The sequence below is a fragment of the uncultured Fibrobacter sp. genome (assembly GCF_947305105.1).
Taxonomy (GTDB): Bacteria; Fibrobacterota; Fibrobacteria; order Fibrobacterales; family Fibrobacteraceae; genus Fibrobacter.
Genome location: NZ_CAMZCS010000003.1, coordinates 1 through 57,671 on the forward strand (window position 1 = coordinate 1; position 57,671 = coordinate 57,671).

Genomic DNA, 57,671 nt, shown 5'->3' on the forward strand with positions numbered 1-57,671 from the left:
GTTCCTTGGTCGCTTTGCCTTGACGCTTGGCTTCGCGGGCGAATGCTTCGCGGAAGGCGGCATCGCCGGTGTCGATCAAAAGTGTTTCGCCGGTTTCGGGGTCTTCAAGTTCCACGAGGCCTGCGGGCGGGAGTTCCATTTCGCGCGGGTCCACCACAGAGACGGCGAGCACGTCGTGGCGTTTGCGCAAAATCTTGAAGGCGTTTTCGAAACCTTCGTCCAAGAAGTCGCTCATTACCACGACTACGGCGCGGCGGTTCAGAATCTTACCGGCGTACTCAAGCGCCACCTGCGTGTTGGTACCGTGATGCTGCGGCTTGAAGTAAAGGATTTCACGAATGAGGCGTAATACGTGCTTGCGGCCCTTCTCCGGCGGGATGAACAGTTCAACCTGGTCGGTGTAGATGAGCAAGCCGACTTTATCGTTGTTCTTGATGGCGGCAAAGGCGAGGAGCGCGGTCAGCGTTGCCATGACTTCGCCCTTCATCTGCTTGCCGGAACCGAATTCCGAAGAGCTGGAGGCATCGACCATCAAAAGCATGGTCATTTCGCGCTCTTCGATAAACTTCTTGACGTAGGGGGTGCCGGTTCGTGCGGTCACGTTCCAGTCGATGGTACGTACGTCATCGCCGGGCATGTATTCGCGGACTTCGCTGAACTCCATGCCGTTGCCCTTGAACGAGCTGTGATAAGCACCGGTCATCACGGTGTCGAGTGCGCCGCGAACGGAAAGTTCGATGCGGCTGACAGTCTTTAAAACTTCTTTATCAAGCATTTTTTAGTCTCTTTCGAGAGGGAATATACAAAAAACAATATGCTAGAACAATTGTTTTTTAGGGTTGAATTCTATGGTTTTACAGTTTTTTGAATTAAGAGTATGCGGGAGGGGACCACGCTCAGAGTTGCGAAGGCCGCCCGGTCCCCTCCCTGCACCCTCCCCTTCCCCGGCCGACGCTCCCATTCTCACGCCCGGAGGATTATATTGCCTATGGCTGGGAAAATTTCGCGCAATTGGTTATGGAAAAGCAGGGCTGGGAAATGCAGGGGTAGGGAATGCTGGGATGCTTTTTCAAGGATTTTTTTTTCTTTTTCCCCGGCTGGCGCTTCTATTCTCTTTTTACAGGCGGATGCCGGTGTCGCGCTGGGTCGTGGTTGTGCAGGCGGCGTGGAAGGCTTGCTCGCTTGCGATGATAGTCACGGTTTTCTTGGCGCGGGTGATTCCGGTGTACAGGATTTGGTTTGTCAGGAGGGGGTGGCCTTCGCGTGTGGGGAGGAACATCATCACGTGGTTGTATTCGGACCCCTGCGATTTGTGGATCGTGATGGCGAATGCGGGTTCGATGGCGTCTGCCGGCAAAAGCGAGAGCGGGTAGAACTCGAAGCGTTCGCGCTTTATCATCAGGTACGGCCGTCCATCTTTGAAAATGACGATTCCCGTGTCGCCGTTGTATAGTTTGTACATCGACTGGTTGCGCGTCAAAATGAGAATTTCGCCCGGGAAATACTGGTTCGCGGGGGATGTAGGATTGCCGCTTGCTTTGGCGTATTGCTGCCGGATTCGCTTGCAAGCGGCTTGGTTCAGTTTTTCCACTCCGCGCGGCCCGCGACGTTCCGCCGACAGGATTCGTTTTTGGAGGGACAGTTCCCACAGGCGGTTGCAGGCGGGTTTGTCTTCGAGGTCCATCTCCTTGGAGGCGGCTTCGGCAAGGGCGGGCATTTCGGCAAAGTCCTTGACCCACTCGTTTACGAGAACGGCAGTGGCGTTTTCTTCTTCTTTTTTGGTTCCGGTGGTGGCGTTGATGAACTTGACTGCATCACCGGATTCAAACGGAATGTCAGCTTGGTTCTGGATGGCCTTGGCGAGTCTGCCGATTTCGGAATCGTCGGTAAAGCGGTTCGATTTCGTGAGCTTGACGACAAAGTTGCGCGTCGTGTTTTCGGGTTTGAGAATTTCGCCGAGAACGGCCCCCGCTTCGACGGAAGGCAACTGGTACGGGTCGCCCAGCACGAAGATTCTTGAACCTTCTTGGATGGCTTGCAAGAATGCAGCGAAAAGCGAGATGTCTATCATGCTCGCTTCGTCGATGACGAAGATGGAATTTTTGCCGAACGGATTCTTTTTGTTGTAGCGGTATCCCCCGTCGTTGGGGGTGTACTTGAGCATCCTGTGAATCGTGCTGCTTTCGAGGTTGCTTAACTTGTTTAAAATGTCGGCGTGGTTTTCCCTTTCGTTAGGCTCAATTTCGCCCAGGCTCCCGACAAGGCTTTCGCGCATGCGGTCGGCCGCTTTGCCACTCGGTGCGGCGAGATAGATTTCGTAGTCGAGATATTCCGGGTGGGATTCCAGCATGCACCAAAGGATGTACAGCACGACGGTTGTCTTTCCGGTGCCCGGCCCGCCTGTGATGATGAGGTTTTCGCTTTGCCCGCGGATAATGGCTTCGGCTTGTTCCCGGTTCACGAGGAATTTGCCTTCGGGGTTACTTTTGTTTGCAAACCGGAGATTCTTCGTGTGGATTTGGGCGATTTTTTCGATGCAGCTCGCGATTGCCGATTCTGATGGAGTGGATCCGTCGGTGAATAGCGTTGTGGCGGTGCGCTCAATGATGCGCTTTGCTTCAAAGTATTTCGCGATGTACAGGTAGGTGGTGTTGCCAGACTTGCTTGCGACAAAAAGTTTGGAATTGACATCGTCGAAGACTTCGCTGTCTTCAGGTTTCCAGTCAATGATGCTTTCGAACTTTTGCTTAAGAATGGCGGCGATGGCGCTTTCGATAATCGGCTTGAACTCGCTGGCGTCGCTGAATTTTCCGGCTTCGAATTCAATGGAATCGGTGTCGTAAAGTTTGAGTAGCCCGTTCCATTTCTGTGCCCATTTGTTGTAGAATGAGTCGGTATCCAGAGCGAATTGTGTGTTGCCGTCGTCTTGCAGCGAAAGGACAAGGTAGAGGAATTTCTGCACGCATTCCGGGAGGTTCGGCTCCGCTTGCGTTATAAACCGGTGCAGGTGTACATTGATGGGGGCGATGACTTGGCTCATTGTTCGTCCTCCACGGTTTCTTTGCGTTTGCGCATGAGCTTGCGGATGTTGCTGTAGGATTTTTGCAGCGCATCAAAATTTTCCCAAGTATGCGCGTAGATGCCGTTTTCGGTGCCTGCCTTGCAGCCGCGCAGAAATACGTAATACATTCCACCGAAGAACTTGTCGTAAATTTCGGATTCCGTGAGCGGGGTGTTGCTGTTGCCACTGTTGCCTGCTCCGTAGAACTGCTTGAGCCACTTGATGAGACAGTAGCTGTAGAGTACGCGTTGAACGGAGTAGTCTTCGTCTACTTTTTTCTGTATGCTTGCTGGGCTGTAATCGCCGTCTGCCATGACGTCGGATTTCCAGTCGACGATGGAGAATCGCAGTTGTCCCTGTGTGTCGTGGCGCATGAACACTAGGTCAATAAATCCCTTGCAGATGCTTTGCAGGTATTCGCTTGCTTCACCGTTGTCGTCGGTGGTGGCGTTCAGGTTGAACTGGACTTCGGCTTTTCGGCTGTTGTCGTCGAGGCTCGTCAACTTGAAACTCGCTCCGCTTCTGTGTCCAGCTTCGATAGCGGGCAGGCTTGCATTCAGCGTGTTCCAAACGATATCGAGCGTGTGGCGAGTCCATTCGTCCTTGTGGTCCCAAATGGGCAGGGACTGCTTCTTGAACGTTTCCTCCACGAGCATTGAAAGCTCTGCGGAGCCGTACATGGATTCTGCATTCTCGTGGCTCAAGCCAATTTCTTTGAACTTGCTGAGTTCAAAAATTTCGTGGAGTGCGTTACCGATTTTTGAACCGCGCGGGTATTTGATTTCGGCTTCGATTTGCGAAGCGTCGGGCCCGATATCTTCGCCTGCGTAATAGTTTGCCTCGGCACTTCCTTCTTTGTCAAGGTTTGCCTCTTCGTCGATGCTGAGCGAGGATTCTTTTTTGCCGGCAAGTGTGCTGTAGGAATGTTGCATGATGCCGAGACGGGCAACCTCTTTTTGCAATGCCTGGATATGCTCTTTTTGTTTGCTTTCTGCGTCAAGCCCTTCTTCGCTTTGCTCCCCGAGCAATTCTTTTGCGGTCGCAAGAATGTTGTCTTGAATGTTGCTCTTTAATAGACGTTCGGTCGGAATGTCCCATTCTTTTGCTGTTCCCATGATCTCAAAGAGATTTTCGTTCTTTTCATCGGAACAGAAACTCTTCAGGGAATTGGCGAGGAAGCGGAAATCTTCTTTGGGGGTGTCGCCCTCATCGTACCAGTTTGCATAGCGGGGGAGCACTAATATTGAGGATGCTCGAGTGAAGTCGACATAAAAGAGTCTTGACCATTCTTCCAGTTCCTCGGCTTGGCGGGCATTCTTTGCGTTTTGTCCGTAGCCTAGGTGGATGGAATCGCTTTCATGGTACAGGTATGGCCCGTCCGTGTTTTTGTTCAGTTGTTTAAACCCTGCGACCGAAATGACAACGGGGAATTCTAGACCTTTGGACGCGTGAATTGTCATGACTTGGACGGCGTCAAAATCTGAGCCCTTCGCGACAAGGTTGCTGTCCTGATCGTCGGCATCGCCCGAAGAAATGGAGAGATTTTGCAGATGCCGGATAAGGTCGTCTAAAGTGCAACTATGGTTGTACAGGTAGTTGATGGCGTAATTCCCGATTTGGCGGAGCTTCGTGAATTCCTGTAACTTGCTCAAATCAGAAAGGCGCTTTTCCACTTCACTTTCGGCGTAGATGCTTTCTTGCATTTCGGCAAAGCGGCGTTCGCTCGCGAGTTCTTTCCAGTGGCATATCATCTGCCGTGGCTTGCTGAACGGGTCATCGAAAAATTCACTTTCCACATCGCTCAAGGCTACAGCGAAAAAGTCGGTAATCAACACTTCGTTCAAAATGCGCCTGTTCCATGCCGAAAAATCGGTGGCATTGATTGCCTTGAACAGCGAAATCCATTCGGCACATTCACGCCCGTAAAAAAGATTGCTGTCTTTATAACGCGTGAAGGGAACACCGGCGAGTTTCATGCAGGTCTCAATATTTTCCATCTCGCTTCTGGAGCGCGCGAGAACGGCGAAATCCTTGAATGTCACGTTGCGGTAGATGTCTTCGCTGTTTTTGGGATTCTTGTTGAAAACTCGTAGTTTTGTCCGCTTGCCTTCTTTTGAATCGACAAATGTGCAGCAGTCAATAATTTTTTCAACGCAAGTTTGTGCAAAATTAGTGCTGTTGACGCTATTTTCAGATATCCAGAAGGGTGCGATATCATCCCAGGAATCTGTTTTTGCATCGTAGAATTTTGCATCCGGTTTCTGGAGTGCTTTTGCTTTCGGATTGTCGCCGGGTTTGTTGCCGGGTGCATAGGAGCGTTTGAATTCTACACTGTTGCCAAAGAAATCCTTACATTCAAAGAGGTTGTTGCATGCCTCGATAACGGAGTTCGTGGAACGATAGTTGTGTTCCAAGTCCTTGCGGTTGCCAATCTCTTGGGTGGCCTTGTGGTAAACGTTTACATCGGCACCTTGGAAACTGTAGATGGATTGCTTGGGGTCGCCCACCACGAAAATGGAATGGTTGTTGGCTTTCAGGAAAATTTCCTTGAAAATGTCCCATTGCAGCTGGTTCGTGTCTTGGAATTCGTCGATGATGGCGTAGCGGTATTGTTCGCGGAGTCTGTTGCAAAGCTCGCTTTCTGCCCCGTTTTCACCCTTCTTGAGGACGGCGCTGTGGACGGAGAGAATCATGTCGTTGAACGACTGCTCTTTGTTTTCGTTCTTGAACTTTTGCCATTCGTTGAAAAGCGGTTTTATCTGGCTGTAAAGGAATTTCTGGATTTGTGCCTGGAGAATCGTGTTGGGCAAATCGTTAAACTTATCCTTGAAATTCTTGAAGAACAGGAAGGCGTTGTAAGCTTCGTCAGGCCACGCCTCAATCGTTTTCGTGGTTGAGAAAGTCTTTCCGTTGAACAATGCTTTCCCGTTGGTCCATTCCTTGAGCGCATTGATGAAATCGCTGACTTTGTTTTTGCCGGTTTTGGTAAAACTGAGGTCGGAATACTTTTCCAAGGTGGCCAAATTATCGGCAATTTCTTTGTTGCTTAACAGGTCGGCAAAATTTTCCGGGATTGTTTCGAATGGACTTTCTTCGGCGTTGTCGAGGCCGATGGTTTCCTTCCCGTCGGCGGTTTCTCCTTTGTACATGTTGATTGCCGAGGAGAGCCTATCCGTGAGCGATTCTTCGAGCGAGTCTGCTGCCGGAGCGTTTTGCAGAATCGTCTGGTAGAGTTTGTTGCTAGGCCATTTGTCGCGTGCCCAAGCGCTTATCATCGCCTTTACTTCTTTGTCGTCGACCATGGCGAGGTCGAATGGACGCCCCGCTTCGTAGGCGTATTCCTTCAGTGCTTTTTGGCAGAAGGAATGGATTGTGAAAATGGCGGCATTGTCAACATCGCGCAGGGCTTTCTCGAATTTCTCGGCGGTAATGCGATCGGTCCCTTCGGCATCGAGGACTTCTTCCATCTTTTTACGGATGCGGTCTCTCAGTTCGCCTGCTGCTTTTTCGGTGTAGGTGACGATGAGGATTTTCTTGAGCGGGCAGCCTTCATCAACAAGCTGGGCCACAACCTGTTGGATGGTGTAAGTTTTGCCCGTTCCGGCAGAAGCTTCGATGAACAGGTTTTTACGGGGGTCGATGATTTTTTCAATACTCATCTTTTGGCCTCCGTATTCTGTGGCGCACCGATTTCTATGCGGAACAAATCTTTTTGCCTTTTGGCTTCGGTGAACCATGCTCCCGATTCACCGTTAAAATCGTTTTGCGGGTCGAACCCTGTGTCTTTTCGCTTGTCGAGCAGGTGGCGCTTTTCGAAATAGGCCCAGGCGTTGCTCAGTTTTTGGGTGTAGTCGGCGAAGTTTTCTACAGTCTCGTCAACCATGTCGATGGGGACGGCCTTGGAATATTTCTTTTGGAATGCCTTGTCGTAAAGTGCGGAGAGTGTTTCTCGTGCCTGCTTGGGTGTCATGCGGACCTTTGCTCTGCTGGGCTCGTGCTCCTTGACGCTGTAAATGGAAATGTCTACGGATTCGGCTTCGTGAGAATCTTTTTGCGCAATCAGGGCGAGGGCGGCCACATACGGGCCTGTGTATTTGCTGTTCTTGAAATACTTTTGGCCTGCTCTGCCCCTCATTTTTGAGGTCGTGATGCTCGTAATCTTGTTGCGCTCGCCGTTGCACCAGTCAAGGGCTCCCAATAGAGTCCACCGCGTTCCATCGGGTTGTACAATCGGGAGTTCTATTTTGTCTTTATATGTCCAGTTTTCGGTTTGGCTTGCCGGAGAATCTGGGAATTCTGCCATTTGCTCCAACAATGCGTTTTTGCGACGTTCGGCAACCTTCCACAATTTTTCTCCATATTGCCCGTCGGGAATTCTGCCGCCCAATTCAAGGTTTTTACGGAGTGCGTCGAGGTCTTGCTTGTTCCCGGTAATGGCTGCGGCCACCATGTTTTTCATGAGGGAACTTTGTTCAAGGCGGTCAAAGTCAATGGGCTCGAAAACTTCGTCGTCCAAATGGGCCGTGTCTTCGTCCATTTGCATCATTTGCGAGACGCGGAATTCGATGGGGTCGTCCAAGAAACATTTTAGCTGGTACAAGCTGACGCGTCCTGGGCATTTGTCGATAGAGCCCGGCAGATTGCCGTAGCCAGAAGTAGAATCTCCGTGGGCCACTCTCTTATTGTAAACGGACTTGTTTCGGAATTCTTTGGAGGTGAACAACTCGCTGTAGGGGCGTTTCTCGTCGAGCGGAATTTCTTGCTGCTTCCATAGCTTTTCGGCGAGTAATTTTGCCTCCATCGCAGAGATGTCTTTGCCAATGGCCTTGAAACTCTGCTTGATGGCAATCTTGAGGAAATTCCTGATGTCGTTTACAACGGAGGAAGGATAGAGTTCTTCGTCTTTGACAATATTTTGGTTCACGTAGCTGATGTGGAAACTTTCTTTTGTACACATCAACTGGCACAAAAATGCGTAACGGCGTTTGGCGATGGGGGAGTCGTCGCCGGGCCAAGGGGCTACGGCTTTGCGTAAATCCAGTGTGTTCTGCGTCTTGCTGCCGGGGAAACTTGTGGAATCCGCCCCGATAAAGAACAAATGCTTTACAGGGATAATTCTGTTGGGGATGAATTTGGAGAAAGTAATCCCGTTGACAAAAAGGTTCCCGCAACTGTATTCGGAACTTTCGGCGGCACCGCAAAGCGTTTGCGAAATGCAGGCCCACGAAATGTATGGAGCTCCAGCATCAAATTGGATGCGGAGATTTTCGATAGCTGCTGTCACGTTCTGGAAAACGATGGTTTCGCCTGCAAAGCCCTCCGGCGGGTTCGGCATGGCGACCCAGTTGTTCAGGAAATTCACGATTTTGTCAAGTACGGCGGGCGTCACGGCGGGCTCGTTCTTTGCAAGCGCTATCCATTCGCCGAGTTCTTCGATGCCGTCGGCAAAGCGGCTCAGTGCCGTACTGTTTGCGCTCATCATGTCGGCGTAGGGGAGGCATTCTCCATCGCCAATGTCGATGGTGTGCGTGCTGAATCGCGATGCAAGAATCCGGCGCAGATTTTTTCCCCAGTCGTCGCTTTTTGTGCGTGTGCGGAAGGTGCTTGTGTTCCTGACCCATGTTTCCCAGGCGCTCACGTTGTCGTCGGTGATGCGGCGGGTATTTTGCACGACAGGGTTGCGGATTAGGCTGAAGAATGCGGGACGGTTCAGGCTTCCGGCTTGCTGTACTTTAAAAAGTGCTTCGAGTGCTTCGGCCGTGAGTGAACTTTTTGCGGGCGAATCGACAATCGAAAACGGAATATCCCTTTCGGAACTCTGGTCAAAAGCTTGATAGATAGCGGTGCGGTAGTCGTCCAGGCAGGGCGAGAAAACGAGAATGTCGCTGATGCGGTTCACCGGATTGCCTTCAGCGTCTTTTTCGGCGAGCAGCTTGCAGATTTGCGTATGGAGCGCGTCCATCTCGCGTTCCCTTGTCGGGGCGGCGGTGATAGTAAAGCTGTTGTCTTGCGGTGATTCCGAGGATTCGTCTTCGGGCAGGCTGTCGAGCAAGCTTGGCAATTCGTTTTTGCGGCTTGCAACCATGTTTTGCACCTTGTGCAAGAGTGTGTCCATGGGAATCGCTTCACCTTCTCCAGAATCAGCATCTCCGGCGAATTCAAAATCGTAATCGGCGGCTTGGCACCACAATTTGATATTGTCGCGTCCTGATTTTCCCCAGTAACACAGGAGTGCATTCTCGGAGGAGGAATCTACACCTTGTTCGGAATCGTCTTCTTCGGGGTCGGCTGATTCGTCGAGGTGTGTGCGCAAGCGGTCGCGGATGCTTTCCGGGATGGGTCCCGATTCGCCTTGCCATTCGCCGTTTCGTGAAAGCCATTTGCGGTGAATGTCTCCGCACGGCGTGCCCGCATCTTCCCAGAATTCCATGCACGGGTTCTGTATGTAGGCGTAGACTTCGTGTTTCTCGGCAAACTTTTGCAAAATGACGCGGTAGAACTGCCCCATGCCCGTAAGCCCAAAGATGAACACAGGCAGGGGCCCGTCTTGACCCATAAACTGTTCGCAGTGGAATTGCCCATCGTGGTTGTCCATGCAGTCTTTGAACAGGAAGGGGATAGTCAGGTACGTTGTATTGAATTCTTGCGGATGGTTTTCGTTTTTCCGCTGGTTCATGGCGTCGAATGCGCGGGTCAATAGCGAAGGCTTGTCCCCGTGCTGGTGGAAAACCTTGGAGTACAGCGTGCGCTGCCATTTTTCGCGGTCGCCCCCGTCAAAGAAATCTCGCAGGTTGCCTTGTTCCCAATGGTCAAGAATTCCTTCGGCGAGGTCTCCGGCTCCACCTTTCCGGATAAAACCCGTCGGCCTTGAGGTCTCGTATTCCAAAAAGAGCGATGCCATCTTCCCGCAAAGGTCAAAGAGGTGCTGTTCGTCCAGTTTGCCATCGGTTTCCAAGTAGCGGACAACTTCGTCTCCGAGCAGGTGATAGTTGTGCTTTTCGGCCTTGGCGTCTTCTTCGCTTACATCGTTATTGCCGTAGAGGTATGCCCAGATAACGTTGCGGAGCAGGTCGGCATTCAGTTTCTTTTTCGTGTTGTCGTCGGGGCAGAGAATCTTGAGCAGGAACTTGTCTATCATCATGGAATTCAAGTTCGCGAGCGTCCCGCACTTTTTGACCCAGTGCAGTCTGAACCACTGTTCCAGTTTTGGGTCCGGAAAAATCACCACGGGTGTCTGGAACGGGTTTCCCCAGGAACCCTTGACGGCCTCGATGAGTTCGTCGGCAAGGTCTTCTAGGTTCAGGGAAAATTTCAGGTGCAGCATACCGACAATATATTTAAATCGGGACCGCAGAAACGATTAGCTTTGCGCTTCTTCGGAAGATTTGCCTGTGATGTCGCTTATTGCAAATACGGCGTGGTCCTTGTCAAGGCCCCAGAAAATTTCGATGCGGAAGAGTTTGCACGGTGTCGTAGAAACATCGCGGAACGTTGTGGAGTAGGACCCTTCCTTTTCGAGGCGCGAACGGATATAATCGGGCTGGATGTATTGGATTATCCTTGCTCTGTCGTCTTCGTGAACGTTCTCTACGATGAAGTTTTCCGCTGATTTCATATAAGTGAGGCTGCCATCGTAGTAGCGGTCCGTGACTTTTTCTCCTTGGAATGTCGTAACCGATTTGTTGGCCAAGTCGGCGTAGTAGGCAACGGCGTAGCGCTGGGTGAATGCCTTGGCAAATGTCCTTGCGTTTTCGTAAACGGCGCGGTTCACTTGCTCGTTTTCAAAATTGACAATGTCGTTGATATCGACGAGGCCGACTACGATATTGGAGGGGTTGTTCTCGCTCACGATGAACTTCGCATTGTGCCAGCAGTAACCTTTTTCCAGTTTAACGCGGCAGCGGAACTTGATGACTTTTTCTTTGCGGAGTCGCTCAAGGAACGATGGATGCATGCCTCCCTTGAGGTATTCCGGAAGATCGCTTGGATGGACAATCCTTTCCATGAAAAAGTTGAAGTTGTCCACCGAGAATGTGTTGGGCGGAGTCTTGTGATCGACGGCGATAATTCCCTGCATGAACTTGGCCGAAGTATGGATTCGCGTGACTTCGTTGTTCTCGAGGTTGATATGGCTGATGTAATCGAAATCGTCGGCGAGGCCTGCAAGCACGGATGTAAGTTTCTGTGTTTCTTTTTCCGAGGAGATTTCTTCTACGCTCAAGACAACGCATTTTTCGCCGTTCTTATTATACCCGAGAACAGCCTTGCTCCGTACCCAGAAGACTTCGCTTGCGAGCAGCCACCGGGCTTCAATGGATTCTGGCTCCCCTGTGACTAAGATGTGCATGAAGTTTTCTTTCGAGAAGAACCTGTGACAGGGAATCCGGTCTTGTTCGTGGACGAGCGAGTCGAAAATTTTTGCAACGCTAGAGAAAAAATCATCCGAGAACGTAAAACGCATCGCAAGGGAATCTAGGTTTGTATTCCTGTTGCGGACGGTGTGGTCGAAGGCTCCCGTGAACGGGTCGATGAAATACAGTTCGTTGATATTGTCGGCGAGGGCGTTGAGGTTTTCCAAGTCGTTGCTTTTTTGCTTTATCGTTTTCGTGACAGCGGTAATTTCGTTTTCGATAATCTGTCTGCCGTTCTTGGTGATGATGGCGGCAATGAACAGCAATGCGCCCAAGATGAATGTGGCCTTGGTGTCAAAGAGGGCGACCGTCCCGAAAACGGATGTAAGGTCGAGGTTCTCGGCAGCGAGATTGACCGCCTTGTTCAGTCCGAGGAATCCCGGCGAGACGTTGAGGACGACATCTCCGCCGAATTCAGCGAGATTTAGGTCTATTAGCCCGGAGTAGATGCTGATGGGGATGAGGCAGAAACTGAAGACAATGGACCAGAAAATGGAAATCAAGCCAATCTTGATAGTGAACCAAAAATCGTAGTAGCGAGTGGCGATGATGAGCGGGCCTGCAAAAAGGACCCATTCCATTTGCCCGAACAAAGTCGAGACAATGGTGGCTAAGGCGAGTATGTACAGCGAGATGACCCACTTGAGGAATGGACCTCTGCCGTTTCGTTGCTTGATGAGGAGGAACAGCAGGATGCGAATGATGTTTCCCGAGATGATGAGGGGGAGGAGGAGGTCGAACGGGATGAACGAGTCAAGAAGCAGGAGCATGAAAACCAGGGCAACCGAGATGATGCAGATGATGAGCATCAGGTTCCCCACAAGCAGGTTTGCTTCGCTTTCGTTCCTGTTGAGTATTTCGTCGGATGTCGTCATTTATTCCTCTTTGCCACAGGTTCCTGCCATAATAAAATAATCTTTTTTTCCTATATTCAAAACGCAAAACGAGGTTTTATTATGGAAATTAAATGGCTTAATCCCGATGCGAAGTTTGACCGCCTTGTGCTGGCGGGCGATATTGGTGGTACCAACACGAACCTTGGCCTGGTCGGCTACAAGGACGGCAAGTTTACCCTGATTCTTGAAACGGTGTGCCCCTCCAAGGACATCGACGGCCTCGAAGCGCCCATCCGCGAGACCCTCAAGATTGCGGCCGAGAGCAACGCTGCCCTGAAGCCGAGCCACATCTGCATCAGCGCCGCTGGCCCTGTGGGTTGCAACAAGTGTGTGATGACGAACCTCCCGTGGTGCGTTGACGGCGAAGCCCTTACCGCGGCGACCGGCATCCCGACGCTTGTCATCAACGACTTCATGGCCATCAGCTACGGTATCCCCACACTCGACGTGGACGACCCCAAGCAGATTTTCAAGCTCACGCATACCGATGGCAGCCAGCCCGCTCCGCAGAAGGCGACCAAGGCGGTCATCGGTCCGGGTACCGGCATGGGCGTTGGCTTCCTCGCTTTCGATGGCGAGAAGTACATCCCGGCCTGCTCCGAAGGTGGGCATTCCACGTTTGCCCCGTTCGACAAGGATTCCCAAGAATTCCACGACTACATGGAAAAGAAGATTGGCACCGTGCCGGGCGTGGAACCGCTCGTCTCGGGCATGGGGCTGCGCAACATGTACGAATGGTGGAAGGAAACCCGCGGCGTTCCCGACAACGAGGCCTTCAAGAAGATTGAAGAAACCGAACCGAACGATCGCCCCAAGTACATCAGCCGCGCAAGCGATACCGATCCGGTGGCTGCCGAGATGATGCGCCTGTTCGTGAAGATGCTCGCCCGCTTTGCAAGCGACGCTTCTACATTGTTCTTGCCGCTGGGTGGCCTCTATCTGGCTGGTGGTACGGTGCAGAAGGATTTGCGCTGGCTCGAACGCGACAACCTGTTCATGCAGTGGTTCGAGAAGAACTACAACCCGAACATCCGTCCACTTTTGAACAAGATTCCGGTGTACATCATCAAGGATTACAGCATCAGCCTATACGGTGCTGCGAATGCAAGCTTGAATCTGCAGAAGTAGTAGATTTTCTTAATCTTTGCAAAAATGGCGGGCTTCGGCCTGCCATTTCGTTTTTCGCCCGAGTCCGCGTTTGTTTTTTTGCCTTTCAGAAGATATATTTAAAGCATCTTTGGGTTAACAGGGAACAAATGGAGTTGGTCTTATGGATTCTTTCTTGAAAGGTCTCGTTTTTGCCTCGTTTTTTGGGGTATGCTTCTGCACGAACGCCTTCGCGCAGACCAAGGTCGTTGTCGACCCGTCTAAGAAGTACCAGGTTTTCGAGGGCTGGGGCACGAGCCTCTGCTGGTGGGCTGTTCTTGTGGGTGCCTGGGATGAGGCGAACCGCGACAAGTTCCTGGGTGCCGTCGCCGACCCCGACACGGGCTTGGGTTACAATATTTTCCGTTACAACGTTGGCGGCGGGGACCAGCCTGGTCACAATCACCTTACGAAAGGTGACGGCGGCGGCAAGGTTCCCGGTTACAAGCCGACAGAGAAGGGCGACTTTGACTGGACGGCCGATCCCGCCCAACGCGGCGTCGCCCTCAGCCTCAACAAGATGGTCAAAGACCCGATTTTTGAGGCCTTCAGCAATTCCCCTCCGTGGTGGATGACCAAGAGCGGTTGCGTCTCGGGCAGTAACGACGGTTCCGACAACCTGAAAGAAGATTATTTTGACGATTTCGCGGATTACCTTTCTGAGGTGGCGCTCCACTTCAAGACGGAATGGGGGCTCACGTTCCGCACGGTCGAGCCGTTCAACGAACCGAGTGCCGGCTGGTGGAAATCGAATGGCGGCCAGGAGGGGTGCGGTTTCAAGAACAACCAGTCCAAGATGATTGTGGAACTGGGCAAGGCACTCAAGAAGAAGGGACTCTACCCGGAAACGTCCGTGAGTGCGGCCGACGAGACGTCCATCAAGCAGGCGCATGACCAGCTGGGCAATTACACCTCCGAGGCGCTGTCTTACTTGGGCCAGGTGAACACGCACAGCTATTCCGACGGCAGCTACCGCAAGCAACTTTACAACCGTGCCTTCAGCATGGACAAGCGCCTTTGGCAGTCCGAGACGGGCCCGCTGAGCAAGAACGGCGACGAGCATATCGCGCTGTGGATGGCGAATGTGATTATCCAGGACTTGCGCGACCTGAAGGCCGAGGCTTGGATTGACTGGCAGATTGCCGACCCCGCCGAGAACTGGCGTTCCATCAAGGCGGACCACAAGAAACAGACATTCTCCTACATGCCGCGCTACTACATGCACGCTGCGTTCAGCCGCTACATTCGCCCGGGTTCGCGCATTATCGATAGCGACAACGGCAACACGGTTGCCGCCCTGCGCCCCGACGGGGCGCTGGTCATCGTCGTGCGGAACAGCGGTAGCAGCGACGTGAAGTACAACTTCGATTTGAGCAAGTTCAAGAAGTTAGGGACAACGGCGAAGGTCGTGCGTTTCGAGCTGCCGGGCAGCCTCAAGCCGGCTGACGATATCGCCATCAGCGGCACTTCGCTTGCGATGACGGCGAAATCGAATACCGTCACGACGATGGTTGTCGCGGATGTGGAAGGGACGGATTGCACTCCGTCGGAGGTCATCTCTTACGTAAAAATCCACAATGGCGACTGGGAAGAATCTAAGGATGTGTCGCTCAAGAAGGGCGATTCCCTGGTCATCGGCCCGCACCCGTACGAGGGTGGTCGCTGGAGCTGGACCGGCCCGAATGACTACTATTACCTGGGCCGCGAAGCCCGTTTCAAGAACATGGACGGGACAAAGAGCGGAATCTACACGGGCAAGTACGTGAACCCGTCGGGCTGCGAGACGGAATTGAAGGTCAAGGTCGTGGTGGACGACCCGGAACACCCCTATGTCGAGAAGCCGCCTGAGGACACGTCGACAACAGCCTTCAAAAACGTGCGGCTCGCTTCCCTTGTCCGTGCCTACAGATTCGGGGACGGGATTCGGGTGACGGGCACAAACGGCGGATGGACTGTGTTCCGGATGTACGACATGCAGGGGATTCCTGTGAAAACGGCTGAATTTGTCGGGGACGGGATTGTCCAAATGGGCCCTGCCCAGCCACGCGGACACTATGTCGTCCAAATTCTCGACAGGTCGGGCATGCGTTTGTTCGAAGGAATTGTTCGATATTAAAAGGTTTTCTTGTTGCGAATTTGATATAGATTGCTTATATTAAATTACATGAACAAGAAAACTCTCATTACTTTGCTTTTAATTCTCGTCAGTGTCCTCATGATCACGTTCTTCGTGATGGACTGGCTCGTGTTTTACCGCTGCGGCGCCGTCGAGCAATGCCTTGTCGAAAGCAGCAATTACCAGAATATCGCCAAGTTTGCGGTTACCGGCATCATGACGGTCATCGTATTCTTCATTGGCGGTAACTGCCTGTGCAGACGCGACCGCAACTTTCTACAGGCCGGCTTCGCGATGGCCTTGTGTGCAGACTTCTGCCTCAAGATTCTGCACAATTATTCCCACTTTCTGGACCACCGCAGTGACTACACATTGCTCGGCATCTGCTTTTTCATGGTGGTGCAGGCCTTGTTCATTTACCGCCATACGCGCATGAGCGACACGGACAACAGTTCCCCGTGGATTCTTTGCATCCCGTTTGGCGTCATGTTCCTCGCGAATGCGCTGCACCTGTTCCGCATTTTCGAGGGCCCGACGGTCCCGATTGTCGCCACCTACGGCGCCTTCCTCATCTGCTCGCTGATTGTCGCTTGCAAGGTGCCCAAGAAGGGGTATTTCCCCGAAAAGAACGCCAGGAATATCAAGCGCGGCATGATCCTGTTCTTCTGCTGCGACGCCTGCGTTGGCCTTTCGCTGGCTACGGGCGAAGACCATAGCGTCCAAGAAATTGTCGCTACGGTCGCAAACAACTTTGTGTGGTATTTCTACACCCCGGCCCTGATTCTGTTGGGCCTCAGCGGGTATAAGAGGAAAGGGTAAGTAGGAAGTAGACAGTAAGCAGTGATTAGTGGTTGGGAGGCAGCAGGTTTGTCATTGCGAGGGGCGAAGCCCTGAAGCAATCTCCGTCAGAGAATCTAGAGATTAGGATCTAGGGGCTATGAGGTGTGAGACCCTAGCCTCATTGCTCACAGCTCATCGCTCATTGCTCACAGCTCATTGCTCGCGCCTCGCGCCTCGAGCCTATCCCAGATACTTTTCGCCGCTTTCCACGCTCTGGTAGATGAGCGTGTTGATGGTCATGGGGCCCACGCCGCCGGGGACCGGCGTGTAGGCGGATGCCACGTTGTCGAGTCCCTTTTCGATGTCGCCGACTCCACCCGGATGGTAACCGGCGTCGACCACGACCGCGCCCTGCTTGATCCATTCCTTCTTGATGAACTCGGGCTTGCCCACGGCACCCACGAGGATGTCGGCCTGCTTCACGAATTCGGGGAGGTTCTGCGTCTTGCTGTGGCAGATGGTCACGGTGCAGTCGGCATTCAAAAGCATCATCGCCATCGGCTTGCCCAGAATGGCGCTGCGGCCGACGACTACGGCATGCTTGCCTGCGAGCGGGATGTTGTAGGCCTTCAAAAGGCGCATGATTCCGGCGGGAGTCGCGCATCCGTAGGCGGGCTCGCCCATCGCCATGCGGCCAAAGCCCAGGCAGGTCACTCCGTCCACGTCTTTGCGGGCGTCAATGGCCTCGAAAGCGGCGCGTTCATCGATGTGGCGCGGGACTGGGTGCTGCAGCAGAATGCCGTGTACGTCGCGGTTGTCGTTCAATTCCTGGATTTTGTTCAGCAGTTCCTCGGTGGTGGTGTTCTTGGGGAGCACCACGCGGATGCTTTCCATGCCCACGCGGGCGCAGGCGTTGCCCTTCATCTTCACGTAGGTGGCGCTGGCCGGGTCGTCGCCCACCAGGATGGTCGCGAGGATGGGGGTCTTGCCCGTTTTTTCCTTGAGTTTCGCCACGCGGGCGCTGAGTTCTTCTTCAGTGGTCTTGGCGAGGGCCTTGCCGTCGAGGATGAGTGCTGCCATAAGGTCTCCGTTAGGGCGTTTTTACCCGTTTTTCGGAAACAAAGATAGATATTCTGGGAATAAAAAAAAGCCCCCAAAGGGGCTAATAAAGGTGAAACGCTTTCGCTGTGTTAACTTGCCGACCCAACCTCTCGGTTAGATCAGGGTGTCAAGCACTGCGGGGACAATGATGCAAACAACGACCCACGGGTACGAAAGGGAACCACGGAGCCACCCAGTGCGGAACCCGGTGCGGGCGAATTCCACCTTGTGAATGTTTTCAGGATTCTCGACTGAGCCCTGGACGGATTGGTCCAACAGGTCTTTCACGCTTTCAATCGAGGAATCGAACAAACGCTTCTGGCTTGTCGCATTTTCGATGATGTGTGCAAAATTGTTGTACATGGTTTTTTCCTTTAAAAAACCCAATCCTTTCCTAAAGATAGAAAAAAGTTACAAAAATCAAAGGGGTTTGTTGAATTTTGTTTACGTTTGTGCTTTTTGCGTGTTTTAACTCACGGAATTGCCGTTTTTTTTGAAAAAAATGCGGTTGGTATTGTTTTTTTAACCATCATTTTGGTTTCATTGTGACGAACATCATATATTATCCTACATTTATAGTGTGAAATTTGGCTGATCCTAACCATGTTTGAGGGAATATGAATATAATATGCAAGTCCTCCGCTCTTGCCGTTTGTGCAGGTCTTTTTGCCTGCGGCGGCTCCCAGAAACCGGCTGTTGAACCTGCTTCGGCCGATTCCACTGCGGTACAGGCTCCGGCTCGCCTAGATACCCTGATTACCGATCAGGACCGGTTCAGCTATGCCCTCGGAAAAGATTTGGGCCGGGCCATTGCCAATGTGAACGTCCCATTGCGGATGGATTTGGTCAAAAAGGCCATTGACGACCAGTTGGATTCGACGAAAAAGTCTCTAATGAGCGATTCTGCTTCTGAGGCGGCTCTTCAGGACCTGCTTTTGCGCATGCAGCAGCAGAAGGAGGCCGAGGAAAAGGCTGCGGCCAAGAAGAATCTTGACGAACAGGTTCAGTTCCTGGCGAAGAATATTTTGGATTCTACGGTGAAAACGACCCCGAAGGGTGTGCAGTACAAGATTCTCTTGGACGGGCCGGGAATTACCCCAAAGGCGTCGGACAAGGTCCAGGTGCATTACGTGGGTGCCCTGCTCAACGGAAAAGAGTTTGATAACAGCGTCAAGCGTGGCGAACCCATGGAATTTCCGGTGAATGCTGTCATCGAAGGTTGGCAGGACCTCCTTATGATTATGCACGAAGGCATGAAGGTGAAGGCCTGGATTCCTAGCGAACTCGCTTATGGCGCGGAAGGCGTTCCTCCGTCAATTCCGCCGAACTCGCTCCTCGTGTTCGAAGTACAACTGTTGAAGGTCTATGCTGAAAATCCGGAACCGCTGCCTGCAGCCAGTGCTCCGGCGGATTCGGCTGCCGCTCCGGCGGCTGCTCCGGCAGACCCTGCGGCGAAACCCGCCACCAAGAATTAATTTATGGTTGCAACCATGAACAAGTCTGCGTCTGATTTCTACTCTCAGCACTTCGAAGTCGCCGGGTTCATCCGGGAAGTCTTCGGTTACATGGACCGGTTCAAGGGCCAGCTCTTCATCTTGAAGATTGATGACAGCCTCATGGACCACCCCCTGTTCCCGGTGCTCATGCGAGATATCGCCCTGTTGCACAAGGCGGGTATCCGCATCATTATCGTGCCGGGTACGCGCAAGAGTATCGACGCGCAGCTCAAGGCTTGGGAAATCGAATCCAAGTTCCATGACGGCGTGCGGCTTACGAGCGAAGAGGCCCTGCCCCTCATAGAGCAGGCGTCCTTGGGCGTTGCCCAGCGCATCATGAGCCACCTCACGGCGAGCGGCCTCAGCGGTATCCAGGGCAACTGGGTGCTGGCGCGGAGCCTTGGCGTCATCGACGGCGTAGACTACATGAGAACGGGCCGGATCGAAAGGATTCAGCGTGATATCCTCGACCAGCTTTTGAACGAAAAGTTTGTGCCTATCATTCCGCCGATTGGCTGGAACAAGCTCGGGCATGCGTACAACATCAGCTCTACCGAACTTGCGACCGAAATCTGCAAGTATATGAAGGTGGGCAAGCTGTTCTTCATTGGTAACGAGAACGGTATCAAGCTCAAGGGTCTTGTGACCGGCAAGAACACAAAGTATTTGGAACCCACCGAGTCGGGCGTGATTTCGGCTTTGGACGTGGACCAGGCGAAGGAACTGTTGGAACTCAATTCCGACGTGTTGAACTTTGCGCAGATGGACTACCTGATGAACGCCATCCATGCCTGCGAGGCGGGCGCGAACCGCGTTCACCTGCTAAGCGGTGAATTCCAGGGCAGTGTGCTGCAAGAAGTATTCAGCGCACGCGGTGACGGTACCATGGTGTACGCGAACCAGTACTCGAGTATTAGGCCTGCGAACATCGAAGATATTCCGGATATCCTCCGGATTATGCAGGACTACATTGCGAAGGGCTACCTGGTGCCGCGTACACAGGAAAGCATTTCCGAAAAGCTCAAGGACTACGTGGTGTACAGCATCGACAACAGCATCCACGGTTGCGGTGCGTTGCACGCCTTCGAAGACGGCATGGCCGAAATTGCGGGCATTGCCGTGGGTGCGAACTACCGCAAGTCGGGCATTGGCGACGCGATTGTACGGCACCTGATTTCTATTGGGCGCATGAAGGGCTACAAGAAATTGTTCCTGCTCACGACGCAGGCGCTCGACTGGTTCTACCCGTTCGGATTTGAGGACGGCACGGTCGAGGACTTGCCCAAGAGCAAGCGGGACAACTACAACCAGAAGCGTAACTCGCGCATATTGATACTCCCGCTTGACAAGTAGGAATTTCACGGTTGGGTGTTGCATGGCTTTTAAGAAAATAGCACTGCTGTTTGCCTTGCTGTGGATTGCCGCATGTTCTGATGGCGAAAACGATGAAAAAGCCTTTATGCGTTTGATTGAAGATGATGAAGAATCTTCTTCGATAGCGTTGAATGGCTCCATAGAATATATGCCGTCTATGAATGCGGAACGAGTCCGGATTTTCCAGGTAGACAGGGATTTGAATCCGATTGATTCTTTTGAAGTGACGGTGGGGCCAAAACGCGGGCATTCTATTGAATTTGCTGTTGACGCACGATATTATGAAACTCCGTATTTAAAACTTGTGACGATTTTCCCGCTTAACAAGAAAGAAAAAATGGAATTGTCCCAGTATTATTACTTGGATACGTATAATACGCACGTATACCTGCAATTCTATGGTGCCTTGATTTCTGGCCGCGTTGAAACCTTGGTCCGAGAAAAAAAGTACAGTTTGCACAATGCCATTAACAAGGCTTACGAGGAACTTGAAAAATCGATGGGGATTTCGTTAGAGGACCCGCAATACAGAACCTTTAATGAAGGCAATGATTATTATTCTAATACGGGCCTATTTGATATGACGCCCTATGTTCTTTGTCGATATGAAATTTCTGATAGCCTGTTCTACAGCGATTTTAGGGAATGGCGTGATTTTTTTGCGAAAGACGGAAAATTTGATTCGACGATCAAGGTGCGTGCGGCTGATTCCTGGCTGGCCACGTTCGATTTGCGGTTAGATTCTAGGGACAAGTTTTATTTTGAAAGTGACAATCGCGATACGTCTTCTAGGTTGAAAAAAATAGATACGGCGTTCTTTGCATGGGCGTATGAACTGGACCGCTCTTGGAGCGAAAAGGATTCCATAGAAATCATGAATGAACTTAGCCTTTATAATGGGCGTCAGTTTGTTTATGAAAGTAATTGTCCGTCGCTCTATGGTTGGCGTTTGCAGACGACTCTTGAAGATACGATTGGCACTTGCTTGTGCAATAGATGGGATTTTGTGGAACATGACGGAATCTATTATTTGTGTCGATACGAAAGTGGGACGGGATGGGAAGTGTTAAGTGACGTTGATTCCATATTGAACCATAAGTATTCGGAGGAGTGCAATAGGGGCATTTGGTCTTATGGCGTGCTCGGATATCATGAAGATAAAACGTATGTTTGCGACTGCGATGATTCCGATCAGTGCGGATGGTCCGAAGTGAAAGAAGACTTTAAGTGGACTGTACTTGATACGCCGACTGTCAATATTTTGGCGGCGCGTCTTTATGGGGATTGCAGAGACCATGGAGGCGAAAAACAGGTGATGGACAGCATCTTGCTGCGCTGCCATTGGAATCGGTGGGCAAAGGTCGATACATTGTCGTATTATATGGGGATATGTCATAATACCTCCAATCAAATAGAATTTGGCCAGATGCCGAATGGGGATTACTATAAGTGCAGAACTTATGGCGGAACAGAATGGGAACCCTGTACCTATCCAGAAGTGAAGGGCGATTTGTGCAATTGGGTGATTGATCCTGTTTATAAAAAATATGGTGACCAGTATTTTTATTGCTCAAACGAAAAGTGGAGCGAAGTCCCGGAAGATAGCGTTTATAAGCCTGTTGTGCGCGGTGATTCGTGCGGTCCAGTAAATAAAGGCGAAATCAAAAAGTACGATGACGAGTATTTTATCTGCAATTTGATAACCACTTCTGGCAGGCAATTGTATTACTGGCAAAGGGCAAGTGAATCGGACCTTTCCAGAGAAGATTAAATAGGGAATGGTGTCATGGAATGCCCCAGGGATTTGTTGCCGGTGGTGCAGGTTTTGTGTGTCCAGGATAATTAGTCTTTTTAGGAGTTATTATGAATACGCTTGAAGCAATACGTACACGTCGCAGTACCCGCAAGTTCAAGGCACAGCCTGTCGAACTCGAGAAGTTGAAGCAGATTGTCGAGGCGGGCCAGTTCGGGCCTACCGGCGGCAATGCGCAGAGCAACCACTTCTTCGTGATTTCGGATGCTGCGGTGATTGCGAAACTCAAGGAACTCGTGCAGTCCGCTTTTGCCGCGATGGAACTCCGCGAAGACTTGTACAAGAGCCTCAAGAATTCCATTACGCTTGCGCGCAAAGGGAACTACTCCTTCTGCTATACGGCGCCCGTGCTGATCGTGGTCGCGAACAAGAAGGAATACGGCAACAACATGGCCGATGTCGCCTGCGCTGTGGAGAACATGATGCTTGCCGCGAACGAGCTTGACCTCGGCAGTTGCTACATCAATCAGCTCAAGTGGCTGAACGAAGACCCGACGCTTCTCGAATACCTGCACGGCCTTGGCTTGCGCGAAGACGAACGCGTGTACGCCTCCGTTGCCATCGGCTACGCCGATACGGAGAGTGGCCTCCCGAACCGCGCGGAATCCCCGCGCGTCGGCAACGAAGTCGTGTTCGTGTAATTTTTGTATATTACTCCCAACACCAGAAAGGGTGGTATTAAGGATCGCGGATATATACCATCCGCGGAGTAAAGGTGATGCTCGACGCTGATTTGGCTGAAATTTACGGGTATGAAACAAGATTTTTTAATCGTCAGGTAAAAAATAATATTGAGCGATTTGCAGAAGATTTTCGATTTCAGTTGACCGAGGAAGAAATGCAAATCTTGATGTGCAAAAAATGCACATCAAGTTGGGGCGGCACGAGAAAGCTGCCTTATGCCTTTACAGAACAAGGCGTTTATATGCTTATGAGTGTGTTAAAAGGCGATTTAGCAATTCAGCAGAGTATGGCTCTCATTCGGCTTTTCAAAAAGATGAAGGACTATATTGTTGATGAAAATCGCCTATTACTCGAATCTGACGGTATTGCGCAGGTCGCTGCCCACACGATTCAGAATACAAAAGAAATAGCCGAAATCCGCCAAGATGTCTCCATTATGAAAACAGACCTCCAGAAAGTCATGGAAAATTTCGTGGACCCGAGCACCCACAAACATTTCCTGATACTGAACGGCCAGCGGCTAGATGCCGATGTCACCTACACGCAAATTTACGGCATGGCGAAGAAATCCATCACGATTATTGACGACTATGTCGGCGTGAAGACGCTTGACCTGTTGCGACGAATCGCGAAAGGAGTCTCCGTGACAATCTATAGTGACAATCGCAGTTTTGAAACCCTGACGGACCAGATGCAGAAAGATTTTCTTGCGGTGCGTCCTGATGTCAAATTCGTCATGAACAAGACAAAAGACAAATTCCACGACCGCTACATCTTCTTGGATTACGGACTGAAAAGCGAAAAGCTCTTCCACTGCGGAGCATCCAGCAAAGACGCCGGCAACAAAATTACCACCATCATGCAGATAGAATACACGCAGGCGTATCGTAGCATTATGGAGATACTTGAGAAAAAATGAATAGCGCCATATCGTCTCGATCTCGGCACAACATTGTCATTGCAACCCCGATTTTAATGTTACGGAATTCAGTATCATTAGATTCAATGCTGGTAGCAATGGTTACATTCACCCTTTCCCGAGCATTTCTTTCACATTCTTCTTGACTTCTGTCAAGTCACTGCTTGTGAGTATCGGGATGAGCGAGTTGATTTCTTCGATGGGTTTGTCCCACCAGCGCCATTCGAGCATGAGGTTGGTGAGCTCGTCGTCAAAGCGGTTACGGATAAACTGCGCTGGGTTCCCGGCCACGATGGTGTAGGGGTCCACGTTGCTGCCTACGACGCTGCTTGCGCCGATGATTGCGCCGTCACCGATATGCACTCCGGGGAGTATCGTTGCGTTCTGGCCAATCCACACGTCGTTCCCGATGACGGTGTCTCCCTTGAGCGGCATGTCCGCAGGGGCGGGCGCCTTCATGTCCCAGCCTGCAAGCGTGTAGAACGGGAATGTCGATATCGCGTTCATCTGGTGGTTCGCCCCGTTCATCACGAATTCCACTCCCGCCGCAATCTGGCAGAACTTGCCGATAACCAGCTTGTCGTTGTTCCACGGGTATAAGTGAGTCACGTGGCTTTCGAATTCGCTGTCGGCAATGTAGGTGAAGTCGCCCACGATGATATTCGGGTTCTTGAGCGTCGGCTTCACGTAGATTTCCTTGTCGTAGCCCGCAATCGGGTGGATTGTATTCGGGTCGGGGATGTTTTGCGGTGTAGGCATGTCTCCAAATTACATTTTTTTTCTATTGTTCTTTTTATGGAACGCGAAAATTTTAAATCAAGACTTGGTTTTATCCTTATCGCTGCCGGTTGCGCCATCGGATTGGGCAACGTTTGGCGTTTCCCTTATATTGCGGGCCAGTACGGCGGTGCGGCTTTTGTGCTGCCCTATCTTGGCTTCTTGCTGTTCCTCGGGCTCCCGATCCTCATGGCGGAACTTGCGCTGGGTCGTGGCGGCCGTAGCGGTGTCGCCCGCGCCTTCGATAACCTGGAAAAGCCGGGGACCAAGTGGCACTGGGCCAAGTTCCCGCTGATTTCGGCGAACTACATCTTGATGGCGTTCTACTCGGTGGTCACGGGCTGGATGCTCTACTACTTCTACAAGATGGTCACCGACGCGAACTTCCTCAAGGGGACTCCCGACCAGATTGCGGCCGGTTTCGGTGAAATGCTTGCGAACCCCGCGCTTATGATTTTCTGGATGACCGTCGCCATCGTGCTCGGCCTTGGGGTCGTATCGCTTGGGCTCCAGAAAGGTGTCGAGGGCGTCACCAAGAAGATGATGATTTGCCTGCTTGTCATCATGGTCCTCCTTGCCATTCGAGCCGTGACGCTTCCGGGTTCTACTGCAGGTCTCCAGTTCTATTTGCTTCCGTCTTTCGAGCGCTTGACGCAGTCGGGCAAGGGCGTGGGCGAGGCAATCTTTGCGGCATTCGCGCATGCGTTCTTCACGCTCAGTATCGGTATCGGTAGCATGGCGATTTTCGGTAGCTACATAGGCCGCAAGCACTCCCTCGTCAAGGAAGCTGCGAGTGTCTGCATCCTTGATACGGTCGTCGCGCTTGTTGCGGGTATTATCATCATCCCGAGCTGCTTCGCCTTTGGCCAATCTCCGGGACAGGGCCCGGGTCTCATCTTCGTTACGCTTTCCAACGTGTTTTCCATGATGCCGGCGGGTCGGTTCTGCGGTGCGGCGTTCTTCCTGTTCATGTCTTTCGCGGCTCTGTCCACCTTGATTGCCGTGTTCGAGAACCTCGTCTCGTTCTGGATGGACCTCAAGGGGTACGACCGTAAAAGGGTCGCCTTCTGGAACATCCTGGTCGTATTCGCGCTTTCGCTCCCGTGCGCCCTCGGCTTCAACGTGCTTGCGGGCTTTGAACCGTTCGGCCCCGGCAGCTGTGTGCTGGACCTCGAAGACTTTATCGTGAGTAACACCATGCTTCCGCTTGGCGGCATGTTCATCGTGATTTTCTGCTCCAGCCGTTACGGCTGGGGGCAGGAGAAATTCTTTGCCGAAATCAACTCCGGCAAGGGCTACAAGATTCCGAGCAACACCATCTTCAAGATTTATTTCAAGTGGGTGCTGCCTGTGCTTGTTTCCATCTTGCTTATTCAAGGGTATCTCTCCAAGTTCGCCCCCGACCTCTGCGCCAAAATCTTCGGATAGGAAGAAGATTTTGCAAATCTGTAAAATAAAAAATGAAAAAGCAAACAAAATATTTTTGAGAAAAGCGAGATCGGTAGTCAAAGAAAAGAAAGAAATTAATCGTTGCGAGAATGGAAGCGTTGGCCAAGGAAGGGGAGGGTGCAGGGAGGGGACCGTGCGGCCTTCGCAACTCCGAGCTGGGTCCCCTCCCGCAATTATTTAAATGAGTAAAATGAAGAAATAACAATGGTTCTAAAACTTGTTTTTTATTTTTTCTATTTTTGCCGTGCAAAAACCTAACCACTAATCACTAACCACCAACCACTATTTATGATGGATTTCAAGAAGATGGAAGATGGCTTCCGGATGATTCTGGAAGGCATGGGCGAAAACCCGAACCGTGAAGGTCTTTTGGATACGCCGAAGCGTGTCGCGAAGATGTACGCCGAACTCATGACGGGGCTTTCGGGTGAAACCCGCGCCGAAGATATCTTGAAGACGCGTTTCCATGAAAAGTACGACGAGATGATCATTGTGCCGGATATCGAGTTTGCAAGCATGTGCGAACACCATTTTCTGCCGTTCACGGGCAAGGCACATGTGGCTTACATCCCCGGCGATTGCGTGGTGGGCCTTTCCAAGATTCCGCGCGTGGTGGAATTTTACGCGCGCTTCCCGCAAATTCAGGAACGCATGACGCGCCAGATTGCAGAACTCATCCAGAAGGAGCTGAACCCGAAAGGCGTGGCCGTGGTGCTCGAGGCATCCCACATGTGTATGACGATGCGTGGTGTGAAAAAGCCCGGTGCCACGATGGTGACGACGCAGCTTTTGGGCCGCTTCAAGACCGACGAGAAAACGCGTGCCGAATTCATGTCTAGGATTTATGCGCCTCGGTAATGTAGCCGCCAATACTACTTTTTGTCCATTATGGATAGATTTAATATAAAGTAATTTAAAGTGTTTTTATTATTATGGGCCATGGACATTTTGTCCATGGCCTTTGGATTTATTGTCCATAAAAAAAGCGCTTTGCCTATTTCTGAATTTGCGGGAATTAGGTAATTTGGTAATGGGTGAAAGAAATAGATGTTTGGATGTATGGCGATGTGGGTTTTGTTGCATTCACTTTAATACGATAATCCCCATACAATGTTTTTCTTTGTTTTTGACGAATACGCCAAGACGTTTTTGAGTGTTGTCTTTGTGGTATTTTGAATAAACTAAAAAAACATTGGCCGTGCACGACCTTTATTTCTACGATATTGATTTTTGGTTAGAATAAGGAGACAAGAAATGAAATCTAAAATATTGACAAGCATGGTCGTTGCGTGCGCCTTTGCCTTGGTGAATTGTGATGACACCACTTCGGCTGTGGAAGATGCCCTGCAGGAACAGGGTGGTGTTCCTACATCCAGTAGCGATGGACTTGCGCCTACGACAACGCCCGAAATCAGTTCTGGCTCTATTGTCGGTGGCAACAATGCCGCGATTCCGGCTTCTTCGGATAGCCAGGGATTAAGCCAGGGAATTGAACAGGGAACTGTGCCCGCATCGTCGGCCATTGGCGGTGGTAATCTGGTTCCTGCGACATCTTCGGCTGGTGGCGAAAACGCCTCGCCGACTTCTGCTCCGGCTTCTTCCGGGCAGCAGGGCGGTGATGTTGCCCCGGCGCCTGCCTCCAGTTCTGCTGGTACTACCGTGACTCCGGCCAGCTCCAGTGCTGCGGCTCCGGCTAGCAGTTCCGAAGCTGCACAGGCTCCTGCGGCTAGCGGTATTTTCCTTGCCGAAGGCACGGACGAAAACAAGGACCAAATGGAAGTTGAATATATCGAACACACCGGTTGGGATGGTGGCGGAATCCTTTCTTATCCCAAGCGTCTCTCCGCCGACAAGAAGCATGCCGTTGTCGTTTGGGGTCCCGGTGGCGGTACTGAACCCGGTGCTTACGGTGGAATGATCCGCCGTCTTGCTTCGCACGGCTTCGTGGTGATTGCGCTGCGCGAATCTCCGGGCAACACTTCCCAGGGCAAGCCCGCTCTCGACTGGCTCGAAAAGAAGAACAACGATCCGAACGATCCGCTTTATCAGAAACTCGACATGACGAAGGTTGGGTGCTCTGGCCACTCCATGGGCGGCCTTGAATCTGAGCAGATGGTTATTCAGGACAAGCGCGTGATTACGGCGATGCTGAACAACAGCGGTGACCTCGGACATACGGCTATGGCGAGCGTCCCGACAGACAAGACTATCGGTATCGTTTACGGTGAAGCTGGCATGGAACGCCCGAATGCCGAAGCTGACTACAACAACAACGGTGTCAAGGTTCCTGCTTGCCTTATCCAGATGACGGGTGGCCCGCAGGGCGGCGAAGGTGGCTGGGGTCACGGTTCTGGCCCGTGGGGCGGCATGGCCGCGACGGTTGCCTGGATGCGCTGGCACCTCGGCGGCGAAGACTTCCGCAAGGCTGATTTTGTCGGTTCGAGCGGTCGCTACATCAATGGCGAAATCATTGGTGAACAGGGACACTGGAAGGGAACCTGCAAGAACTTCTAATACTCCACACTCCAAAAGAAAGCACTCCGGGATTTATCCTGGGGTGCTTTTTGTTGTGAAAATCAGTTGAACTTACTTAATTAATTCGACAAATTCGCGGCACACGGCTTCGGGATCGGGCTTGCCGAAGATGGCGGAACCGACCACAAAGATGTTCGCGCCGGCTTCCTTGCAGGCGAGAATGTTGTCGAGCTTGACGCCGCCGTCGATCTGGATGTCGAGTTCCGGTTTCATCTGGCGGAGTTCACGAATCTTGTCGAGGCAGTAGGGGATGAGGCTCTGGCCGCCGAAGCCCGGGTTCACCGACATGATGAGCGCCATGTCCACAATGTCGAGTACGTACTTGATGCTTTCGAGCGGGGTCGCCGGGTTGATGGCCACGGCGGGCTTCACGCCGAGTTCTGCAATCTGGTGCAGCAGGCGGTCGAGGTGGTTCGTAGTTTCGGCGTGTACGCTGATGATGCTTGCACCGGCCTTTGCGAATTCGCCCACGTACTTTTCGGGGTTCTCGATCATCAGGTGGCAATCGAGCGGGAGCTTGGTGCCCTTGCCGACGCAGGCAGAAATGCCCGGGCCAAAGCTGATGTTCGGGACAAAGTGCCCGTCCATGATGTCGAGGTGAACAAGACCGGCTCCACCGTTTTCGATGGCCTGGAGACCTTTGCCGAGTTCGAGGAAATTTGCGTTCAATACGCTTGGGGCGATAATTTGCTTGAGCATGTTGCAAATATACATTTTTTTGCTAATTTTATTTGCACTAAGATGAAAGGAGATAATTATGGCAAAAACAACTGCTACCAAAGCTACAACAAAGAAAGCTGCTGCAAAACCTGCTGCCGCTCCGAAGGCTGCCCCCAAGGCCGCCCCGGCTAAGAAGGCTGCTGCCAAGCCCGCTGCAAAGGCTGCCGCCCCCAAGGCTGCAAAGGCTGCCGCTACAAGCGCTGCTCCCAAGAAGGTCACCGTTGAGTTCATCGCGGATTGCCCGCTTGCAAGCACCGTGTCCATCGCTGGCACCTTCAACAACTGGGCTGTCGATGTCGACATGCTCAAGAAGGACAAGAAGTCCGGCCTCTGGACAACGAAGATTGCCCTCGTTCCTGGCGACTACGAATACAAGTTCGTATGCGACGGCAAGAACTGGGATGCCGGCGACAACAAGATCAAGCACGTCTAATTTTAGACGAAAGAACGCCGCTTCGCGGCTACAGACGAAAGAGGTTTCGGAATACCGGGACCTTTTTTGTTTTACAATAATTGAAAAAAAAGCCTGTAGCAGGAAAGCTGGTTAATTTAACAAATAGTGTAAAGTGGCACGAGAATGGAGGCGTCGGCCACAACCTGTCAAGGCGAATGCCGCGGTCATACTTGTATGACCATGGCTGAGCCGTAAGGTTGGCGCTTGCGCCAGGATGGGGAGTGTGTTGCAAAAAAAAAACTAAATTTCCGCCCATGGCAAATTATTCTATTCCCCAAGAAGTTTTTGTGAAGGCTGCCGAACAGTACGGCACCCCCCTCTGGATTTATGACCGCGCCACTATCGAAAAGTGTGTGAAGGATGTCCAGGTTTTTGACACCGTGCGTTTTGCCCAGAAGGCATGCCCGAACCTTTCCGTGGTTTCGCTCATCCGTAAGCTCGGCTGCGTTGTCGATGCCGTCTCTGCTGGCGAAATCGTGCGCGCTCTCAAGGCGGGTTTCAAGGGTGGAGTCCAAAAGGGCAAGGCTCCTGAAATTGTCTACACCGCAGACATCTTTGACAAGGACGCTCTTGAACTTGTGAAGGAACACAACATCGCGGTGAACGTCGGTTCGCCCGACATGATCCAGCAGCTCGCTGATTTCGGCGTGAAGTCCGAACTCACCATCCGCGTGAACCCGGGCTTTGGCCACGGCCATTCCCGCAAGACCAACACCGGTGGCGACCTCAGCAAGCACGGCATCTGGCATGAACAGATTAAGGACTGCATCAAGCTTGCGCAGGCAAACGGCATGTGGATTACCGGCCTGCATATGCATATCGGTTCCGGCACCGACTTCGAACACCTTGCTCAGGTGTGCGATGCCATGGTTGACGCAAGCCGTCGCCTGGGTTCTCACCTCCGCACCATCAGTGCAGGGGGCGGCCTCCCGATTCCTTACCACGAAGAAGAAAAGGGCAACCGCATCGACGTGAAGGCCTACTACGATTTGTGGGACAAGGCCCGCAAGAACATCCAGCAGAGCATCGGCCACGATGTTCACCTGGAAGTAGAACCGGGGCGCTACCTGGTGGCCGAGAGCGGCTACCTGATGGCCGAAATCCGCGCCGTCAAAAAGCAGGGCGATAACCTGTTCTATCTGGTGGATGCCGGCTTTACCGACCTCGTGCGCCCGAGTTTCTACGGCAGTTATCACGGCATTTCCATCATCGCCCGCGACGGTCGTGAATTGAACGAAACAGTTGACGCCGTTGTGGCAGGCCCGCTCTGCGAATCCGGTGACGTGTTCACTCAGGAAGAAGGCGGATTCGTCGTGACCCGCAAACTCCCGAAGGCCAAGGTCGGCGACTTGCTGATTCTCCATGATGCCGGCGCCTACGGTGCCGCCATGAGCAGCAACTACAACAGCCGCCGCTACGCCGCCGAGACCATGTACACGAACGGCGAACTGAAGGTCATCCGCGAAAGGCAGACGTTTGAGCAGTTGCTCCAGAACGACCGCATCATCGACCTATAAGTTTCCAGACCGATGAGATAAGATTTATAAACTTCGCATAACTGAGTTTAGAATCAACATGTTTTATAAAACGGCCTATGGAAATATATCCATAGGCTTTTGAATTTATTGTGTGAAATTTTTACGGGTTCTTGTTCAATGCTTCGAGCTTTGCCTGGAACTCGGCGACTTTATCTGCAGGAAGTCCCATTTCTTGAAGGACTGCGATGGAATCGGCACGCTCCTGTTCCTTTCCTTCAGCAAATCCTGTGGCGAGCCCCTCGTTTTTCCCTTCGGCGAATCCCTCGGTCTTGCCCTCGGCGAATCCTTCGGTTTTTCCTTCAGCGAATCCTTCGCATTTACCCTCGGCGAATCCTAGTTCACGGCCTTCCGCTAGGCCTTCTTCGTGTTCAGCCATCAGATCAGTCATGTTCTTTACCTCGAGGTTGAAGAGTTCCTCTTCAAAATTAATCAATTTTACCGAATTGAGCAACCTTTGAAAAGTCTCGTTTTTCAAAATGTTTTCGGGGGCTCTTTCCTCCTTGACGATTGCTTTGATGGCGCGAAGCCACTGGGCTGCTGCGGAATTGTCGCTTTTGGTGGAACCTCTGTTCTCAAGTTCAAAGAACTTGTCAATTTCCACGAAAATCTTCTGGATTTTGGGGAAGAACTTTTTCCCGTGGCACATCTCGTCGACGCGGTGGATGTATGTGGAGGGTTCCTCCGGGAACATCTCGAAGTCGAGCAGGCCGAGGAAGTAGATGCGGGGCAGCTCGTATTTTTCGCTGGTATGGACCTGGTTCTCGATGACGCGCGAGATGTAATATTCTACGCGGTCCTTGAAGAACCTGTCGCTCTTCTGCTGGACTTCGACGAGGACTTTCTCTCCAGCGTTGGTCGTGCCGATGATATCCAGGATGCAATTTTTCTTGTTGAAGATTCCCGGGAATTCCTGCATTTCGAGCGTGATGTCCTTGATGGCTTCGCCGCCCTGCAAGTCAAGCATCGCGTTCACGAGCGAGATGAGGAGCGAGTGGGACTTTTCTTCCGCAAAGACCACTTTGAAAATGCCGTCGCTCAGGATGTAGGCGTATTGGTAGAGTTCACGGTACTTGAGAAGGTTGTTTTTGTCGATGGATATGGCCTCGAGCAAGGCACGGTATTGGGTACGGTTCATACGTATCTCCGTTTGGAAATGTTTGTAGGTTGTAGTTTGCAAACGGAAACCGGAAGAAGACAGACTGTATAGTGTAGAGCACTTGCGGTCGCCCATGCGGCAATCGCTTGCAAACCTTTGATATGACAAGGTTTAACGTCCGTCTTTTTTTAGTTCGACAGACGGTGCTCTACGTTGATCACAATGGGGCCTTTCCCCCCACAGGGGACCTGTTCCCGAATTGCAGACTCGTCTAGCCATGCAAAGGGGGGACTGCGTCAAGCAGATAGTTCAACGGCCCGCCCGAATCGAATACACTGTCAGCGGGATGAATGCTTCTCGATAAGAAAATATAAGCAATGGGCCTTGAAAAAGCAAGTGATGACACCCTTGTCTCCATTTGATGTGTGAAAATCCAGGAAAATTAAGCAATAGTCTTTTAGCAGGCTTTTATAAGTTGAAACTGGCGTGGATTCTATCTATATTTGAGCCAAACCTAAAGGTTCAACCCTCAATTTCAAGGCACAAAAATGTCAGATCGTTTTATCGTGACCGGCAACTTCACCGATGACCCGTTCGCCATCGACATGGCCCAGTACATTGGTCTCCGTGAAGACATCTCCGACGTGGTCTCCCTGAAGACCTTTGCTAACTCCGAATTCTGCCCCCGCTACGGGCTGGACGTGGACGATATGGAACATATCGGCCGCCGCCTCGAAGGCAAGATCGTCCTGATTTGCTCGGTCTCGAACCACGAACGCAGCCGTAACGACTACGCTATGCGTAACTGCATTTTGGCCCGCGCCGCCAAGGACAACGGTGCCGAGCAGGTGGTGCTCGTTGAACCTGACCTGTTCTACAGCGCCCAGGACCGCGGCCCGCACCGCATTGGTCCCCTCGAGAAGGATCGCCCGGACATCGACTTGAAGAAGTTCGACGGCCAGGCCTTCACGAGCCTCCTTTACGCCCAGTTGCTCAAGACCTCCGGCGTCGATGCCGTGGTGACGGTCCACAACCACAGCGTCAAGGTGCAGAACCTCTTCAGCGAAATTTTCGAAGGCAACTTCCACAACCTTATCCCGACGGACGCCTACGCCCACTACATCAAGAACAGCAACTTCGTGCAGACGGGCAAGGACGGCAACAACCTCGTGATTGTCTCCCCGGACAAGGGCGCCCGCCCGTTCATGAACGCCGTGTTCGACGCCCTGCAGCTCCCCGAGTGCAAGCGCGTGGTGATGGACAAGGTCCGTACCGGTGAACGTGAAATCAGCATGACCTTCAACCCGGAACTCTCCGACATCAGCATCGAAGAAATCCAGGGCAAAGACGTTATCGTGTTCGACGACATGGTGCGTACGGGTACGACGATTGTGCAGTGTTGCGAACACATCAAGAAGGGCAACCCGAACCGCGTTTGCTTCGGCGTGACGCACTTCCACACAAGCCCCGAGGCCCGCGAAAAGCTCAACAGCCCCGCCATTGACGAAATTCTCACGACATCCACCCTCCCGGACATCATGAACCGCGACTGCCAGGGCCGCCTGCGCAAGAAGCTCACCGTGATGAAACTCGGCAAGTGGATTGCTCGCCACGTGATGCAGATGTATGGTCTCGACGACGGACGTTTCGAGAAGGACTTCTACAAGATCGATATGTCCTCCAAGAACCCGCGTTGGCCGCCGGTCTTTTTTTAAGGAGAAATAGTATGCGTAAGAAGGAGATACTATCAATTGCTGCCGCAATGGCCCTGTTGGCTCTTGTCGGTTGTTCCGCTGATTCAAGTACGTCTGTGCCTGAACCCGTGAAAAAAGATGTACATGCTTTGCCTGATGGGGATTCGGAAGAGGATTCCGGGAATGGCAATAGCTCAACGCCTGCCACCAATCCATCTGCGGGTGGCAAAGTCTCTTGTGAATGGACGATGGATTTGTCGGGGCTTTCTGAAAGTATGTCCAGCAAAACCTGTTATGAGGTTGATGTTGCCTATGCGGATTCTGTGATGCGGTACTGCAATGCGGATGCGGGATTCGGTGAAACAGTCTCAACTGGTACCGGTTGCTCCGCTGGTGCGACTAAAGTTTGCAATACAACTTTAGGTGGCGCAGCGGTGAAAGTTCATTTTTATGGAAGCATTTACCAGACGAGCACTTGTGACGAACTAGTCATGGGTGACGACTAGAAATTAGACTCACTAAAAATTTTGAAGGCTCCTCTTCGGGGGAGTCTTTTTTGTATGGCAAGAAATCTGCATGGAACCTAAAAATATGGAATAATTATCAAATTTGATTTGCCCCGGTGCGTATAAAAACATATCTTATACAACGTAAGAGCCAAATGGATTTTTCGGAAAAAAGGATAGAGGATGGAAAACCCCGGTGCACGTGATGTGCTCACGAAAAACGTGAAGAAAGACAGAGTCATGGAGGCTCTTGCCTCCGAGTACGAATGTATAAACTACGTCGTGGTGGGCAACGTGCTGAGGGAACCTTCCATACGTTACCGCATCAGCAAAAAGCTGGGCGAGTGCATTCCGGGTTGGCTCCGCGAGATGGGCATATACGAAAGGTTCGATCTCATCAAGAACACTATTGTCGTAAACCAGGAACGGGAGGCGTTCGCCTACAAGACCAAGCGCGAAGTCATCTTGGAAAACCTCAGGAACGCCCCGGTATATTTTGTGAACTTCCGGGCGAATGTGCTTGATAAAATCCATTATTACCAGGTGAAGTTCATTGCCGACAAAAATTCCGTCGGCAAGTTGGTCGGTTATATTGCCGTTCTCCGCTGCATCGACGACGAGGCCATTGCCGAGCGCAAGACGCAAGACTTGCAGCATGTGGTGAGCGCGATGACGGAAGACTACGACACGATTATCCGTTACAATTTCCGCACGAACGTGGGCGAGATTTTCCGTGCCGGGCGGCTCGTGGGGGCCACGCGGGAAGAATGGAGAAATGCCGGTGCGTTTGGAACTTTGATGAAATTGTATGCGAGCAGGGTCGTGCTCCCCGTGGACCGGGAAAATTTCTTGCGGCAAGTCCAGCAAGACCGGTTGTTGCCTGCTATCCAGAGCGGGAAACCTTGCACCGTGACTGCGCGGTACGGGAGCCCGGCAAACCCGAATTGGCTGGGTATGAGAATTGTCCGCCCTGGCGGGACTGCCGATATGAATTGTGCGCTTGTCGGCATCAGGGACATTTCGAGCGAAATTACAGAAGAACAGCAGCGCAAGGCTGAACTCGAAATGCAGAACAAGGCTCTCCAGGCAGCCAGGGATGCGGCACAGGCAGCAAGCAAGTCGAAGTCGACGTTCCTGTTCAACATGAGCCACGATATCCGTACACCGATGAACGCCGTACTTGGCTTTGCCGACAAAATCGAGAAGTACAGTGATAACGCCGAACTTGTCCGGGAGGCCGTTGCCAAGCTGAAAAATTCCGGGACGGTGCTCCTCAATATCATCAACGAGGTCCTTGAATTGTCGAGGATTGAATCGGGGAAGATAGACATTGATCCGGTGCCTTGCGACGTGCGGTCGGGAATTTCCCAGCTCGAAGACGTCGTGCGCCCCTTGATAGAGAAAAAGTTCCTCGCTTACTCGGTGCAGGTCAATGTCCGGGACTACCTGGTGCGCATGGATGTCGCCCGCGTGAACAAGGTGGTGTTCAACATTCTCTCGAATGCCATCAAGTACACGCCCGCCGGAGGAAATATCTGGTACAGGCTAGATCAGATTGGCAGTTTGCCCGATGGTCGCGTTCTGTACAAGTGGTCTATCCGCGATAACGGTATCGGTATGGATGCGGACTTTGTCGAGCATGCGTTCGAGCGGTTCAGCCGCGAGCACAGTTCTACAGTCAGCGGCATCGAAGGGACTGGCCTCGGCCTTGCCGTGTGCCACGAACTGGTCGAGAAGATGGGCGGTGCCATCAATATCAACAGCGAGAAGGGCAAGGGGACAGTGGTCGCTTTCAGTTTGCCCGTCGAGAGGTGTACCGAAGCCGACTTCCCGAAACCAGAAGAGGAAGAAGTCAAGGAAGATGCGGTTGCGCTTGACGGCAAGAAGGTCTTGCTTGTCGACGACAACGAGATGAACCGCGAAATTGCCATGGATATGTTGACCGATAACGGCGTAATCGTCGAAATGGCCGATAACGGCTTCAAGGCGGTCGAGATGATTGCCGCGTCCAAACCGGGGGACTTTGACCTTATCTTGATGGATATCCAGATGCCCGTGATGGATGGCTACGAGGCCACACGCCGTATCCGAGCGTTGCCGAACAAAAAACTGGCCAATATTCCCATTATCGCGATGACGGCGAACGCCTTTGACGAAGATCGCAAAGCTTCGAGGGCTGCTGGAATGAACGCCCACCTGGCAAAGCCTGTCGGTGCGGATGTGCTTTGCCGGACTTTGTCGGAATTCATTGGTGTTCGGTCGCCCGGATAATGATATTTATCGTTTTTATTACGATTTTTTCATGCCTTTGAATAAAAGTTATGTATATTGGTTAGCGTATGTCAGCAAAAGTTACCAGTAGCGATAAAGTCAACGATTTGTTCCCGGAAACCCCGGTCCGTAAGATTATCACCCCGATTGAACGCCTGATGAAGGTGGAAACGACGGGTGGAATTGTTCTTATCATCATGACGGTTGCGGCCCTGATTTGGGCGAACCTGAGTCCAGAAACCTACCATCATTTTTGGCACATGCCATTTACGTTGAAGATTGGCGACTGGATTGGCAATGGTGATTTGCATTGGCTCATCAACGACGCCTTGATGACGATATTCTTCTTCAATATCGGCCTCGAAGTCAAGGGCGAGATGACTTACGGTGAGTTGCACAACCCGAAGGCGGCGAGTTTGCCTATCATTGCCGCTGCGGGTGGTATGCTTTTCCCGGCGCTCATTTACTTGACGCTCTGCCCGCATGGCGAAAACAGCGCGGCGCACGGTTGGGGTATCCCGACGGCGACGGATATCGCGTTCGTGGTGGGCTGCATGGCCATTCTCGGCAAGAAGGTGCCGCATGCCTTGCGCGTGATGATTTTGACTTTGGCGATTGCCGACGATATTGGTGCTATCCTCGTGATTGCGATTGGCTACCCGAGCGGCGACGGCATCAACTTCGCGGCTCTCGGTGCGGGTTTTGCCCTGCTTGTCTTGATTAATGTGCTGTTCCGCATTGGCGTGCGCAACCTGTTGCTGCACGGCGTCATCGGTGTCGCGGTTTGGGCGTTCTTTGTCAAGAGCGGCGTGCACCCGACTATCGCGGGCGTGCTTCTGGGCCTCTCGGTTCCGGCCAAGGCCGTCATTGCCAACAGCAAGATGGCGCATTTTGCAAGCAACGTGGGCGGAGTCCTCTCGGGCGAATCCCAGGACCGCAACGCAAAATACGAAGTGTTTACCATGCTCAAGCGCGGCGCGAGCGAAAGTATTTCCATGCAGGAACGCCTGTTCAAGCCTCTTGTCCCGTGGGTCAACTTCTTTATCATGCCTCTGTTCGCGTTGAGCAACGCAGGTGTCGAAATCAAGCTCGGTGGCGTGGAAGTCCCGGTGATGGGTGCCGTGGCGCTGGCCTTGATCTTTGGCAAGCCTATCGGTATTTTCCTGTTCAGCGTGCTTGCCGTGAAGGTGGGCGTGTCGGTGAAACCGAGCTACAGCTGGAAGATCCTTTGGGGCGGCGGCATGCTTGCCGGTATCGGCTTTACGATGGCGCTGTTTGTCGCAAGCCTTGCGTTCGATGTGGGTGACCGTCAGGATTCTGCCAAGCTCGGCATCTTGATGGGCAGCTTCTGTGCCGCAATATTCGGCACCATCTACATGAGCATCGTGTCCAAGGCGCACCACGAGTAAATGCCTCACTTTGTCTACATGCTCCGTTGCTTGGGCAACCGTATATATACGGGCTACGCGACGGATGTAGAAGCTCGCTTTGAACAACATAAGGCTGGGAAGGGCGCGAAATTTACGCATGCGTTTCCGCCTGAATGTATCTTGAAAACTTTTGAACTTGAAAGCCTCGAAAAGGCCCTGCGCCTGGAGGCCCGTGTCAAGAAATTGCCCCGCCTGCAAAAAGAAAAACTTGTCGCGGGTGACGAAACTTTGACCGAAAAGTTAATGGCGGGGCTTGCCGAAACGTTGGTGGAAAAAAAGACCCGTGTGCGCCGCGAGCGCCGTGCCAAAGGTGCTACAAAACGCCGTGCAAAATCTAGCCGAAAAGCCTAGTAAAAAACCTAGCTGATAATGAGGTCAATGACCAAGTAAATAGCCATCGCTATGCTTGTCGCACTGATGAAGTGCTGTATGAACTTGTTGCCTTTTTTGCGCTGCAAAAAGCTTCCGCAGTAGCCGCCCAGCCAGGCACCCGCTGCCATCACAATGGCGATGGGCCAGTTGATTTTGCCTGCGATGCCGAGTACAGTGGTGCTGATAAGCAGGAACACGTTGGTGAGCGTATTCTTGAGCGCGTTCACGCGGATGGGATCGAGCCCGGTGTAACGCGTGAGCCCGAAAATTTGTACAAAACCCACGCCCACTTGCACAATGCACCCGTAAATGGAAATCAGTGCGAAGCCGAGGGCGCCTTTCCAGGTGAGTTTTTCTGGTGGCATTGCAGGTGGCTTACCGAGAATGTCTTTGCGCAGGTTGCTCATCACCACGACGAGGCAGATGACGCAGGCGAGTATGGCCTGGAATGTGCGGTCGCCGATGTGCACCAGGAAAACGGCTCCGATGGCGGTTCCGGCGATGGTGGGCAGGAGCAGCTGCAGGAAAATCTTCTTGTTCAGGTAGCCGTGCTTCATCAGGTTGATGGCGCTGCTGAAATTCCCGATGATAAGCCCAATGCGGTTCGTGCCGTTTGCGACGGTCGCGGGCATGCCGAGGAATATCATGATGGGCAAGCTCAGTGTGGAACCGCCGCCTGCGATGCTGTTGATGAGGCTGACAACTAACCCAAGGATAAAAAACGCTGGGTACTGCGCGTATTGCCAAACATCGGCGTCAATCACTTCTGGAGTTCCTTCTCGAGGAATTGCCTGTTCTCTACGACAGTCTTCTTTTGGCTGTTATCCGGATATTCGCTCATGCACTTGTCCAGCGGGGCGATGGCCTGTTTGAGGAGTTCGCGCTTCTTTTCGGGGTCCTTTTGCTTCTGGGCCTTCGCGAAAAGGTTTGAGGTTTCCTTGCGCTGGGTGTTGCAGTAGGCGTCGGCAAGTTCGCGGTATTTTGCGTTGGCTTCTTTGCGCAACTTGCTTGCCTTGAGCTTGTTCAGCAGTTCCTTGGCATCTTTGTATTTGCCGGCCTTGATGAATTCGTCGGCCTTGGCGAGGGCAGCGGCGGGGTCGTGCGATTCCCAGTACTTGACGGCGGCGGCATCGGTTGCCTGTGCCGCTTCGCGGATATGGTCGACGAGCGCCTGGATGTGGAGTTCTACTTCAAAGTCGCGGTAGCGCATCTGGAACTCGGTCACCTTTTTCTGGGCTTCGGCGAATTGCGCCTTGTCGTCGGCGAGCGCCTTGATTTCGGCGTATTCCTTTTTCGCCTTGGCGAGAGTGTTCTTGTAGGCGACTTGTTTCTGTTCCGTGGCCCACTTGGTCAGTGCATCGCCGGGCTCAAGCGAAATCAGGCTGTCGGCGGTCTGTGCCACCATGCTGTATGCGGCGCGGGCGCGGTTCATGTTCTGGATTTCGAGGACAAGCGGCTCGTATTGCTTTGCTTTTTCGGCACGGGTCTTGTCGAAGGCGAGAATCATGGAGTCGGTCTTGGCTTCCCACTGCGCCCAGAGCGGCTTGATGACGCGGAAACGCTGCAGGTAGGCTACGGCCGAGTCGGCGAGGCCCGCTTTGTAAAGCGCATTGGCGTGGGCGAAAACACCGTCGACGAGGGTCGGGAATGCCGTGTAGGGGTCGACAGGAGCCGGCTGGCCGTTGCCGATGTCGGTCAGCGGGACGGTTTCAGATGCTTTGGAAGGGACGCTTGTCGTGGTTTCTGCGGTGGGGGTGGCACTGTCCGCCGACTGCATGGTAGACTGACTGGTGCCAGATTCGCTTTCCGGTGCAGTTGAGGGCTGCCCGCTGCTGTCACGTTCTGCATTGACAGAAGGTTCGCCGGAGGGGTCTGTCTCGGGGGAGGGCGCATTACCCACGCACGCCGCAAGAGCAAAAGCCGATAAAAGTAAAAGGAAGTGCTTCATCAAAAAGTAAATATAGGTAATAGGGGAGAGGCTAGAGAATAGAGACTAGAGGCTAGTGAATAAGAATCACGCACTTCGTGCGTTAATAACAGACGGCGAAGCCGTGATATTTTCCCCTAGCCTCTAGATCCTAGATTCTAGTCTCTAATCCGCTTCTATAGGCACAAATGCGTTCCCGCCTAATCCTTCAGGCAAATCCCAGTCATCGTCTTTGGGCATTGCTGCGGCCTTCGGGGCTACAGGCTGTCCAGCGGCAGCGGGGATGTCCTGTGCAGGCTGCGGGGCGGGCGGCTGGCTCATGGAGCCAGCGTCGGGGCCGATGGCCCCGTCTATGGCGGGCGCGCCGGAGTCGGTCACGGTGGGCATCGGCATGCTGGTGAGTATTCCCATTTCGGCACTTGCTGCCGCTGCACGTTCCTGCACCTGCGGCGGGGTGAATCCCGGCACGTCGAGCCACGGGAGCGGCCTGCCTTCGGCACTGCTCGCGCCCGCCATCGCCCGCCCTGTCATCGGGTCGACCGTGAGTTCTCCGCGTTCGTTTGTCAGGATCAGCGGGACTTCGCCACTGGCCATCATGGAAATATCGAGGAAGTCGATTTGTTCCGGGATACCGAGGATTCCGATTTCTTCTTTTGCGAAAGCCGCCCATTGCGGGAGGCCTCCCGAAGCACCTGCGATACGTGTGCGTCCGGACTTTAGCGGCTTGTTATCGTCGAAGCCTACGTAGCTACCGATAGCCACCACGGAATCGAGCGCAATGCCATTCTTGTCTTTAACATAGGTGGGGAGCGCTCCCATGAACGCTACGTTGCGGTAGTCGTTCGTGGTACCCGTCTTGCCGAGGGCCGGGTAGCGCAACTTGGTTGTCCCTTCGGAGTTCGATACGGTGATGCTTGCATACTGGCTGCGGGCGGTTCCGTTCTTGAACACGGAACGTAACATCGCACCCATCTGCGTGGTGACCGTTTCATCCAAGACAACCTTGCTTTCGGTGTCGTTCTTGAATATGACTCGACCATCGCGGTTCTTGATTTCTTTGATAAGGCAAGGTTCGGCCCAGTCGCCGTCTTTGCACTTGAACACCTTGCCCGTGAGAATGGTCTGGTAGGCCGTGGTAATTTCGCTCAAAGTAATGTCGTTCACGCCGAGCGGCATGCTGAACACCTTCTGCAATTTCTGCTTGATGCCGATTTCGCCTGCAAACCTTGCGAATTCCGACATGGCGAGTGCGCGGCGGTAGTCGGGCCAGTTACGCAGATGTTCGGGATCGAGGTAGTCGCTTTCGGGGTCGGTCGGTTCGACCATCGTGCTCAGACGCTTGAAGTCGGCCAGCGTGAAGTTCGGGAAGAGTTCTTCTGCTTCGAGCGAAGCGAAAGTTTCGGTGAGCCCGTTCATGAGAATTTCGTTTTCACGGTTGCGCAGGACCTCGGAGTAGTTCTTGAAGTTGTGGCGCAAGTAACGGATAGCCGATGCGTCGCGCTTGGCTTGCTTGATGCCTACGTCGGTATAGCTCCCGTAGCGCAACGCCTGCATAGCGCGGGCCTGTGCGTACAGTCCTTCGTTCTTGTAGCGTTCCACGAGGGCGTCGCGTGCTCGTGTGAATTCAATTTCGCGCTTTACGTCTTCTTTCATGGTGAGGCCAAACTTGTCGCGCAGTCTCTCGAAGAATGCCTTGGATTCCTCGTCGGGGAGGCGAGCCATTTCGTTCTGTGCCGCGACCATGGAGAATTCCTCGTCGCTCAATTTGTCGAGCAGGTGCTCCAGCAGCCAGATGCTTGCGATGTTTTCTGAGCGCGTGGCCGCCCAGGCGATGCTTACCACGTCACCCTTGTTCTTGTGGTCGGGGCGCGGGAAGTAGAACTGGTTCACGTACTGGAACGCGTTGTACTCGTTCTCCAATTCATCGAGGTAGTTCCAGTGGTACTTGAGTGCGAGTGCGAAAAGCAGAGGTTTCCAACTAGAACCAAGCTGGCGTAGCGCCTTGAAGCTGCGGTCGAAACCCGTATTGTGGAAACCGCCTTGGCTTGCGATGACCTTACCGTTCTGCAGTGCGAACAACGCTCCTTGCAGCACCGGTTCCGTCTCTATCTTGCACGGGGCAAAACCATCTTGCAGTTCGTCCGAAAGGATGCTCACTAGGAGGATGGCTCCCTGCTTGAGTTGCGAGGCGAGAATCTTGTTCACATCGCCGCCAACCTGCTTTGCAAATTCCTTTACGGCCTTTTCGGTGACAATGCCTTTGAGCTGGCCAAAACTGAGCGTGAGCGACTTGAGTTTTCCGTTCTCGTCGAAGAATACGCTGTCTACAGCGCCGTAGAGGTAGTCGCCTTTGCGGGCGCTCTGGGCGCGGTTCGCGAATTCGGCCTTGGGCAGCACGAAACCGCCCAGCTGCATCTGCAAGTTGCTGATGTTGTTCTGGAGGGCGCGCTTCGCGGCATCTTGGCTCTTGCCGTCGAGCGTCGTCACGATGACGAGCTGTGCCTTGCGCCAGTCCTCGATGCCTTCTTTTTGGAACAACTCGTGGAAGTAATCGTTGTCGAGCTTTTCTTCGAGGCGTTCGAGCGTGGTGCTCATGGTAAAGCGGAAGTTGCCGTGGTTGAATTCAAGCGGCTTGGCGAGCGCCTTTTCCATGTCTTCTTTTTCGATATAGCCTTCGTCGAGCATGCGTTCAAGCACGTACTTTAGGCGTTCTTCGCCACGGGCAATCGCCTTTTCGCGCCGTTCGGTGGTGCGCTGGATAAAGGGGTCGTAGTTGAACGGGCCCTTGACCGAGCCTGCAATAAAAGCGCATTCAGCGAGTGTGAGGTCCTTGAGTTCCTTGTTAAAGAAGTACTGTGCTGCGATGGCGACACCCTTACCCGTACCCGAGACGTGGAACTGGTTCAGGTAGAATTCCAGGATTTCTTCTTTGCTGAAGTGCTTTTCCATGCGGAGCGCATTCATCAGTTCCTTGAGCTTTTCCTTGACGCTGCGTTCCTCGCGGCCGAAGATGTTCTTGACCGCTTGCTGGGTGAGCGTGGAGCCTCCCTGGCGGAGGTGTCCCTCGCGGATGTTCCTTGCCATGGCGCGCGCGAAGCCGTGGAAGCTGAATCCGTTGTGATTCCAGTAGCCGGCATCTTCGGCGGCCACCAGCGCATTGACGATGTTCACCGGAATGTCGCCGTAAGGCACGTACACGCGGTGGTTCGCATCGAAGAAGGCTCCGAGCAGTTCGTTACCGTCGTTAAAATAGACGCGGGTCTCGCCGCTGAGCACCTGGAGGATGGTGTTACGGTTGAACTGGTTGTCTGGATCCTGTTCGGGGAGGATTTTGAAGACGACGATGTATGCGGGGATGCAGCAAATGAGGCCAACGAGGGCGAAAGCCGCGGTGATTTTCAGCAGTTTTTTTAGACGACGCATTTTGGAAGACTATATATATTATGAACGGGTATAATCTAGAATTTTTGAAAGGAGACCGCCCATAATATTGCGGAAAGGGGCGGATTTTGGCGAAAATGGGGCGCAGAGGTCCCAAAAAATGATGCTTTTTCGGCCATTACCCTTGAAAAAAACATGAAAATTAAGTAAAATTTGTGTCCCCAAGATGGGAAGATGGCCGAGCTGGCCGAAGGCGCGTCCCTGCTAAGGACGTATAGGACTTAATCCTATCGCGAGTTCGAATCTCGCTCTTCCCGCTGAAAAGGCCCCGAGTCTTACGACCCGGGGCTTTTTTGTGTCTCCTGCAGAAACAGTCTTTTATTCCCAGGATTCCTGGGCGTGTTCACGTTTTTTGATATGCCTCTTGTGGATGTACATGAAGGCGTCGGCACGCTTGAGTACGTCTGCCGGGGTTTTATCTACCTGGGAGTCAAATTCAGCGATGCCCGCAGCAAACGAAATCCTGTCGGCGCGCAAGGGCTCGTTCGGCTCGCGCAGCGAACGCAGCTTGTCCAACAGCGCATCCCTTTCTTCGTAATCGGAACCCTGCACGACAATGACGAATTCGTCGCCGCCGATTCGGTACACGGGGCTGTGCTTGAAGGTCTCGCAGAACGCACGGCAGTTGGTTTTGATGAACAAATCCCCCGCTTCGTGCCCGAGCTGGTCGTTCACGATTTTTAGGTTGTTCAAGTCGCATTCAATGATAGCGAATTCAACAGACTTGCCCTGCTCTATGTCGCGGAGGAGTTCGTCCGATTTCTGGTTGAATGCGGCGCGGTTGTTCACTCCGGTGAGCGGGTCCCTGCTGGCGATAAGGGTGGTCCGCATCAAGTCGTGCTTGAGTTTTTCCGTTTCTTCTTTGATGCGTTCTTCGTGGCTGATGTTGTGCATACCGATGACGTAGCCGGTCAGGTTGCTCTCGCTGTCGTGTACGATTTTCAGCTCGTAGAATTCAATTACGTTGTCTATTTTTACGCGGACGCGGGTGACGAAAGTCGGTTCCTTGGCCAGTTCGGAGATGCTGTTCTCGCAGGAGCCATGTTTGAGGAATTCGGGGAGGTCTTCCGGCACGATGACGGTGCGCAGGAACTTGTCCAGTTTTTGCGTGGAAGGTAGACCGCTGTTGATGTCTTCGTCAAAAATTTGTTTGAACCTCGGGTTCATCGTCTGGAATCGTACATCTTTGCGCTGCGTGTCGATGTAGCAAATCAAGTCGAAGTCGGCCGAGAGTGCCGCCATGATGGCGCTGTCTTGCCGGTAGATGGTTTGCCGGGTCATGTGGATGACGACATGCGTGAAGATGACGCAGCAACCCAGCATGTAGCCGATGGAGAAGAACGGAGCGAATGGGAAGAACAACTGGAGAATCCCGCAAATGATAGGGGCCAGCACGCAGAGGAACACGGCCGTGAATTTCCGGCGGTCCTTCTTTTTGATGCCGGTCTTCATCTTGATAAGGCAGACAATCCCGATAAAGATGTAGGTCGCGTATTGCATGTAGAACAGGTACTGCGCCGTTATGGTTTTGCGGTAGTACCCGGATTCGTTTACGCTGAAAAGGAACTGGTACTTGATATTGATGAGCAGGAGCGCGAACTGTGCCACCACGAGCAGGAGTGCGGGGATGCGGTACGCTTTGGGGTGGTGGATGCGCTTGCCCAAGTAGCAGAGGGTGTAGTCTAGCCACAGGTACGCCGTGATGGCTGCCGCGGCAAAGAAAATCGTGGTGGATGCGAACAGGAGTGTTTCGTGGTGCGGGTGGTTTGTCGCGATGATTGCCCAGATGCCGTCGTTGAGGCAGAATAAAATAACCCAAATGACGAGCCTAGCGAAGGAGCGGTCTTGGGGGTCGCGTTTATCCCAGGTTTTTTTGAATTGCGGTAGGGATACCAGCAGTACGATGGCACAAGTTACAGCCATCAGTGAATGGAGCAAACTTTCCATGTCCGTAATATAATATATTCGCAAGCATAAAATATTAATTTAACGTAAAAAAATAGTGCCAGTTTGTTGCGAATGGGCGTTGTGCCAGTATATTAAGAAAGTGCTAGAGGTGTGTATGGGAAAAAAGTTCATGTTTGCACTTGGGGTTGTTTTGGCTACCGCACAGGCGTTCGGTGCCGTGTATTATGTTGCACCCGACGGTAACGACAGCAATGCCGGCTCGGAGAAAAAGCCCTTCGCGACGCTCAACAAGGCGAACAAAGTTGTGTGTGCTGGCGACACCGTTTGGATTCGCGGCGGCATCTACGACTTGCACGATACCGTCTTTTACGAACGATACAAAATGACGGCGGGAATACTCTTGACCGCGAGCGGCGAGAGCGACGACAACCGCATCCATTACCTAGCCTATCCGGGCGAGCGCCCGATTTTTGACGCGACCAACCTCCCCGTGGCCGAAGGCGAAGAACATAGCGACGGTACACCCGAAGGAGCGATGTACACCTCGCCGTTCGTGATTGCGGCAAAGTACTTGCACCTGAAGGGCTTCGATGTCCGCAACACGCCCATGATACACAATTCCAATTCGGGCATTTTCATCTACGCGAGCAAGCACATTTTCTTAGAGCAGATAGACAGCCACCACAATGCCGGGCCGGGATTCTTCGCGCACGACGGTGCATCGGGCGGCGGCGGACATCTCTTTTTGAACTGCGATGCCCACGACAACTACGACCCCACCGATTGGCAGGGCGACGGCGAGAATGCCGACGGCTTTGGCGTGCATTACCAGTACGATGGCGACACCACCAAGTTCGTCGGGTGCCGCGCCTGGTGGAATAGCGACGACGGCTATGACGTGCTGGCCCAAGAATTCCCCGTCGTCGTGGAAAACAGCTACGCCATGGGAAACGGCTACATCCATTACGGGACAAGCAAACCGCCTAACGGGAATGGCAACGGGTTCAAGATGGGATACAGCCGAAACGACAAGGGTAGACACATCATCAAAAATTGCGTCGCCTGGAACAATGTGGCCACCGGTTTCTATTCGAACTACACGGCCATCGGTAGCACATGGATCAACAACACTTCCTACAAAAACGGTGATCGCTCTTTTGGCATGCCCTCGACTCTTTACGCTGACGATGAAAGAACTCGCATTGCCGAAGTTGTTCCGCTCACGGGCGACAAGGCGCACGTACTCAAGAACAATATCGCCTTCCCGAACAAACTATCGCAAATCGGGACATGCTGGGAAAAGATATCGAGCCAGGACATTGACCATTATGTGGATTGCCCGGCCGGCGAAAACAACACCTGGAACCTTGATTTGGACTTGACCGAAAACGACTTTGTGAGCCTCGACGACCCCAGTATGACCGTCACCGGCGAAGACCTCTCGACGATTCCGGGAATGCTTGGCCCCCGCAATGAAGACGGCAGCCTGCCCGAAGTGGACTTTTTGAAACTCAAGAAAGGGAGCCGCGCCATCGACAAAGGCGAAGATGTCGGGTTGCCATTTGCCGGGAAAGCCCCAGATTTAGGAGCGTTCGAATACGGGATGCCCGCATCGAGCAGTGTCGCGAAGTCGAGCAGTTCTGCCGGCAAATCAAGTAGTTCGGCCCGCAAATCAAGCAGTTCTTCAAAGAAGTCTTCGGCTATCGCAATGCAATCCAACGTGATTGCAGGAGTGCAGGTGCCCGCGGATGTGTTTGATATGCAAGGGCGCTACCTTGGAACGATGCCTGCAGAAACATTGCGAGGCGATATCGCAGAAGCCCTGCGCGTGCAGTTCCATGTGGCAGGAATCTACCTCGTCCGGCACGGCAAAACGATCCAGCAAGTCACGGTGAAGTGAAAGTTCGGAATTCTTAATTAAATAAAAATTTTTTTCAATGCTCCTATTGCTTTTTGACAATAAATTTTATAAAATTTAATTGCATACAATTAAACAAAATGCAATGAAATGCGGTGCAATAAAACACCATCACCCAAAAAACGGAGGTTCACCATGGCGACCATCTACGATTTTACCCTCACCGACGGCAAAGGCAACCAGGTCCCGCTCGCAAACTTCAAGGGCAAGGTGATGCTCATCGTGAACACCGCGACCGGCTGCGGCTTTACCCCGCACTACAAGCCCATCGAGCAGATGTATTCCGATTTCCACGACAAGGGTTTCGAAGTCATCGACATTCCCTGCAACCAGTTCAAGGGCCAGACCCCCGGCACCGACGACGAAATCCACGAATTCTGCACGCTCAACTACGGCACCGAATTCCCGCAAATGAAAAAGTCCGACGTGAACGGCCCCGACGCACTCCCGCTCTACACCTACCTGAAATCGCAGAAAGGTTTCGAAGGCTTCGGCTTTGGCGTGAAGGCCGCCGCCATGGCGCTTTTGCTCAAGAGCATCGACAAGGACTACAAGAATAATCCGGATATCAAGTGGAACTTCACCAAGTTCGTGGTGGACCGCGAAGGCAATGTGATCGCGCGCTTCGAACCCACCGCCGACATGGACGACGTGCGCGCCTGTGTAGAAAAGTTGCTCTAGGAGCTGCCATGAACTGCCCCCAGCTAAAACTCGAAAACCAGCTGTGCTTCCCGCTGTATGCCGCGTCCAAGGAGATCACGCGCCGCTACGCCCCGTACCTGGAACCGCTCGACCTCACGTACACGCAGTACATTGTGATGCTCGTGCTGTGGGAAGAAAAAAAGTGCAACGTCTCGGAACTCGGAAAAAAGCTGTTTCTCGATTCCGGGACGCTCACCCCGCTTTTAAAAAAGCTCGAGGCCAAGGGCTATGTCCAGCGCACCCGCGAACAGAGCGACGAGCGCTGCCTTTCCGTAAGCCTCACCGCCGAAGGCGAATCGCTCAAGCGCAAGGCCGCAAGCGTCCCCAAGTCCATGGCCAGCTGCGTCAACCTCTCCGACACCGAAGCCAAGACCCTGTATACCCTGCTGTACAAGGTTTTGGACGGGCTTGGGGAAGGGTGAGTTTTTTTCCTAATTCTCTACCAGCTTGGTGGAGTTTTTTATTTTCTAATTCCGCAATAGGTTGTTGACGGATTATTTTCCATAATCTATATTGTTCCCCGTAGTTCAATAATCCTCGCGACAGTCGACATAGACCATTCGGTCCGTACGTGCATTCGCGGCGAGGCCCATCAACCTTCTTGTTGATGTTGTTGGATAGCTGGCAGGAACACGACCTGCTCGAGTGTGCCCGCAAGGGTGCCAGGTAACGCCGGGGAAAGCCCCCGCCAACAGCACCGCAGGATCATCCCAATCAAATAAAAACGCTATAGCACAAAGTGCGCCGTATTTGTCGGCGTGTCTGTGTTTTTGTTTCACTATCGGAATTGCGTGACAGCATAAACGATAGGATAAAGAAAGGCGAAAAAATGGATGAAAGTATAAAAGACGAAATACGGGCCCTGCTCAATGATTTGGAGAGCGACCGGATTGAGCGGACAATCTCCACAACGAATACGGATAAGTTTGGTCAAGCCATTTGCGCATTTGCCAATGATTTGCCTAATCATCAAATGCCGGGATTTTTGTTCCTAGGCGTGCTTGACAACGGCGAAATTCAAGGTGTTGATGTGACCGATGAACTGCTGAAAAATGTCGCCGCCATCCGTACAGATGGAAACATCCAGCCGCAGCCATCTATGATCGTCGAAAAAGTTTCTATGGAAGAAGGCGAGATTGTCATGGTAAAAGTGGACCCGTCGGTATTTCCTCCCGTCAGATACAAAGGGCGAATCTGGATTCGTACAGGCCCGCGTAGGGGCGTGGCCAACGAAAATGACGAGCATATCCTCATGGAAAAAAGGCGCGCCAACGTGAAGTCGTTCGATTCTTCTCCCTGCTTGAATGCGACGATAGATGACTTGGACTTGCGACTTTTCAAGCATTATTTTTTGCCCAAGGCCATGTCGGATGAAGAACTTGAAGCAGAAAACAAGGCGAATAGCGATGTAAGATACCAGCTGAGCGCTTTCGGTTTTTTTGATGTGTTGCATAATTGCCCGACTAATGCAGCAATGTTGTTCTTTGCCAAAAACCTGCGGAGATTTATTCCCGGCGCTTATGTTCAATATGTGCGTTTCGCGGGCAAGGATCGTTCCGGGGACATTTTGACAGAACATGAGTTCAAGGGAAACCTCTGTACGGCTCTGCCAGAACTCGACACATTCATCAAGACGACCATTGCAAACCGGCGCCCCGTACCTGTCAGCGCGTTGCGAGAGGAATCCGTGGTGGATTACCCCGATTGGGCGACTCGTGAGTTGCTGATGAACGCAATTTGCCATAGGGATTACACCTCGCATGGCCCCATACAGTTTTACCAGTTTGATGACCGGATCGAAATCATGAACCATGGCGGTTTGTATGGCCGTGCGAACGAAGAAAACTTCCCGAATGTGAACGATTACCGCAATATCGTGGTTGCCGAGGCAATGAAGGTTCTTGGATTTGTCAACCGTCATAGCCGCGGTGTATTGAGGGTGCAGAAAGAGCTGGTCGCCAACGAAAACGGGGAGGCAATTTACGATTTTGGTTACCAAACAGCGGTCTTGGTATGCGAAAAAAGGTCACCATTAGGGGACCGAATGACTGCTGCTGCAATCGCTAATGGCTATTTGACCGAAAATGACAAAATTCGTTCAAATTCAGCAATTTCGGACGAAAAACCGTCACAAAAAGGGACAAAAAAAGGGACACGAAAAGGGACAAAAATAAAGGTTCCTGTGTTTCCATCGAAAATTGTAGAGGATGTTTTCGAGGCGTTAAAAATCAATCCGAAGGCAAGGTTGTCTTGGCTTGCCGATAACCTTGGCGTTAGCGAAAGAACAATCAAGCGAGCTGTAAACGACCTGAAAGAACTCGGCTACATAAATTCCGAGCATTCCAAAGTAAAAGGCGTTTGGCAGTTGCTGAAATAAAAACCATTAACCAAAAGTGAGGAAAAAATGGACTATACATTTACAGAAAAAGAAACCGAAATGATGTTCAATTGGGGCTATACCTCCGAAATAGAGCATGGTTTCGAAGCTGAAGAACAAAAATTGTACGATAAGTTGGAACGGATCTTTACTCCGTTGCAAAAAGAGAAAAGTGAATCTCGTAAGATTGTAGAATTTTTTGAAGAAATATGCGATACATATAAGGGAGTGTCATATTCTTTGCGAATTCCTGGGGGCAATTGTATAAGATTCGTTGATATTGATAAGGATCTTTGCTTTGACACGAAGAAAACGAAATACACGGATGTGGTGCTTGAGGTGTCAAAAATGATAAATAAGTTGAAACTGAAGAAGCGGGAGGCAAAATAAGAAACATCTAATTCTCTAACGAGCTGTTGGAGTTTTTGCATTTTCGTTTTATCGGCAGCCAACTGCTACCGATTTATGATTGTTACAAATTAAGTCCACTGATGGCTGAATTGGTGATTTGAAAATCAATATGCAAAAAGGAGATTGTATTTGATGTTCAATGCTTTACTCGCTTGGCTGAAAGATGAGAAAGTCTTCCTGAAAGTCCAGGCGGGCACCGGCGACAACCTGCTCGAAGAAGACATCCGGGAAGGGTTCACCGACTATTGCCTATGGTCCACGTTCCGGCCGGAATGCATCGACACCGACGGCGAGCTCGACATGGAATGCCTGGACAGCGGCATGGTCCTGTTCTGGGAAAACTGCACCCCCGGAGAGGCGCTGGAATCGAGCTACCAGCAAGCCTTCGGCACCGCCTTCGACAAGGACGACATCGCGGTACTGATGGAAGAATAACAACCCCCTCGAATTCGAGGGGTTTAAATTCACCGCCCTTTCATGCTCTCCTGGATTTTCTCGATGACTTCTGCGGGAGTCACGAAGTCCAGAACGCTGAACGCAGTCATCTCGTTGCCCATATCCTTGAACGAGGCCCCGAAGTGATACACCTTGTCGTCGACGAGCAAAAAGCGGTCGTGAATCGTGCGCATTGTCTTTAAATCCAGGCCGGGATATTGCTTTTTGTGCAAATCCGCAGCCGCCCTGAACTCGGGAGTGATACGCGCTGAATAAATAGCCGCCTGCACGCCCTTCGCACGCATCGCTGCGAATTTCAGCACCTCAATGGTGGCGAACGGGTCGATGAACACCACGGAACGCTTGGCCGATTTCACGAGGTCTGCAATCAGCACAAACCCGTCGAAACGAGTTCCTGTTGCGAGAATGCCGCCGGTTGGCGCCTGCGCCGCATTCACGAAGAAATCTATTCGCTGCTCGACCGCGGAAAGGCGGGAATCCTGTTCGGCGACAGACTTCCGGACATCCGCGATTTCTGCGCCCTGACTTTCGATGAGCTGCCGCTGTTCATGCAGACGGTCCGCAATCTGCAAATCCGTCGCAATCTTCCGCTGGTTCACGGCATAGCCCTTGAGCATGTAGTCTTTAAGGACGTGATTTGCCCACTGGCGAAAACGCGTGCCAGCAATAGATTTAACGCGATAGCCGACAGAGATGATTACGTCAAGGTTGTACAGGACGACCTCAGAAATCTGCGTTTTCCCTTTAATTGCGCCATGGGGAGTGGTATGTGCAAAATTTGCACATACCACTTTTGAATCCAGTTCGCCCTCCTTGAATACGTTTTTGATATGCTTTGCGATGACGGAACGTTCTCTTTCGAACAGCATGGACATCTGCGCCTGCGTAAGCCACACTGTCTCGTTCTCCACGCGCACCTCCAGCCGCACTTCTCCCTCCGGCTGGTAGAGCACGATTTCGCCTTTTTCTTCGTTTTTCGACATTTTCGACTCCTTTTGGGCATAAAAAAAAGACCGTCCCTACGGGAAACGATCTATCAATACCACCCTTTCTGGTGCATAAGGCAATATACAAAAATTGTCACCAGTGGTGTCAAAATGTTTTCGGGAAAATAATGCTTTATAACAAAAAGGTTAATATTTTTTGCAAATAATTAACCTTTAGGTTATAGAAATGCCAACTTGGAATCACGACTGCGGTTCCATAATTCGGATTGAACTGTCGCAAAATTTGCGACAGTTACCCCCTCGAATTCGAGAGGTTTAAAATCATAAATGGAAAAGTAATGTGCAAAATTTGCACATTACTATTACCCATATGTTCCAAAACGGAACACGTGCCTTTCTCTGTCACAATTTGTCACTCCGCCGGATCTATATTTCTGCGCATGAAATCACTCGCAAACACCATCTACTCCTGTTTCAAGGACAAGGGCGAATTCTCGCTCAAGGACGCCTATTCCGAAAATTCCGACAAGCCCAAGGAAACCGTCCGCGCGCGCATCTACGACAACCTCGGCGTAAAATTCGAGCGCGTCGCCAAGGGCCTGTACAAGACAATCGAGGGCGACGAAAGCTGCGTCGTGATAGAAGGCGACGGCCGCGACCTCTCCATGCTCGGGGACGCCTCCATCGACTGCATCCTGACCGACCACCCGTGGCTAGACAAGAAGTCCAACAAGGGCGGCGACCGCAACTTCGCCACGTACGACTGCTTCAGGTACACCCTTGACGACTTCAGGGAAAAAGCCCGCGTGCTCAAGGACGGCTGCTTCCTCGTCGAAATCCTCCCCGCCGAAAACGAGAACAACTACGATTACCTCTACCAGATAAAGAAATACGCCGAACAGTGCGGGCTGCTCTACTACTCGAAAGTCACCTGGAAAAAGGGGAACTTTGTCAGCAATACCGGGCGCAAGTCCAAGAACACCCAAGACGTGATGATATTCTCGAAAGGCACGGCGCGCAGCCTGCGCATCGACGCCAAGAAGACAAAAGACACCGGGACGCCCCAGTACATGAGCGGCACCGCGCAGATGCTCCCCGCCATGTTCGACATCCCGCCCGTCGCAAGGAAGAACAAGATACACCAGAGCGAACTCCCGCTGACCCTGTGCGAAAAAATCCTCCAGTTCGTGACCAGGCAGGGCGAAACCGTGCTTGACTCCTTCGCCGGCAGCGGCGTCGTGGGGGAAGCCGCACTGAATTTGAAACGGAACTGCATCCTGATAGAACTCGCCCACAGGAACATCCTCAAAATCAGGGACCGGCTCGCAGGCAACCCCTTCTTCCGAGAAGCATTCTGGAAAGCAAGCCCGCCCCTTGGCAACCTGAACGGATAAAGGGAGGGGGAAGCCTTGCATTTTAAGCTGTCAAGTAATCCTTGACAACTCAACTCCTCAATAATTTTGAGGAGTTGCCACAAACGGTGTGATAACTTATACAATTTGGCATTCACAACACCTTTTGAGGCGCAATTTTATATAGTTTTCACGTCAGTGAGCATTGTTTTTCTTGATATTGAGGTTTCTACATCCAGCAACAAGATTATGGATCTTGGTGCGGTTAACGACCAAGACTCCACTTTTCATAATTCAATCCAGGGTGACTTTCTGAATTTTGTGAAAGATGCCGAATTCATCGGTGGTCACAACATTCTAAATCATGATTTAAAATATTTGGCGCATTTGGATTTGCGGAAAAAGAAGGTGATTGACACTCTTTATTTGTCGCCTTTGATGTTCCCAATGAGGCCAAGTCACAAACTGCTGAAAGACGACAAGATCCTTAGTGACGCTCTGAACAACCCCTTGCTTGATGCGCAAAAGTCAAAAGGCCTCTTTTATGATGAGGTTAACGCCTTCAAGGCGTTGGATAACGATTTAAAAGAAATCTATTTGAACCTTTTGAAGGGAACAGCGGAATTTAAGGGCTTTTTTGAATTCCTGGGATATTCTGTTTCGACGAAAAAGTTTTTAGGCATTTTCCAGAACGGTTCTGAATCTAAAAATACAGCAAACCTTATCAAGAAACGTTTTGAAGGTTTGATTTGCGAAAACGCCGACATAGATACGTTTGTCACAGACCGCCCCATAGAACTAGCATACGCCTTGGCAGTAATCAATTTAAAAGACAAGCGTTCCATAACGCCGGCCTGGGTTCTGAAGAATTACCCATACATAGAAAACATTCTTTTCTTGTTGCGCAATAAGCCTTGCCATAAGAAATGCGCCTATTGCGAAGGCAAGCTTGACGTTAGGAAAAAACTCAAAACGTTTTTCGGCTACGATAATTTCAGAACGTATGATGGTGAACCGCTACAGGAGCAGGCGGCCGCAGCTGCGGTAAACAACGATTCCCTGCTTGCAATCTTCCCGACAGGTGGCGGCAAATCGATTACGTTCCAATTGCCCGCTTTAATGGCTGGTGAAAACTACAAGGGATTGACGGTTGTCATTTCTCCTTTGCAGTCCTTGATGAAAGACCAGGTGGACAACCTGAATAAAAAGGGAATTGTGGATGCCGTTACCATAAACGGTTTGTTGGATCCAATTGAGAGGGCTGAATCCGTAGAACGAGTGGAATCGGGTTTAGCGTCGCTCCTGTATATTTCACCGGAGTCTTTGCGCTCCAAGACCATAGAAAAACTGTTGCTTTCAAGGCAAATCGCACGTTTTGTGATCGATGAAGCGCACTGTTTTTCTAGCTGGGGCCATGATTTCCGTGTCGATTACCTTTATATAGGTGACTTCATCAGAAAAATTCAGGAACAAAAGATAGGTTCCAATAGAATTCCTGTTTCTTGCTTTACGGCTACGGCAAAGCAGAAGGTGGTTCAAGACATCTGCGATTATTTCAAGCGGAAATTGGATCTTGATTTAAAGATTTTTGCAACCAAGGCGACTCGAGCCAATTTGACTTATCATGTCATCTACCAAGAGGATGATGACCAGAAATATAAGACCTTGAGGTCCCTGATTGAGCAGAAGAATTGCCCCACGATCGTCTATGTTTCTAGGACAAAGACCACGGCGGTTCTTGCCGAGAAACTGAACCAGGATGGTTTTGTTGCGCGCGCATTCAACGGCAAGATGGACAGCCGTGAAAAAGTCGAAAACCAGAATGCCTTTATCAACAATCAGGTGCAGATTATTGTTGCCACGTCGGCTTTTGGCATGGGCGTTGACAAGGACAATGTTCAGCTTGTTGTCCATTATGAAATTTCCGATTCGCTAGAGAATTATGTTCAGGAAGCTGGCCGTGCAGGGCGAAACCAAAGCCTGGAGGCCGATTGCTACGTTCTTTTCAACGAGAAAGATCTGGACAAACATTTCTTGTTGTTGAACCAGACAAAACTCAGTTTGAGCGAGATTCAGCAAGTTTGGAAAGCCATCAAGAGTCTTACCAAGAATCGGTCGATCTTGAAGCGTTCCCCATTGGAAATTGCTCGCGAAGCAGGTTTTGACGACCCCAACGGGGATGTGGAAACTCGTGTCAAGACGGCAATCCTTGCGTTGGAAGAAGCTGGCTATATTGAGCGTAGGCAAAATTGCCCAAGAGTGTTTGCGACGGGCATAATGGTCCAAAATATGGACGAGGCCCGTAGAAAGATTACGGCTTCGACCCTTTTTGACGAGAAGCAGAAAGAAGCCGCTTCTAGAATCATGAGTCTCCTGATTTCCGAAAGGAGCACGTCAAAAGCCGATAGCGATGAAGCAGAATCCAGAATCGACTATATTGCCGACATTTTGGGTTTGAAATGTAGCGAAGTCCAAGAGTCCGTTCAGCTATTACGCGCAGAAAACATTCTTGCAGACACCAGGGATTTGACCGCATATATCAAGAAATCCGAAGGCGAGAATAAGTCGAAGGGAGTCATAAACCGTTTTGGCCAAATGGAAAATCTCCTTCTTTCGAAACTGGAAACGGGTAAAACCATTTTCAACTTGAAGGAATTGAACGAAGAGGCGATGGCGTCGGGTATCAAAAAATCTAGCGTCAAGGATTTCAAGACAATATTATTCTTTTGGATGATCAATAATTTCATCGAGAAGAATTATTATTCTGATGTCAGTACGAAAATAGAATTGAAGGTGCCACTGGACACCTTAAAGAAAGATTTTGACCACCGTATTCAGTTATCACGGTTTATCGTTGAACATCTGTATCAAACGAATTTGAAAGTAAGGCCAAATCAACGTGAAGAAGCGCTGATTCAATTTTCCGAAAAGGAATTGTTGGCTGCCTATGAAGACGAGATTTCGCTTTTCACCAAGGAAACGGTCTCTTACAAGGATTTGGAAAGGTCTTTGCTTTATCTTTCCAAGACGAATTCCCTACAGATAGAAAACGGCTTTTTGGTCTTGTATAATGCTCTTGAAATACACAGAATCGAAAAGAACAATTTGATAAAATATAAAGTCGACGACTACGAAAAGCTGAATAATTTCTACAAGATGAAAATGCAGCAGATTCACATCGTTGGCGAATACGCCAACATGATGGTTCGCGATAGCAAGCAGGCGTTGACTTTTGTGAGCGATTATTTTGCCTTGGAATACAAGATGTTCCTGAAGAAATATTTCAAGGGAAATCGCGAAGACGAAATCAACCACAACATCACTCCACAAAAGTATCATGAAATCGTTGACGAGCTTTCGCCGCGGCAGAGAGAAATAATAGAAGATAAGGACAGCCAGTATATAATGGTTGCCGCCGGGCCAGGTAGCGGAAAAACGCGAGTACTGGTGCATAAACTGGCTTCGCTGATGCTGCTGGAAGATGTAAAGCACGAACAATTGCTGATGCTGACATTTTCACGGAGTGCCGCAATTGATTTTAAGGAAAAGCTGCGCAAGCTGATTGGAAATGCCGCTGTTTATCTGACCGCGAA

Annotated in this window: 41 protein-coding genes, 1 tRNA gene and 1 pseudogene (1 of these 43 running past the window's edge); 28 read left to right on the forward strand and 15 right to left on the reverse strand. The window is 51.7% G+C overall.

Translation table 11 applies throughout. The features are described from left to right. From Q0Y46_RS02130 to Q0Y46_RS02150, 5 genes are all read right to left on the reverse strand, one after another. On the reverse strand, window positions 1-775 hold a 775-nt coding region (locus Q0Y46_RS02130), incomplete at its 3' end, for a DUF58 domain-containing protein (protein ID WP_297944330.1). A gap of 342 nt (window positions 776-1,117) precedes the next feature. After that, a complete protein-coding gene (gene recD, locus Q0Y46_RS02135; protein WP_297944333.1) occupies window positions 1,118-3,040 on the reverse strand; it encodes an exodeoxyribonuclease V subunit alpha in 1,923 nt (640 codons plus the stop codon). Continuing rightward, window positions 3,037-6,720, reverse strand: a complete 3,684-nt coding sequence (locus Q0Y46_RS02140; RefSeq protein ID WP_297944336.1) for a UvrD-helicase domain-containing protein — start codon at window positions 6,718-6,720, stop codon at window positions 3,037-3,039. Before Q0Y46_RS02140 ends, recD begins: the two co-directional genes overlap by 4 nt. Beyond that, window positions 6,717-10,385, reverse strand: coding sequence for an exodeoxyribonuclease V subunit gamma (locus Q0Y46_RS02145; RefSeq protein ID WP_297944339.1), 3,669 nt, complete (start codon window positions 10,383-10,385; stop codon window positions 6,717-6,719). The genes Q0Y46_RS02140 and Q0Y46_RS02145 overlap by 4 nt, the downstream gene beginning before the upstream one ends. A 36-nt stretch (window positions 10,386-10,421) precedes the next feature. Further along, a complete protein-coding gene (locus Q0Y46_RS02150; protein WP_297944342.1) occupies window positions 10,422-12,347 on the reverse strand; it encodes a hypothetical protein in 1,926 nt (641 codons plus the stop codon). 81 nt (window positions 12,348-12,428) lie between these two features. Between Q0Y46_RS02150 and Q0Y46_RS02155 the strand changes: the two genes are divergently transcribed. The 3 genes from Q0Y46_RS02155 to Q0Y46_RS02165 all read left to right on the forward strand — a co-directional run bounded on the left by Q0Y46_RS02155 (window position 12,429) and on the right by Q0Y46_RS02165 (window position 16,449). Continuing rightward, window positions 12,429-13,496, forward strand: coding sequence for a glucokinase (locus tag Q0Y46_RS02155; RefSeq protein WP_295680972.1), 1,068 nt, complete (start codon window positions 12,429-12,431; stop codon window positions 13,494-13,496). Window positions 13,497-13,638: 142 nt separating this feature from the next. Then, window positions 13,639-15,630, forward strand: coding sequence for a glycoside hydrolase (locus Q0Y46_RS02160; RefSeq protein WP_297944346.1), 1,992 nt, complete (start codon window positions 13,639-13,641; stop codon window positions 15,628-15,630). A gap of 48 nt (window positions 15,631-15,678) precedes the next feature. Beyond that, a complete protein-coding gene (locus Q0Y46_RS02165; RefSeq protein WP_295680977.1) occupies window positions 15,679-16,449 on the forward strand; it encodes a lysoplasmalogenase family protein in 771 nt (256 codons plus the stop codon). 201 nt (window positions 16,450-16,650) lie between these two features. Here Q0Y46_RS02165 and folD read toward each other — a convergent pair whose 3' ends face one another. Further along, window positions 16,651-17,490, reverse strand: coding sequence for a bifunctional methylenetetrahydrofolate dehydrogenase/methenyltetrahydrofolate cyclohydrolase FolD (folD, locus tag Q0Y46_RS02170; RefSeq protein WP_297944349.1), 840 nt, complete (start codon window positions 17,488-17,490; stop codon window positions 16,651-16,653). 135 nt (window positions 17,491-17,625) lie between these two features. Beyond that, window positions 17,626-17,874 carry a hypothetical protein gene (locus tag Q0Y46_RS02175; protein ID WP_295680978.1) on the reverse strand — a complete coding sequence of 83 codons (249 nt, stop codon included), beginning with the start codon at window positions 17,872-17,874 and terminating at the stop codon, window positions 17,626-17,628. Between the two features lie 254 nt (window positions 17,875-18,128). On the opposite strand from Q0Y46_RS02175, the gene Q0Y46_RS02180 reads away from it, so the two are divergent. From Q0Y46_RS02180 to Q0Y46_RS02205, 6 genes and pseudogenes are all read left to right on the forward strand, one after another. Further along, window positions 18,129-18,986, forward strand: a complete 858-nt coding sequence (locus Q0Y46_RS02180) for an FKBP-type peptidyl-prolyl cis-trans isomerase (RefSeq protein ID WP_295680981.1) — start codon at window positions 18,129-18,131, stop codon at window positions 18,984-18,986. A gap of 15 nt (window positions 18,987-19,001) precedes the next feature. After that, entirely contained in the window at window positions 19,002-20,360 is a 1,359-nt protein-coding gene (gene argA, locus Q0Y46_RS02185; RefSeq protein WP_297944354.1) for an amino-acid N-acetyltransferase, read from the forward strand. Between the two features lie 22 nt (window positions 20,361-20,382). Beyond that, window positions 20,383-22,152 (forward strand): hypothetical protein, encoded by a 1,770-nt coding sequence (locus Q0Y46_RS02190; RefSeq protein ID WP_297944358.1) that lies wholly within the window; start codon window positions 20,383-20,385, stop codon window positions 22,150-22,152. Window positions 22,153-22,244: 92 nt separating this feature from the next. Further along, window positions 22,245-22,835: a nitroreductase gene (locus tag Q0Y46_RS02195; protein ID WP_295680992.1), complete on the forward strand. Its 591-nt coding sequence runs from the start codon at window positions 22,245-22,247 to the stop codon at window positions 22,833-22,835. Between the two features lie 50 nt (window positions 22,836-22,885). Next, window positions 22,886-23,122, forward strand: a pseudogene (locus Q0Y46_RS02200) (ORF6N domain-containing protein); the annotation flags it as partial. Between the two features lie 69 nt (window positions 23,123-23,191). Then, entirely contained in the window at window positions 23,192-23,797 is a 606-nt protein-coding gene (locus Q0Y46_RS02205; RefSeq protein ID WP_297944362.1) for a hypothetical protein, read from the forward strand. Window positions 23,798-23,905: 108 nt separating this feature from the next. Here the strand turns inward: Q0Y46_RS02205 and Q0Y46_RS02210 are convergent, their stop codons facing one another. Then, complete coding sequence (locus Q0Y46_RS02210) at window positions 23,906-24,556, reverse strand: CatB-related O-acetyltransferase (protein WP_297944365.1); 651 nt, start codon at window positions 24,554-24,556, stop codon at window positions 23,906-23,908. A 36-nt stretch (window positions 24,557-24,592) separates the two neighbouring features. Here Q0Y46_RS02210 and Q0Y46_RS02215 point away from each other — a divergent pair, with 36 nt between their 5' ends. The 3 genes from Q0Y46_RS02215 to Q0Y46_RS02225 all read left to right on the forward strand — a co-directional run bounded on the left by Q0Y46_RS02215 (window position 24,593) and on the right by Q0Y46_RS02225 (window position 28,537). Beyond that, complete coding sequence (locus Q0Y46_RS02215) at window positions 24,593-26,002, forward strand: sodium-dependent transporter (RefSeq protein ID WP_295681001.1); 1,410 nt, start codon at window positions 24,593-24,595, stop codon at window positions 26,000-26,002. A gap of 309 nt (window positions 26,003-26,311) precedes the next feature. Continuing rightward, window positions 26,312-26,881 (forward strand): GTP cyclohydrolase I FolE, encoded by a 570-nt coding sequence (gene folE / locus Q0Y46_RS02220; RefSeq protein WP_173555025.1) that lies wholly within the window; start codon window positions 26,312-26,314, stop codon window positions 26,879-26,881. Between the two features lie 396 nt (window positions 26,882-27,277). Next, window positions 27,278-28,537, forward strand: coding sequence for an alpha/beta hydrolase (locus Q0Y46_RS02225; RefSeq protein ID WP_295681006.1), 1,260 nt, complete (start codon window positions 27,278-27,280; stop codon window positions 28,535-28,537). A gap of 72 nt (window positions 28,538-28,609) precedes the next feature. Here Q0Y46_RS02225 and rpe read toward each other — a convergent pair whose 3' ends face one another. Next, complete coding sequence (gene rpe, locus Q0Y46_RS02230; RefSeq protein ID WP_295681009.1) at window positions 28,610-29,257, reverse strand: ribulose-phosphate 3-epimerase; 648 nt, start codon at window positions 29,255-29,257, stop codon at window positions 28,610-28,612. Window positions 29,258-29,315: 58 nt separating this feature from the next. On the opposite strand from rpe, the gene Q0Y46_RS02235 reads away from it, so the two are divergent. Continuing rightward, complete coding sequence (locus Q0Y46_RS02235; protein ID WP_297944370.1) at window positions 29,316-29,711, forward strand: glycogen-binding domain-containing protein; 396 nt, start codon at window positions 29,316-29,318, stop codon at window positions 29,709-29,711. A gap of 275 nt (window positions 29,712-29,986) precedes the next feature. Further along, window positions 29,987-31,249: a diaminopimelate decarboxylase gene (lysA, locus tag Q0Y46_RS02240; protein ID WP_297944373.1), complete on the forward strand. Its 1,263-nt coding sequence runs from the start codon at window positions 29,987-29,989 to the stop codon at window positions 31,247-31,249. Between the two features lie 121 nt (window positions 31,250-31,370). Here the strand turns inward: lysA and Q0Y46_RS02245 are convergent, their stop codons facing one another. Continuing rightward, window positions 31,371-32,405 (reverse strand): Rpn family recombination-promoting nuclease/putative transposase, encoded by a 1,035-nt coding sequence (locus Q0Y46_RS02245; RefSeq protein ID WP_297944375.1) that lies wholly within the window; start codon window positions 32,403-32,405, stop codon window positions 31,371-31,373. Window positions 32,406-32,914: 509 nt separating this feature from the next. Here Q0Y46_RS02245 and Q0Y46_RS02250 point away from each other — a divergent pair. From Q0Y46_RS02250 to Q0Y46_RS02270, 5 genes are all read left to right on the forward strand, one after another. Next, window positions 32,915-34,081, forward strand: coding sequence for a phosphoribosyltransferase family protein (locus Q0Y46_RS02250; protein ID WP_295683203.1), 1,167 nt, complete (start codon window positions 32,915-32,917; stop codon window positions 34,079-34,081). 11 nt (window positions 34,082-34,092) lie between these two features. Next, window positions 34,093-34,566 (forward strand): hypothetical protein, encoded by a 474-nt coding sequence (locus tag Q0Y46_RS02255; RefSeq protein WP_295683205.1) that lies wholly within the window; start codon window positions 34,093-34,095, stop codon window positions 34,564-34,566. A 183-nt stretch (window positions 34,567-34,749) separates the two neighbouring features. Further along, a complete protein-coding gene (locus tag Q0Y46_RS02260) occupies window positions 34,750-36,837 on the forward strand; it encodes an ATP-binding protein (protein ID WP_297944379.1) in 2,088 nt (695 codons plus the stop codon). A 68-nt stretch (window positions 36,838-36,905) separates the two neighbouring features. Next, complete coding sequence (nhaA, locus tag Q0Y46_RS02265; protein ID WP_297944383.1) at window positions 36,906-38,246, forward strand: Na+/H+ antiporter NhaA; 1,341 nt, start codon at window positions 36,906-36,908, stop codon at window positions 38,244-38,246. Between the two features lie 18 nt (window positions 38,247-38,264). Then, the gene (locus Q0Y46_RS02270; RefSeq protein ID WP_297944387.1) at window positions 38,265-38,618 is read left to right on the forward strand and encodes a GIY-YIG nuclease family protein; all 354 of its coding nucleotides are present in this window, start codon (window positions 38,265-38,267) and stop codon (window positions 38,616-38,618) included. A gap of 8 nt (window positions 38,619-38,626) precedes the next feature. Here Q0Y46_RS02270 and Q0Y46_RS02275 read toward each other — a convergent pair whose 3' ends face one another. The 3 genes from Q0Y46_RS02275 to Q0Y46_RS02285 form a co-directional block, all read right to left on the reverse strand. Next, window positions 38,627-39,403, reverse strand: a complete 777-nt coding sequence (locus tag Q0Y46_RS02275; protein ID WP_297944390.1) for a sulfite exporter TauE/SafE family protein — start codon at window positions 39,401-39,403, stop codon at window positions 38,627-38,629. Then, entirely contained in the window at window positions 39,400-40,587 is a 1,188-nt protein-coding gene (locus Q0Y46_RS02280) for a hypothetical protein (protein WP_297944393.1), read from the reverse strand. Before Q0Y46_RS02280 ends, Q0Y46_RS02275 begins: the two co-directional genes overlap by 4 nt. Before the next feature lie 144 nt (window positions 40,588-40,731). Further along, window positions 40,732-43,989 carry a transglycosylase domain-containing protein gene (locus tag Q0Y46_RS02285; RefSeq protein WP_297944396.1) on the reverse strand — a complete coding sequence of 1,086 codons (3,258 nt, stop codon included), beginning with the start codon at window positions 43,987-43,989 and terminating at the stop codon, window positions 40,732-40,734. A gap of 186 nt (window positions 43,990-44,175) precedes the next feature. Here Q0Y46_RS02285 and Q0Y46_RS02290 point away from each other — a divergent pair. Continuing rightward, a tRNA-Ser gene (locus tag Q0Y46_RS02290) sits at window positions 44,176-44,264 on the forward strand. A gap of 61 nt (window positions 44,265-44,325) precedes the next feature. Here the strand turns inward: Q0Y46_RS02290 and Q0Y46_RS02295 are convergent. Next, window positions 44,326-45,954 carry a GGDEF domain-containing protein gene (locus tag Q0Y46_RS02295; protein ID WP_297944399.1) on the reverse strand — a complete coding sequence of 543 codons (1,629 nt, stop codon included), beginning with the start codon at window positions 45,952-45,954 and terminating at the stop codon, window positions 44,326-44,328. A gap of 115 nt (window positions 45,955-46,069) precedes the next feature. Here Q0Y46_RS02295 and Q0Y46_RS02300 point away from each other — a divergent pair, with 115 nt between their 5' ends. The 6 genes from Q0Y46_RS02300 to Q0Y46_RS02325 all read left to right on the forward strand — a co-directional run bounded on the left by Q0Y46_RS02300 (window position 46,070) and on the right by Q0Y46_RS02325 (window position 51,758). After that, entirely contained in the window at window positions 46,070-47,815 is a 1,746-nt protein-coding gene (locus Q0Y46_RS02300) for a right-handed parallel beta-helix repeat-containing protein (protein ID WP_297944402.1), read from the forward strand. A 153-nt stretch (window positions 47,816-47,968) separates the two neighbouring features. Further along, window positions 47,969-48,514 (forward strand): glutathione peroxidase, encoded by a 546-nt coding sequence (locus Q0Y46_RS02305; protein ID WP_297944405.1) that lies wholly within the window; start codon window positions 47,969-47,971, stop codon window positions 48,512-48,514. An 8-nt stretch (window positions 48,515-48,522) separates the two neighbouring features. Next, complete coding sequence (locus Q0Y46_RS02310) at window positions 48,523-48,957, forward strand: MarR family transcriptional regulator (protein WP_297944408.1); 435 nt, start codon at window positions 48,523-48,525, stop codon at window positions 48,955-48,957. 407 nt (window positions 48,958-49,364) lie between these two features. Next, window positions 49,365-50,912, forward strand: coding sequence for an RNA-binding domain-containing protein (locus Q0Y46_RS02315; protein WP_297944411.1), 1,548 nt, complete (start codon window positions 49,365-49,367; stop codon window positions 50,910-50,912). Between the two features lie 27 nt (window positions 50,913-50,939). Continuing rightward, window positions 50,940-51,302 (forward strand): hypothetical protein, encoded by a 363-nt coding sequence (locus Q0Y46_RS02320; protein ID WP_297944414.1) that lies wholly within the window; start codon window positions 50,940-50,942, stop codon window positions 51,300-51,302. Window positions 51,303-51,455: 153 nt separating this feature from the next. Continuing rightward, a complete protein-coding gene (locus Q0Y46_RS02325; RefSeq protein ID WP_297944417.1) occupies window positions 51,456-51,758 on the forward strand; it encodes a hypothetical protein in 303 nt (100 codons plus the stop codon). A 29-nt stretch (window positions 51,759-51,787) separates the two neighbouring features. On the opposite strand, the gene rhuM is transcribed toward Q0Y46_RS02325, so the two are convergent. After that, window positions 51,788-52,762 (reverse strand): RhuM family protein, encoded by a 975-nt coding sequence (gene rhuM, locus Q0Y46_RS02330; RefSeq protein WP_297944420.1) that lies wholly within the window; start codon window positions 52,760-52,762, stop codon window positions 51,788-51,790. 404 nt (window positions 52,763-53,166) lie between these two features. On the opposite strand from rhuM, the gene Q0Y46_RS02335 reads away from it, so the two are divergent. Next, entirely contained in the window at window positions 53,167-54,120 is a 954-nt protein-coding gene (locus Q0Y46_RS02335) for a site-specific DNA-methyltransferase (RefSeq protein ID WP_297944423.1), read from the forward strand. Between the two features lie 156 nt (window positions 54,121-54,276). Next, window positions 54,277-57,671, forward strand: the 5' portion of a protein-coding gene (locus tag Q0Y46_RS02340; RefSeq protein WP_297944426.1) for a RecQ family ATP-dependent DNA helicase. Its footprint extends 1,450 nt past the window's final position; 3,395 of the gene's 4,845 nt are visible here — the first part of the coding sequence; the start codon lies at window positions 54,277-54,279; the stop codon falls past the right edge of the window.

What these genes read in the sequence shown, in the direction of transcription:
- Q0Y46_RS02335 (WP_297944423.1), top strand. Translation starts at nt 53,167, where the DNA reads ATGAAATCACTCGCAAACACCATCTACTCCTGTTTCAAGGACAAGGGC.
- Q0Y46_RS02320 (WP_297944414.1), top strand. Translation starts at nt 50,940, where the DNA reads ATGGACTATACATTTACAGAAAAAGAAACCGAAATGATGTTCAATTGG.
- Q0Y46_RS02195 (WP_295680992.1), top strand. Translation starts at nt 22,245, where the DNA reads ATGAATACGCTTGAAGCAATACGTACACGTCGCAGTACCCGCAAGTTC.
- Q0Y46_RS02260 (WP_297944379.1), top strand. Translation starts at nt 34,750, where the DNA reads ATGGAAAACCCCGGTGCACGTGATGTGCTCACGAAAAACGTGAAGAAA.
- Q0Y46_RS02245 (WP_297944375.1), bottom strand. Translation starts at nt 32,405, where the DNA reads ATGAACCGTACCCAATACCGTGCCTTGCTCGAGGCCATATCCATCGAC.
- lysA (WP_297944373.1), top strand. Translation starts at nt 29,987, where the DNA reads ATGGCAAATTATTCTATTCCCCAAGAAGTTTTTGTGAAGGCTGCCGAA.
- Q0Y46_RS02225 (WP_295681006.1), top strand. Translation starts at nt 27,278, where the DNA reads ATGAAATCTAAAATATTGACAAGCATGGTCGTTGCGTGCGCCTTTGCC.
- Q0Y46_RS02145 (WP_297944339.1), bottom strand. Translation starts at nt 10,385, where the DNA reads ATGCTGCACCTGAAATTTTCCCTGAACCTAGAAGACCTTGCCGACGAA.
- Q0Y46_RS02310 (WP_297944408.1), top strand. Translation starts at nt 48,523, where the DNA reads ATGAACTGCCCCCAGCTAAAACTCGAAAACCAGCTGTGCTTCCCGCTG.
- Q0Y46_RS02250 (WP_295683203.1), top strand. Translation starts at nt 32,915, where the DNA reads ATGTCAGATCGTTTTATCGTGACCGGCAACTTCACCGATGACCCGTTC.
- folE (WP_173555025.1), top strand. Translation starts at nt 26,312, where the DNA reads ATGATGGATTTCAAGAAGATGGAAGATGGCTTCCGGATGATTCTGGAA.
- Q0Y46_RS02235 (WP_297944370.1), top strand. Translation starts at nt 29,316, where the DNA reads ATGGCAAAAACAACTGCTACCAAAGCTACAACAAAGAAAGCTGCTGCA.
- Q0Y46_RS02315 (WP_297944411.1), top strand. Translation starts at nt 49,365, where the DNA reads ATGGATGAAAGTATAAAAGACGAAATACGGGCCCTGCTCAATGATTTG.
- argA (WP_297944354.1), top strand. Translation starts at nt 19,002, where the DNA reads ATGAACAAGTCTGCGTCTGATTTCTACTCTCAGCACTTCGAAGTCGCC.
- Q0Y46_RS02285 (WP_297944396.1), bottom strand. Translation starts at nt 43,989, where the DNA reads ATGCGTCGTCTAAAAAAACTGCTGAAAATCACCGCGGCTTTCGCCCTC.
- Q0Y46_RS02210 (WP_297944365.1), bottom strand. Translation starts at nt 24,556, where the DNA reads ATGCCTACACCGCAAAACATCCCCGACCCGAATACAATCCACCCGATT.
- Q0Y46_RS02140 (WP_297944336.1), bottom strand. Translation starts at nt 6,720, where the DNA reads ATGAGTATTGAAAAAATCATCGACCCCCGTAAAAACCTGTTCATCGAA.
- rpe (WP_295681009.1), bottom strand. Translation starts at nt 29,257, where the DNA reads ATGCTCAAGCAAATTATCGCCCCAAGCGTATTGAACGCAAATTTCCTC.
- Q0Y46_RS02190 (WP_297944358.1), top strand. Translation starts at nt 20,383, where the DNA reads ATGGCTTTTAAGAAAATAGCACTGCTGTTTGCCTTGCTGTGGATTGCC.
- Q0Y46_RS02295 (WP_297944399.1), bottom strand. Translation starts at nt 45,954, where the DNA reads ATGGAAAGTTTGCTCCATTCACTGATGGCTGTAACTTGTGCCATCGTA.
- Q0Y46_RS02150 (WP_297944342.1), bottom strand. Translation starts at nt 12,347, where the DNA reads ATGACGACATCCGACGAAATACTCAACAGGAACGAAAGCGAAGCAAAC.
- Q0Y46_RS02270 (WP_297944387.1), top strand. Translation starts at nt 38,265, where the DNA reads ATGCTCCGTTGCTTGGGCAACCGTATATATACGGGCTACGCGACGGAT.
- Q0Y46_RS02175 (WP_295680978.1), bottom strand. Translation starts at nt 17,874, where the DNA reads ATGTACAACAATTTTGCACACATCATCGAAAATGCGACAAGCCAGAAG.
- Q0Y46_RS02205 (WP_297944362.1), top strand. Translation starts at nt 23,192, where the DNA reads ATGAAGGACTATATTGTTGATGAAAATCGCCTATTACTCGAATCTGAC.
- recD (WP_297944333.1), bottom strand. Translation starts at nt 3,040, where the DNA reads ATGAGCCAAGTCATCGCCCCCATCAATGTACACCTGCACCGGTTTATA.
- Q0Y46_RS02325 (WP_297944417.1), top strand. Translation starts at nt 51,456, where the DNA reads ATGTTCAATGCTTTACTCGCTTGGCTGAAAGATGAGAAAGTCTTCCTG.
- Q0Y46_RS02160 (WP_297944346.1), top strand. Translation starts at nt 13,639, where the DNA reads ATGGATTCTTTCTTGAAAGGTCTCGTTTTTGCCTCGTTTTTTGGGGTA.
- Q0Y46_RS02215 (WP_295681001.1), top strand. Translation starts at nt 24,593, where the DNA reads ATGGAACGCGAAAATTTTAAATCAAGACTTGGTTTTATCCTTATCGCT.
- Q0Y46_RS02255 (WP_295683205.1), top strand. Translation starts at nt 34,093, where the DNA reads ATGCGTAAGAAGGAGATACTATCAATTGCTGCCGCAATGGCCCTGTTG.
- rhuM (WP_297944420.1), bottom strand. Translation starts at nt 52,762, where the DNA reads ATGTCGAAAAACGAAGAAAAAGGCGAAATCGTGCTCTACCAGCCGGAG.
- folD (WP_297944349.1), bottom strand. Translation starts at nt 17,490, where the DNA reads ATGGCAGCACTCATCCTCGACGGCAAGGCCCTCGCCAAGACCACTGAA.
- Q0Y46_RS02280 (WP_297944393.1), bottom strand. Translation starts at nt 40,587, where the DNA reads ATGAAGCACTTCCTTTTACTTTTATCGGCTTTTGCTCTTGCGGCGTGC.
- nhaA (WP_297944383.1), top strand. Translation starts at nt 36,906, where the DNA reads ATGTCAGCAAAAGTTACCAGTAGCGATAAAGTCAACGATTTGTTCCCG.
- Q0Y46_RS02180 (WP_295680981.1), top strand. Translation starts at nt 18,129, where the DNA reads ATGAATATAATATGCAAGTCCTCCGCTCTTGCCGTTTGTGCAGGTCTT.
- Q0Y46_RS02155 (WP_295680972.1), top strand. Translation starts at nt 12,429, where the DNA reads ATGGAAATTAAATGGCTTAATCCCGATGCGAAGTTTGACCGCCTTGTG.
- Q0Y46_RS02305 (WP_297944405.1), top strand. Translation starts at nt 47,969, where the DNA reads ATGGCGACCATCTACGATTTTACCCTCACCGACGGCAAAGGCAACCAG.
- Q0Y46_RS02300 (WP_297944402.1), top strand. Translation starts at nt 46,070, where the DNA reads ATGGGAAAAAAGTTCATGTTTGCACTTGGGGTTGTTTTGGCTACCGCA.
- Q0Y46_RS02165 (WP_295680977.1), top strand. Translation starts at nt 15,679, where the DNA reads ATGAACAAGAAAACTCTCATTACTTTGCTTTTAATTCTCGTCAGTGTC.